Genomic DNA, 56518 nt, shown 5'->3' on the forward strand with positions numbered 1-56518 from the left:
CGGCCGGGGCGATCCGGAACGAGCGGTGCGCAGGCTGCTCAGGCGGCCTTGAGGGCGGCCCGGTCGCACTGCCGGCACCACGCGGCACCCTGCGCCGCGGCCAGCGACGCGAACCCGGCGAACAGGTGCAGCGCGTTGCTGCCGGGGTTGACGTTCAGGAAGTTGACGACCTCGTCGTCGTAGCGCGCGAGGCCCAGCCCGAACAGCACCAGGAACGCCACCGCGACCAGCAGGCCCGTCCCGCTCAGCGCCTTAAGCCGGGGGACGGCGAGGAGCAGCGCGGCACCGAAAACGAGGTGGATGACGTTCTGCAACGGGTTGACGCGCAGGCCGAGGATCCAGGTCTCGGATTCGCCGGCGAAGGAGGAGAAGCCGGTCACGAAGAAACCGGCCACGCCCCACAGCACGAGCAGCGCGCCGGTGCCGATCGCCAGCTTCTGGGGCCACCGCAACCGGTTCATGAGGTCAGTATCGCCAGAACCGGACATTCTCGCTCGCTCATTTCACTCTTCCGCCAACAGGTCGTGTCGCAGCTGCTCCAGTGACTTGGTGAGCAGCCGCGACACGTGCATCTGGGAGATGCCCACGCGGCGGGCGATCTCGGTCTGGGTGAGCCGGCCGAAGAACCGCAGGACCACGATGGTCCGTTCGCGCCGGGGAAGGCCCCGCAGCATCGGCTGCAGGGCCTCGTGGATCTCGACGCCTTCCAGCGCCGGGTCGTCGACGGTCGAGCCCTCCAGCGAGTCGAGCGGCGCGAACGCCACGTTCTTCTCGATCCGCAGGCCCTCGTAGACGTCGGTGAGCGACACCCCCAGGTGCCGGGCGATCTCGGAGGGAGTGGGAGATCGCCCGGTGCGGTGCGACAGTTCGGCGGTGGCTCCGTCGATCGAGTCGCACAGCTCTTTCAACCTGCGGGGGACCCGCACCGCCCAGCACTGGTCGCGGAAGTGGCGCCGCACCTCGCCGGTGATCGTGGGCACGGCGTAGGACAGGAAGTCCGTCTGCCGGCCCACGTCGAACCGGTCGATGGCGTTGATCAGGCCGACCGCCGCCACCTGCGCGAGGTCTTCGATGGGCTCGCCGCGTTCGCTGAAGCGGCGGGCGATGTGCCGGGCGAGGGGGAGGTACTCGCGCACGAGCCGGTCCCGCAGTGCGTAGTAGCACCGCGAGTCACGGGAGGTGCGGGCGAGTTCCTCGAACGCCGCGTGCTGGTCCGGCGTCAACGCGCACCGCGATCAGACCTGCGGCGGCGGCGTGACGTCGCCACGCCAGGCACCGGTCTCGGTACCGCGGTTCTCGATGAACTCCTTGAACCGCTTCAGGTCGCCCTCGATCCGGTGGCCGACCACGCCGAGCGCGGCTCCGGCCTTCTCGGTGAGGGTCTCGGGCTCGTACTCCATCTGGAGGTGCACCCGAGTCGTCTCGTTGTCGATGCGGTGGAACGTCACCACGCCGCCCTGCGGCGGGCCCTCGACCGACGTCCACGCGACGCGCTCGTCCGCGTGCTGTTCGGTGATCTCCGCGTCGAACTCGCGGACGATCCCGCCGATCTTCGTCGTCCAGTGGGTCCTGGTCGGCGTGACCTGGTCGATCTTCTCCACGCCGTCCATGAACGCCGGGAAGGACTCGAACTGGGTCCACTGGTTGTACGCCGTGCTCACTGGCACTAGGACGTCCACCGACTTCTCAATGGTGGTCACAAAACCTCCTCGATCGGTTGTCGTCATCAGGTGAGTACCCGTGTCACGCCGCGTTACACATCCGACACTTGTCTACAGTGGACGGTCACGCTGAGTGTTGGTCCAATCGCCATCTGCGCATCACGAATTCGCCCACAGTGGTCAAATCGCTATGTGATCCATGTAACAGGGACGGCATACTGCGCGGTATGTCAGGGGCCCTAGGAGGCGCTGGTGCTCGAGGCGAACAACCTTGAGGTTGTCTACGACGACGTGATGCTGGTGCTCCGGGGCGTGAGCCTCAAGGTGCCCCAGGGCAAGGTCGTGGCTCTGCTCGGAGCGAACGGAGCTGGGAAAACGACGTTGATGAGGGCCTTCAGCGGCCTGCTCGACGTGCACGACGGCAAGGTCACCAAGGGCTCGATCACGCTCGACGGTGAACCGATTCACCGCCTCCCACCGGCGAAGATCGCCGACCGAGGCATCAAACAGGCCCTGGAGGGCCGCAGAATCCTCGCCGAGCTGACCGTCGAGGAGAACCTCAAGGTCGGAGGTCACGCGAGACCCAAGCGGCTCAAGCAGAACCTGGACCGCTGCTACGAGCTCTTCCCGCGACTCCTCGAAAGACGAAGACAGAGCGCGGGCTACCTGTCCGGCGGCGAGCAGCAGATGCTCTCGATCGGCCGGGCGCTGATGTCGGAACCGTCCTACCTGCTGCTGGACGAACCCAGCCTCGGCCTCGCGCCGTTGCTGGTGCAGCAGATCCGCGACCTCGTCGTGAAGATCAACGAACAGGGCACCACCGTCCTGCTGGTGGAACAGAACGCCAGCATGGCGCTCTCCATCGCCGACCACGGCTACGTGCTGGAGACCGGCAAGGTCGTCATGGACAAGCCGGCGGACGCACTGCTCGCCGACGACGACATCCGCGAGTTCTACCTCGGCCTCGGCACCTCCTCGTTCCGTGCGGTCAAGCACTACAAGCGCAGGAAGAGGTGGTTGTCTTGAGCGTGCTGGAAGTGGACGGCGTCCGGCTCGCGTTCGACGGCGTCGTGGCCGTCGACGGGGTGTCGTTCAGCGTCGAGGAGGGCGAGCTCTTCGCCATCATCGGCCCGAACGGCGCCGGCAAGACGTCCATCTTCAACGTCCTGAGCGGCGTCTACCGGCCGCAGCAGGGCACCGTGCGGTTCCGCGACCACGACCTGGTCGGCATGCGGCCGCACCGCGTCGCCGCCGCGGGCATCGCCCGCACGTTCCAGAACATCGAGCTGTTCTCCCACCTCACCGTCGTCGACAACCTCATGCTCGGCCGCCACAACCACATGCGGTACGGCGCGCTGTCGGCGTTCTTCTGGCTCGGCAAGGCGCGCAACGAAGAACTGAAGAACCGGGCCGCGGTCGAGGAGGTCATCGACTTCCTGGAACTGGAGCAGTGGCGCCGGTTCCCGGTCGGCCTGCTGCCCTACGGCGTGCAGAAGCGCGTCGAACTGGGCAGGGCGCTCGCCATGGAACCGAAGCTCCTGCTGCTCGACGAGCCGGTCGCCGGCATGAACGTCGAGGAGACCGAGGACATGGCCCGCTTCATCCTCGACGTCCGCGAGGAGCTGAACATCCCGATGATCATGGTGGAGCACGACATGGGCCTCGTGATGGACCTGGCCGACCGGGTGATGGTCATGGACTTCGGCCGCCCGATCCGCACCGGCACGCCAGCGGAGGTGCAGCAGGATCCCGACGTCATCCGCGCCTACCTCGGCGAGCAGCACAAGAGCGTGACGCCATGACCACGACGGTCGTCACGCGCGTGAAGGACAGGGCGGAGCACACGCCGGACCAGATCGCCCTGCGCGCCAAGGACTTCGGCATCTGGCAGGAGGTCACCTGGTCCGGCTACTGGGCGAACGTCGAACTGGTCGGGCACGCGTTGCTCGCGCTGGGCCTGCAACCGGGTGAACGGGTCGCGATCCATTCCGAGAACCGGCGCGAATGGCTCTACGCCGACCTCGGCATCGTCGCGGCCCGCGGCATCACGGTCGGGCTCTACCCGACCAACCCCGCGTCCGAGGTCGCCTACCTCCTGTCCCACTCCGGCACGCGGATCCTCATCGCCGAGGACCAGGAACAGGTCGACAAGGCGTTGCTGGTGCTGGAGGACACCCCCGACCTGGAATGGATCGTCTACGTCGAGCCGCGCGGGATCAAAGGCCGTTACGACAACCCGAAACTGCTGGCCTGGGAGGACTTCCTGGCGCTGGGCGCACAGCACCGCGACTCGTTCTCCGGTGAGCTCGCGGAACGGATGGCCGCCACCGAGCCCGACGACGTCATGACGTTGATCTACACGTCCGGAACCACCGGACCGCCGAAAGGCGCGATGCTCACCGTCGCCAACGTCGAGTTCGCCGTCCACGTGCTGGTGGAGGGCGGCGGTTTCACCTCGCCACCGCCGTCCTCCGCCGATGTCACGCTGTCCTACCTGCCGTTGTGCCACGTCGCCGAACGGATCTTCACGACGTGGTTCAGCGCGGCCAGCGGTGTGCAGGTGCACTTCGCCGAGTCGATCGAGACGGTGCAGGCGAATCTCCGCGAGGTGCAGCCGACGATCCTGTTCGGCGTTCCACGCATCTGGGAGAAGGTGCTGGCGGGCGTCACGATCAGCGTCTCGTCCGCGTCCCGGCTCAAGCGCACGACGACCCGGTTCTGGCTCAAGCGCGCGGAGTCCATCGGCGAAACGCTGGTGCACAACGGTGGTAAGCACACGGGCAAGAGCCGGCTGGTCTACGCGCTGGGCTGGCTGTTCTGCTTCCGCGCCCTGAAGGCCAGGATCGGCATGCGGCACGTCCGGTACGCGGCCTCCGGGGCCGCGCCGATCGCACCGGACGTGCTGAAGTTCTTCATGGGCATCGGGGTGCCGATGCACGAGGTCTACGGCATGACCGAGAACACCGCCGTGGCAACGGGAAACCGGCCGGGACGCGTCAAGATCGGCACGGTCGGCGAGCCGCAGCCCGGCACCGAGCTCCGGATCGACGAGGAGACCGGCGAGATCCTCACCAGGCACGGCGGCACGTTCGCGGGCTACTGGCAGGACCCCGAGTCCACCGGACGGGTCCTGAACGACGGCTGGCTGCACACCGGCGACGTCGGCGAGTGGGTCGACGGCACGCACGTCAAGATCACCGACCGGATGAAGGACATCATCATCACCGCGGGCGGCAAGAACATCGCGCCGTCCGAGCTCGAGAACGCGCTGAAGACCTCCCCGTACGTCAAGGAGGCCGTGGTGATCGGCGACCAGCGGAAGTACCTGGTGGCGTTGATCGGCATCGAGTTCGAGACGGTCGGGCACTGGGCTCAGCAGCGCAGGATCACCTACACCACCTACCGGGACCTGTCGGAGAAACCCGAGGTCCTGGAACTGGTGCAGCAGATCGTGACCGAGGCGAACGAGAAGTTCGCGACGGTCGAGCAGATCAAGAAGTTCCGCATGTTCCCCAAGGAGCTCGACCACGAGGACGGCGAGCTGACCGCGACGCAGAAGGTCAAGAGATCCGCGCTGGGCAAGATGTTCGACGACCTCGTGGAGAGCATGTATGGATGAGTTTCTCCAGTCGCTGATCCGGGGTCTCGGCACCGGGTCGATCTATTCGCTGCTGGCGCTCGGCTTCGTGATCATCTACAAGTCGACGCAGGTGATCAGCTTCGCGCAGCCGGCGTTCATGCTGGCCGGTGCCGTGCTGGTCTCGTACCTCTCGCCCGCGGTGTCTTTCATCGGGGCGGTTCTCGTCGCCGCCGTGGTGATCGCGGTGCTGGCGCTGGGAGTCGAACGCACGGTGCTGCGGCCGATGGTCGGCAAACCGGTGTTCGTGGTCGCGATCATCACCATCGGCGTGGACGTCGTGGTGAGAGTCGTGACGAACGCGTTCATCGGCCTCGACGTCCGGCAGGTCGGTGACCCGTGGGGCCTGAACACGGTCAACTTCCTGGGTGCCGAGGTGCAGCAGCGGTATCTGGTGATGATCGCGACGACCGCGGTCGTGACGGTCGCGCTGTTCGCGTTCTTCCGCTACTCGCGGATCGGGCTCGCGATGCGGGCTGTCGCCTACGACCAGGAAGTGGCGCTGGCGCAGGGGATCTCGGTCGGGTCGGTGTTCGCGCTGTCGTGGGCGCTGGCGGGCGGGCTCGCCGCGCTGGCCGGCGTGTTCGTCGCGACGGGCGCGGGCGTCGACCAGCAGCTCTGGATCGTGGCGCTGAAGGCGTTGCCCGCGATCATCCTCGGCGGCCTGGAGTCGTTGGGCGGGGCGGTGGTCGGCGGGCTCGCGGTCGGTGTCGTCGAGTCGCTCTTCGGCACCTACCAGGGTGATTTCGCGCCGTGGCTCGGGGCGAACTTCGGGCTGGTCGCGCCGTACGCGTTGATGCTGCTCGTTTTGCTCGTCAGACCGTACGGACTGTTCGGCAAGAAGGAGGTGGAACGGCTGTGAAGGGACCCAGAACCATCAAGGGCAGGCCAGAGCTGTACACCTCATATCGGCAGGACATGGGTTTCCTGAACACGCGTCCGAAACGCGCGTGGACGGGCGGCCTTGTCGTGGTAGCACTGTTGCTGCCGTTCATGATCACCGACGACCTGTTGCAGCTGCTCGCCACCGGGTTCGTGGCGGCGATCGGCGCGATCGGGCTGAACATCGTCACGGGGTACGCGGGCCAGGTCTCGCTGGGCCACGCGTTCTTCCTCGCGATCGGTGCGTACACGGGCGCGGCCCTGAGCGGCTCCGAGACCGGGCGGGTGATCGGCTTCGGCATCACGTCGCTGCCGATCTGGCTGCTGGCCTCGGGACTGGTGGCCGCGCTCTTCGGCGTCCTGGTGGCGCCGGTGGCGGTGCGGTTGCGCGGTCTCTACCTCGCGATCGTGACGCTGGGACTGGTCTTCCTGGGAGAGCACGTGTTCCGGGAGTGGACGTCGCTGACCGGCGGCCCCGGAGTCGGTCGCCCCGCGGCCGTGCCGGAGCTCTTCGGCGTGCGGCTGGACCAAGACAACGGGATGTTCACGGCGGCACAGCAGCTGTACCTGCTGATGTTCGTGCTGCTGGTCATCTTCGGCGTGCTGGCGCGGAACCTGGTGCGCTCGCGGGTCGGGCGGGCGTTCGCGGCGGTGCGGGACCGGGACCTGGCCGCGTCGGTGATCGGCGTCGACCTGACGAGGTACAAGGTCCTGGCGTTCGCGGTGTCCTCGTTCTACGCGGGTGTCGCGGGCGCGTTGTTGTTCGTGGTGAACGGGTTCTTCGATCCGGGCTCGTTCAACCTGCTGTTGTCAGTGCAGTACATCGCGATGGTGCTCATCGGCGGCGCGGGCACCATCTCCGGAGCGATCATGGGCGCGCTCTTCATCACTCTGCTGCCACGCATCACCAGGGAACTGCCCACGGTGCTGCCGTTCATCAGTGGTGACGCGACCGGCGTGATCACGGTCTTCCAGTTGGAGGCCGTGCTCTACGGCGTGCTCATCATCGTGTTCCTCATCGTCGAGCCACGCGGGTTGTTCGGCATCTGGGTCCGCGTCCGCAACTACTGGCGCACCTGGCCGTTCTCGTACTGAGGAGAGAGAATCCCCATGTCTGGTAAGAGACTTGCGGTCATATTCGTCGGGGCGTTGCTCCTCGCCTCTTGTCGAGGGGGTGGTGATGCGGCACCTCAGGAGGGCGCGGGCGGGATCAAGGTCGACGCCGGCGTGACGAAGGAGGCCTGCCCCAACGCCGTCGACAAGGCCAAGGGCTGCATCTACCTCGGCACCATCTCGGACCTCACCGAGGGCCCGTTCAAGACCCTGGCCGTGCCGATCACGGACTCGCAGAAGGCGTTCTGGAAGCGCGTGAACGACAAGGGCGGCATCGGCGGCTACGAGATCGACGTCACCAAGTACGTCAAGGACAACAAGTACAACCCGCAGATCCACAACCAGGTCTACCAGGAGATCAAGAACAGCGTCCTGGCGCTGACCCAGACACTGGGCTCGCCCACGACCGTCGCGATCCTGCCGGACCTCGAGAAGACCCCCATGGTCTCGGTGCCGGTGTCGTGGACCTCGTTGTGGGGCCACGAGGAGGTCGTGCTGGAGTCCGGCGCGAACTACTGCGTCGAGTCGATGAACGCCGTCGACTACGCCACCGAGAAGATGGGCGTGAAGTCCGTCATGGCGGTGCACAACGCCGGTGACTACGGCGACGACGCGGCGGCCGGGACGAAGATCGCGGCCGAGAAGCGCGGACTGACGTTCGAGAACGTGACGACCACGGCCGGCCAGGACAACCAGGGCGGCGCGATCGACGCGGTGGTGTCGAAGAAGCCGGACCTGGTGATCCTGACGACCGGCCCGACCGACGCGGCCGTGATCATCGGACAGGCCGCGGCCCGTGGCTTCAAGGGCAAGTTCATCGGCACCTCGCCGACGTGGAATCCCGGTCTGCTCAAGTCGCCGGCCGCTCCCGCGATCAAGGCGCTGTACATGCAGTCGGCACCGTGGAAGGCGTGGAACACGGAGTCCGTGGGCCACACCGCGATGCGTGCCGCGCTGCCGGGCGTGACGCCGAACGACGGCTACACCGCCGGTTGGGTGTGGGCGTACCCGCTGAAGGCCGCGCTGGAAAAGGCTGCCTCCAACAAGGACCTGACGCGTGCCGGCGTGCTCGCCGCTGTGCGCCAGCTCACCTCTGTGGACTACGAGGGCATGCTTCCTTCGGGTGCAGGTAATTTCTCCGCTTCGCCCCAGGACGCACTGTTCCGTCAGTCGACCCTCTACAAGCCCGACGACGCCGCTCCGACCGGAGTGACGCTGGTAGAGGACTTCTTCACCGGTTCCACGGCAAAAGATTTCAAGTTCGAGAAGCCCTGCTACCAATGAACCGAACGGGTGACACCCGACGCTGAAAACGGACATCGCTGACTAGGCTCGCTGGTGAGCTTGTTGTGGGAGGTTGGTTAGCGGTGTTGTCGTGCGTCGAGGTTCGCCGATCCGCTGGTGGGCTCCGGTTATTCGTTCGTCCCCTGGCCGCGTCGCGTTGGAGCGCGCGGCTGGGGTACGAACGGGTGTCGGAGTTGCTGGCCGCGATTCGTCAGGCGGAGTCGTGCACCGTGCCGGACGTGGAACTGCGGTACGTGCCCGACCAGCGCACCGGTGAGGCGGTGCTGGCGTGCGAGACGGGGTCCGTGCTGCTGGACGCCGACGAAGTGTGCGCGTTGCACGACACGCTGCGCGCGCACATGCCGGACCGGATGAGGCCCCTGCCCGCCTAACCGAGTTTGCGCGCGAGCCACTCGGTGCGGGTTCGCCTGGCCGCGCTGGACAGCCGCGCGTCCGGGTAGAGCGCGTCGAAGCCGTGGAACCCGCCTGCCCAGGTGTGCAGTTCGGCGTCTCCGCCCGCCGCCCAGATGCGGGTGGCGTAGTCGACGTCCTCGTCCCGGAACACCTCCGCGGTGCCGGTGTCGACGTACGTGGACGGCAACCCGGACAGGTCGTCGGCCAAAGCCGGTGACACGTAACGGGGAACGTCCGCCAGATCACCGAGCACCGACCGCCAGCCGAACTCGTTCATCTCGCGCGTCCACACCCCGGGCTCGCCGGAGTACTGCCTGCTGGACGTGGTGTTGTTGCGGTGGTCGAGCATCGGGCAGATCAGCACCTGCGCCGCGATCTCCGGTCCGTCCAGGTCGCGGGCCATCAACGTGACTCCGGCGGCCAGACCGCCGCCGGCGCTGATGCCCGCCACGACGATCCTGTCGACGCCCAGCGACTCCGCGTTCTCGACCGTCCACACCAGACCTCGGTAGCAGTCCTCGACGAGCGTCGTGCCGGTCGCCTCCGGTGCGAGGCGGTGCTCCACGGTGACCACGACGACGCCGAGTTCTTCCAGCCACTCCAGGGGAATGTCGATCTGCGAGAACCGGTCGCCCATCACCATGCCACCGCCGTGGATCCAGTAGACGCACGGCACGGGCTCGGTGAGTCCCTTGGGGCGGAAAACGGTCAGCGTGATCTCGCCGAGCGTCACGTCGTGTCGTTCGGCGTCGGTCTTGAACGGCGGCGACGGCATCTGGCGGATCTGCTGGACCAGCTCGTGGGTGAGTTCGGTTCCCAGCGGCAGGTCGGCGAGGAGCGCGCGCAGTTCGGGGTCGAGGGCCGGGCGGGACATCAGAACGCCGCCTTGCCGCCGACGGGCAGCTCGTCGGAGTACGTGGACTCGCCCTGGAGCAGAGTCCCGAGCTTGGCGACCAGAGCCTGGGCCGCCTCGGTGGCGAAGAACGCGCTGTGCGCCTCGGCCGTCGTCCAGCCCTCGGTCACGTGGACGACGTCCGGGTTGCCGGTCGAGCGGCTGACCAGGAAGACCACGCAGTCGTCGTTGGTCAGCGAAGGCGCGTCGAGCAGGAACTCGATCACCTCGTCGCGCTTGCCGGGCTGGGCGGTCAGGGTGGCGTGGAAGCCGTGTTCGACGCTCATCTGTTCCTACCTTCTGTTCGTTGCGCTGTTCTGGCGATGGACTCATCAGATCAGCTTGAACAGGGGTGACAGGAGATCGATGCTGCCGGGCTCTTGCCCAATCCTGCCGATCTAGCTGATGGGCGCCGGTGAGCTGGCTTCCGGGACGAGGACCGCGGGCGTTCCGGTGCCGTCCGCCGGAACAGCCCAGACGTCGTTCAGGCCGTCGTCGCGCTGGATGCCGTACGCGACCGTCCGGTCGTCGACCCAGGCCGGTTGGTCGTCGACGCTGCGGGTCTCGGCGAGTTCGGTGATCCTGCGGGTCGCGAGGTCGAGCACGGACACGCGCCAGCCCTTCTGCGGGTCGCCGTCGACGGCCTTCTTGTAGGCGATGCGGGTGCCGTCCGGGGACAGCGAGGGGCACTCGACGTCGTCCGCGTCGGTCAGCGGGCGGACCTTGCGCGCCGCGAAGTCGCCTTCGAGCAGGTAGCGGTGGTCGCCGGTGGACATGGTGGCGTAGAAGCGGTTGTCGTCCGAGGTGAACGTGACGCCCCAGTAGTTCGTGTCGACCGGCCGCTGCGGCATGCCCTCGACGGTGAACTCCTCCAGGGACGTGACCAGCGCGCCGGTCTTCGTGTCGAGGATGCCCGTGCTGGTGGAGAACCCGTTGGCGGCGTAGGAATGCCCGTCGACGAACAGCGTCCACGCCACCATCCGGCCGCTGGCCGAGACGCGCGTGCGGTTCGGGAAACCGGTCAGCGGAACCGTTTTGAGTTCCTTGAGGTCGTTGTCGAGCACGGCGAGTTCGCTGGCCTTCAACGCTCCGGCCGGGCGCAGGCAGGAGATCGTGCCCGCGGCCGAGTACGCGCGGTCGCAGCGCTGCTCGGTGACCTCCCGTGAGCCTGCCGGATCCGTGCGGGACACCGTGGAGAGCTTGCCGTTGCTCAGCACCATCAACCGCGGCCCGGCACCGGTCGCAACGGACTGCGCGGCGCCGTCGGGGGTGGCACCGGACAGCGCGGTGTAGCCGACGGCGACACCGCCGAGCAGGACGGCGGCGGTCAGCGTGATCAGCAGGCGGTTGTTCATGTGCGGCGTCCCAGCAGTGCGGCGGTGGCGATCAGGGCGCAGAGGACCGCGACGGCGGCGATCCTGGTGGCGGCCTCGGGACTCCAGAACTGCCAGGCGAGGCCGAACAGCACGGACGAGCCGAGGTAGGCGAGCGCCTGTCCACTTTGGATCAGCGCGATGCCGGTGGTGCGCAGGCGTTCCGGCAGGACCGGGCCCGCGAGCGCCATCAGCACGCCGTCCGTGCAGGCGTAGAAGGTGCCGTACAGCAGCACGACCAGCACGAGCAGCGGCCAGCCGCCCAGAGGTCCGTGCAGCAGCAGGTAGACGACGGTCAACGAGCCGTAGCCGGCCAGCATGACCTTGAGCCTGCCGACGCGGTCGGCGAGCGCGCCCAGCGGTGCGGCGAGCAGCAGGTAGACCAGGCTCGTGCCGACGGCGAGCAGCGGGAACCAGCCGAACGCCAGCCCTTCGCGCTTCTGCAACAACAGGTACACGAACCCGTCGCCGATGGTGACCAGGCCGAGCAGCGACGCGGCCAGCACGATCTTCCGGACGGCCGGGTCCTTGAGCAGGGCGAGTTTGAGGGGTTCCTTGCGCTGCACGGGTTCCGGCCGGTCCCGCACGTAGAGCACGAGGACCAGCACGCCGAACGCGGCGATGCAGGAGCTCACCACGAACACCGCGTCGAACGACTGGGCGGAGGCCGCGAGCACGGCCATCGCGACCAGCGGCCCGGCGAAGGCGCCGATGCCGTCCATCGCCCGGTGCACGCCGAACGCCCGGCCGAGATCGCCGCTGGGAGTGGAGAGCGTGATCAACGCGTCGCGCGGGGCGGTCCGCAGGCCCTTGCCCGCGCGGTCGGCGGTGATCACGAACCCCAGCGCGGTCAGCGAGTTGCCGGCCGCCAGGAGTCCGAGCTTGGCCACGGCGGACAGCCCGTACCCGAAGCCCGCGACGGCCTTGCGCTTGTTCGTCCGGTCGGCGAGATAGCCGCCCGCGAGTCTGAGAAGCGTGGTGGCGCCGGTGTACACGCCGTCGATCAGCCCGTACGCGGCCGGACTGAGCTGGAGGCCGACGACCAGGTACAGCGGCAGGATCGCGGCCACCATCTCCGACGAGACGTCGGTGATCAGGCTGACCGTGCCGAGCGCGAAGACGTTGCCGCTCAGCCCTTTCCAGTTCGCTGACTTCGGTTTGTCGATCGTGGAAAGATACATCGCCGGCCTCCAGCGGTCCGTCAGTGACAGTTGGTCGTGCCGCTGTCGGTGTAGGTCTTGCCCGCCACGGGGACGAACTGCCAGTCGAAGCTGTCGCTGTGCAGCGTCAGCTTCAGCACGCCCTGGGTGCCGGTGTTGCGGGCCTCGCTGTTCGGCTGGATCGTGCCGAAGCCGTAGGCACCGGCGCCGCCCATGCCCGCGACGAACGACCGGATGCCCCGCGAGTTGTCCAGCGCGCCGCTGGGGTTCTGCGGGGCGAACCGCTCGTACTGGTGGTTGTGGCCGGTGACCACGACGTCCGCGTTGAAGTCGTACAGCGCCTGGAACAACGGCCTGGTGGCCGTCGAGGGCGCGTGGTTGGCACCGCTGGTGAACAGCGGGTGGTGCCAGTACGCCGCGGTGCACGGCTTCGTGCTCGCCGCCAGGTCCTGCCGCAGCCACTGCTCCTGCGCGCTGCCCGCAGACATGCTGACGTTGGAGTTCAGCGACACGACGTGCCAGTTGCCGATGTCGTAGGAGTAGTAACCCCGGTTCGACGGCCCGGCCAGCGCGCCGAAGTAGTTGTAGTAACCGGTGGCGCCACTGGTGTTGTAGTCGTGGTTGCCGGGCGAAGGCTTGGTGCGCGCCTTGTGCCGGCCCCACGTGGGCTCGTAGTAGTTGGCGAACTCCGAGGCGGTGCCGTTGGTGTAGACGTTGTCGCCCGTGGTCCAGACCGTGCCCTGGATGTTGTCCAGCAGCGCGGCCGTGGCGGTGTCACCGGAACCGGAGTCGGCGATGTCGCCCGCGCCGACCCAGACCGGGTCGCCGGGAGGCGGCGTCGTGCCGTCGGTGACGACGAGCTGCGGGGCGGTCGACCCGCTCTCGCGCGAGTCGTAGTCGGCGCCGTCCGTGCTGCTGGACGTGATGCCGATGCTGTACGTGCCGTTGCCGGTGACGTAGCTGCTGACGTCGACCTCGTACCAGGCGTTGCGCACGACCGAGCCGAGGGAACCGAGCGTGGCGCCGTCGATCGCGGGCTGGTTGGCCCAGGTGACGGCGGTCTCGGTCCAGCTGACGGTCGACATCGCCCGGAACGTGCCGCCGTTCGGGCTTTCCGCGCCCGAGACGTCGTCGGTGTGGATGCGCAGCTTGGCGTTGCTGACGCCGCCGGTGATCCCGGAGACCGTGAACTTGAGGAACGTCCGCTTGACCGGCGAGTTGTCGATGCCGAGCTGGCCGGACGTGCCGTAGTTCGTGCCGGTCGACCCGTTGTCGACGTAGGTGTCGGCGGTGGGGGTGAACGTGGTCGTGGCAGCGTGAGCTGCGGTGGAGGCGGTGAGTGTGGCCGCCGTGACGATGACGGTGGAGAGCACGGCTAGGGGAGCCCTGCGACGTGACATGCCTGTCCTTGTGGTGGTGGGCGGACATGGGCCGTCGCGAAGGGTAGGGCTCAAATGAGCCGCACGCGGTGATCGTTTGGCGGCCACTTGGTGAACTGCCGGAAAATCCCCCTCAGGGGTGGCTGTCGTGCGGAGGTATTTCCGCCGCGGGGAAACGCTCAGTACAGGTATGGGAGTCGAGGTCCACGACCCTCGCTGGCTCACCGCCGTGCCGGGAGCCGAGCTCGTGGTCGCGTTGGACGAGGTGGGAGAGCACGCCGCCGACGGGCACCGGGTGACGGTGTTGATCGATCTGGTGCCCGACAACGTGTTCATGTTGCGTGGCCTGGCCGCCGAAGCCGTGGGGGAGGGCGCACGCAAGGTGCGCGTGCGGCCGTACGGCGTTGATCGGGTCGACCTCGTCTACGCGGCCGTGGAGCTGAACCGGGTCGCCGAGGACGACGCCGTCGAGGTCCAGTTCGACGTCACGTCCGCCGCGCTGCTGAGAGCGGACCCCGCGGCGTTCGTGCGGGTCGATCCGCTCGTGGTCACGGCCGACGGGACGGTCGTGCCGATCTGCGCGGGCCTGGAGCGGTACGCGCTCGGGTCGCTGGGGTCGCTCGACGACCTGGTGGCCGCGTGGGATCCCGAACCGGTCCGCGACCTGTGCCGGGTGGCGCTGACCCGTGCGCTGGCCGACACCGGGCCGCTCGTGTCCTGGTACGAGCACCTCACCCGGACAGCAGACGGGATGCGGGCCGGGTGTTGATCACGCTGTCGGGGTCGACACCGCACTCCTCCGCCCGCGCGCAGCCGTAGTTCAGCCAGTCCAGCTGGCCGGGCGCGTGCGCGTCGCTGTCGATGGAGAACGTGCACCCGGCGTCGACCGCCAGGCTGAGGAGCCTGCGCGGGGGATCGAGCCGTTCCGGCCGTGCGTTGATCTCGACCGCGGTGCCGTGCTCGGCGCAGGCCTCGAAGACCTTCTCCGCGTCGAACTGGGACTCCGGGCGGCCCTTGCCGACGACCAGCCGGCCCGTGCAGTGGCCGAGGATGTCGACGTGCGGGTTCTTGACCGCGTTGACCATCCTGCGGGTCATCTCGGCGCGGGGCATCTTCAGTTTCGAGTGGACGCTCGCGACCACGACGTCGAGCCGTGCCAGCAGGTCCTCGTCCTGGTCGAGCGAGCCGTCGTCGAGGATGTCGACCTCGATGCCGGTGAGGATCACGAACGGCGCCAGGTCGGCGTTCAGCTCGGCGACGACGTCGAGCTGCTTCTCGAGCCGTTCCCTGCTCAGTCCATTCGCGACGGTCAGCCGCGGCGAGTGGTCCGTCAGGACCATGAACTCGTGGCCGAGATCGCGCGCGGCCTCCGCCATGTCCCTGATCGGGCTGCCGCCGTCGGACCAGTCGGAGTGGACGTGGCAGTCGCCCCTCAGCTTCGCCCGCAACTCCTCGCCGCCGGTGATGTCGACGTGCCGCAGCTTCGCCAGGTAGGCCGGCTCGCGGTTCGCCAGCGCGTCCGCGACGACACCGGCCGTCGACTTGCCGACGCCCTTGAGATCGGTGAGCGTGCCGAGCTTCGCCCGTTTCTCGACGTCGGCGGGGTCCAGCTCGGCGAGGACGGCGGCGGCGTTGCGGAACGCCTGGACGCGGTAGGTCGGCTCGCCGGCTCGTTCCAGGTGGAAGGCCACCTGCTTCAACGCCTTGACCGGATCCATACCTCTTCCTACCCCATCCGGAACCGTTGCGCGGTTTTTGTTGTTGGAGACCGGCAGATCAACCATGATGTCCGCCATGTCCCCACGTCCGGCCGGTGCGCCACCGGCGACCGGAGCCGGTTCACGGCGAAAGCGGAGCAAGGGCGACCTGACCTCGCAGGCCATTCTCGACACCGCGGAGCACCTGCTGCAGACGCGGTCGCTCGACGACATCGCCGTGGACGAACTGACCTCCGGCGCGGGAATCTCCCGTTCCACCTTCTACTTCCACTACGAGTCGCGCGAGGCCGTGCTGTACGCGCTGTCGGAACGGGTCGCGGAAGGCCTCTACGACTCGGCGGCGCTGTGGCTACGGCGCGGCAGCGAACCGCCGGAGGACTCGATCCGGCGCGCGATCGCGGGCACCGTCGCGTTGTGGCGGGCGCACGGCCCGGTGCTGCGCGCGGCGGTGCGGGCGCGGGACACGAGCGAGCTGGTGCGCGGGTTCTGGTCCGGGGTGGCGCGGCGGTTCGTGGACTCGACGGCGCAGCAGATCGAGATCGAGCGGGAGGCCGGCATCGCGGTGCCGGGACCGCCGACCGCGCGTGCCCTCGCCACCGTGCTGGTCACGATGAACGAGTCCATGTGTTACAGCCTCTCGCTCTCGCGGAGGTCGGCGGCGCGCGACCGCGAGGTGGTCGAGACGCTGACCGCGGTGTGGCTGCGTTCGGTGTACGGGGTTTCGCAGTAGATAAGCCGCGGTCGTTGTTTCTCGACACCGTGTCGAATAATTTCGCGGCCATGGAACTCGTGCCCCTGGGCGTCATGACCGCGCAGCTGCGAAAGCCTTTGAGGCTCCCGAAAACGCCTGTCGGTGACCGTTTCATCTACGAGGTCGAGTCGGGAACGTTCGCCGGCGACCGGCTGTCGGGCGTCCTGCACGGGTCGTCGAGCGCCGACTGGCTGACCATCGGCCCGGACGGCACCGCGACCCTCGACGTGCGCTCCGTGCTGCGCACCCACGACGACGCGCTCGTGTATTTGCACTACTCAGGGCGGGTTGACGTCTCGAATGGCTTCGGTGCGCCGCTGTACGCGGCCCCGTTGTTCGAGACCGGCGACGACCGCTACCGCTGGTTGAACCGCGTGCAGGCCGTCGCGAAGGGCGCTCTGGACGGTCTCGTGCTGACCTACGAGGTGTGCGAGGTGCGGTGAATTTCACCCGACCTTCGGGGGTGTCGATCGAGTCGGCGACTGCGGAAGCGTTCTGTCGCTGGCCGACGATCGTGAGGGGTACGCGGTGAGGAAGCGTTGGGGTGCGGCGGCTTTGGTCGCTCCGCTGTTCATGTCACTGGTGGGAACGGCTCAGGCGGCGCCGGGTCCGTTGGACGAGTACTACAGCCAGACGATCGCCTGGGCCGAGTGCCCTGCTGGGTGGGTCACGCCCTCGACGGGGGTCGAGTGCGCCACCGCCGTCGTGCCGATGGACTACAAGAACCCGGGCAACGGCAACCTGGAAATCGCCATCTCGCGCAAGAAGGCCACCGATCCCGCGCGCCGCAGAGGCGTGCTGATGACGAACCCCGGCGGCCCCGGTGGTTCGGGTCTCGGTGCCGTGCACTGGTTCAACGCGCAAACCGACGTGCTGAAGATCTACGACGTCATCGGCATGGACCCGCGCGGTGTCGGCCGGTCGACGCAGATCCGCTGCATCTCGACGCCGTCCGACGACGAGTTCCCGTCGCGCCCAACGGATGCGCAGCTCGCGAACTGGTCGGACTACGCCCGTGCCGTCGAGGAGAACTGCCAGCGCGGCGGCGGTGAGATGCGCCGGTTCATCTCGACCATGAACACCGCCCGCGACATGGACGTCATCCGCGGAGCCATGGGGGAGAAGAAGATCTCCTACGTCGGCTACTCCTACGGCACGCAGCTCGGCGCCGTCTACGGCTCGATGTTCCCGAAGTTCCTCGACCGCAGCGTGCTCGACTCCGCGCTGGACCCGCTGAAGACGTGGCACGAGCAGGACGTCGACGTGGTGGACGCGATCACCGACAACCTTCGCAAGTGGACGGAGTGGACCGCCGCCCGCAACGGCACCTACGGCCTCGGCACCACGCCCGCCGCGGTGCGCGCGGAGCTCGACAAGATCGCGGAGAAGCTGAAGACGGCCCCGTACGGCGGCTACTCCGATGTGACCTCCTTCGACTACGCCGTCGGCTCCACCCGCTACCGCCGTTCCTGGGCCGCGTTCTCCCGCCACATCGCCTCGATCAAGGCGGGCGTGGCCGACCCGGCGGAGGCCTCCGCGATCGTCGCGGCGCTGAAGAAGGGCGACATCGAACCGACCTCGGCAGGCACCTTCCAGGCCGTGGTGTGCGAGTGGGACTGGTTCTCCGACGTCAACACCTACTACAACGACATGAAGCGCTGGCGCGACACCAACCCGTACGGCGGCACCGTCGACTACATGGCGCCGACCAACTGCACGTTCCGCGCCTTCCAACGCCCGGAGAAGATCCCGGCCATCACCCGCAAGTACCCGGCGGGCCTCGTGGTCAACTCGGACGGCGACACCCAGACCCCGCTGGCCAACGGCCGCGTCATGGCGGAGCACCTCAGCCAGCCGCTGATCAGCGTCTCCAACGACGGCCAGCACGGCCACTACGCGTTGCGTCGCAACACCTGCGTCGACACGCTGGTCAACAAGTACCTGGTGTCCGGCATCCTGCCGGCCTCACGGGTGACGTGCGCCGGCACGGACATCGCGGAGACCGTGCCTCCGGGCGCGGCGGCGTCGCTGGGCGCGCAGTCGGCCCGTCCGCTGAGCGACATCCTGGGCGAGATCGCGGCGGAGACCAAGCCCTTCTGACCGGGCCGTTCTGACGCCTGAACGATCTTGTCAGACCTGCTGAGTACGTTATGACGCAGGGGTTCCCAGCTCGGGGGGACCCCTGCGTCAGCGTTGCTGCATCGCGTCCAGCACGCGGGCGAGCTCCAGCCGCGACGAGACGTGCAGCTTCGCGTAGATCCGCGACAGGTACACCTCGATCGTGCGCGGGCTGTAGTGCAGCGCCGCCGCGATGTCCCGGTTGCGCATGCCCTGCTGCACCAGCCGGGCCACGTTCTCCTCGGCCTCGGTGAGCAGTCCCGGCGCCTTCGACCGCGCGCGAGGCACCTTGGCGCCGAGCGCCCGCAACCGGGTGCCCGCCTGCCGCCGCAACCCGTGCGCGCCCAGTCGCTGGAACGCCGTGTAGGCCTCGACCAGCACCGGCACCTCGTCGTCGGAGACCTCGCCCAACGCGAGCTGCGCGCGTGCCTTCTCGAACTCCAGCCCGCCCAAAGAAGCCTCGGACACCGCCTCCCGCAACGATTCCGCGTCCCGGCGGACGACCCCGGTGACACGGCGCAGCGTGGTGCGCGACCACGGCGACACCCGCGTGGCGGACACGTCGGACAGCCGGGCGAGCGCCTTCTCCGCCGCCTCCGGGTGCCCGCGTTCCAGGTCGAGCTCGATCATCCGCGCCACCAGCACGCACGAGTAGGCGGCCTCCAGACCGGAGCCGACGTTGTCGTCCAGCAACGCGTACGCCTCGTCGGCCTCGCCCCGCGCGACCAGGTACTCGGCCAGCGACACCGCGTGCAGGCGCGAGATGTTCACCGACTGCGGCGCGGGCAACGAGGCCAGCCGCGCGGCGACGTCGAGCTCGCCGCGCCACGTGCGGATGGACAGTTCGATTGCCTGCAGCACACCGAGTGCCTGGTCGGCCTGCGCGGCCTCGACGTCGGGCAGCCAGCGGCCGATGCCGTCGAGGGCCGCGTCCCAGCGGCCGCCGAGCCAGTCCAGCGCCACCCGCGAGGCGGCCCGTTCGGCGCGGAAGCCGTGCGAGCCGACCTGGTCGAGGAGGTCCTCCGCCCGGCGGACGCGCCAGGACGCGTCGTGCACCAGACCGGCCAGCGCGGTGATCGAGGCGCAGACGGACAGCGCCTGCAGTTCGAGCATCGGCTGCCCGTCGCTGTACGCCAGCGCGCGGTTCGCGTACTCGACGGTGCGATCGTGCTGGAACAACAGGGACGTGAGCATCGCGAGGTGCTCGAAGACGATCACGCCCTCGGCCGGGGAGCTGATCGGCAACGCCTCGACGCGGGCCACTTCGGAGACGGCGTCGTCGTGGCGGTTGTTGTAGACGAGGAGCACGGCGCGTTGGGCTTCCAGCGACGCCGGCGCGTCACCGCGCGCGACCTCGACGTCTGCCAGTGCCATGGCTTCGGCCGTGCGACCGACTGAGAAGAGCGACGAGATCACGGCCGTGGCGACGCGCGTGCGTTCGGAGCCTGGTTGGAGGGACTCCAAGGCAGAGAGCCCGGGGTCGATCGCCAGAGCCGGGCGGGAGGCGCGCGCCAGGACACGGCATTGCAGCGCCAGCAGCTCGGCACGTTCGGGAGCGTTGCGCGGCAACAACTGAAGAGCCTTGAAGCACAACGCGGCAGCGGTTTCGGGCGCGGACGCACGGGCGTGAGCCGCAGCCTCGGCGAGCACTCGCACGGCCACCCGGTCGCCGGGAGCGGCGGACTCGGCGAGGTGCCAGGCGAGTTGGAGGAGGTCCACGGGCAGGCCCTGCGCGCGGTCGTCCAGCAGCCGCGCCGAGATCAGCGAGTGCAGGTGACGGCGCTGCGCGGGGCCGACCTCGTGGTAGAGCGCCTCCCCGACGAGGGCGTGCGAGAAGCGGTAGCCGTTGTCGTCGTGCACCACGATGTGCACGCGCAGCAACTCGTCGAACGCCGCGACGACCGTCTCCTCCGGGAGCGACGCCACGCGTGCCAGCAACGAGATCTGGTCGAGCCGCACGCGCCGGAACACCGACACCGCCCGTGCGACGAGCCGCGTGTCGTTCTCCAGCGGCGCGACACGACGCAGCAACGCCTCACGCCGAGTCAGCCGGATCGCGTCCGGCGACACCGCGAGCCGGGCCCGGTTGCCGTCCACCGTCAGCAGGTCGAGCTCCCGCAACGAACGCGCGATCTCCGTGACGAAGAACGGATTGCCGTCGGAGCGTTGCTGGACCTCGCGGGCGAGACCCTCGTCCACGGAGGTCTGCAGGACGGCCTCGACGATGCGCGCGACGTCCGCGCCCGACAGCGGCGCCAGGTCGAGGCGCACGACCTCGGCATACGGCTCGACGCGGTCCAGCAGCACCGCGTCGGCGGACCGGCTCGCGGTGACCAGCACGAGCGGCGCGGAGGACAGCCGCCGCAGCACCAGCGTCAGCAGGGCGAGGGAGTCGTCGTCGACGTGGTCGAGGTCGTCGATCAGCAACGCCGCCGGACGCGTCGCGGTGAGCTCGGTGAGCAGCCGCACCACCCGGTCGCACGCGCGCCCGAACCACGCCCCGGAGTCCTCGGTGCCCGAGATCTCCAACGCCGCCAGGGCGTCCGCGCGGATCCGGTCCGGCGGCAACGACCGGATCAACGCCGCCACCGCGCCGTACGGGATGCGCTTGCCCAGCACGTCCGACGCCGACGACAGCACCCCGCACTGCTGTTCCCGCAACCGCCGCGCGATCTCCGCGAGCAACGACGTCTTGCCGATCCCCGGCTCACCGCTGACCTGGACCACGACGAGCCCGGTCGCGGGCGCCTGGCCGACGCGGTCGAGCACGGCGCGCAGTTCCGGTTCGCGGCCCACGAGCGGCGTGGCGCGCGGTGGAGTGTCGGCGATGACGGCCTCCCGGACTTCGGCTGCTCCGGAGTCTTCCACGCCGCGTTCCGCGCCGGATCAGTCACTCCACGTGCGCGCCACCAGGCTGAACGCGTTAGCCGATGAGGGTTCCCTACTGACCCGTGGTTCCGCCGGATGATGCCCTTGAGGCCACCGCCGCCCGCCTAGGAGGGTCAATGTCGATCCAGGGAACCTGCGCCCCGCAGTTCGCAGAGGTGCGCACCGAGTTCGAACGCAACTTCGCCGAGCGCGGCGAGGTCGGGGCCTCCGTGCACGTGACGCTCGACGGCGAGCCCGTCGTGGACCTCTGGGGCGGTGTCGCCGATCCCGCCGCCGGCCGCCTCTGGTCCGAGGAGACCATCGTTCACGTGTGGTCGTGCACCAAGGCCGCAACGTCGCTGTGCGCGCACATCCTGGCCTCGCGCGGTGAGCTGGACCTGAACGCACCGGTCGTGAAGTACTGGCCGGAGTACGGCGCGAACGGCAAGGACGCGACGCTCGTCCGGCACGTGTTGTCGCACCAGGCAGGCCTGCCCGCCGTCACCACACCGCTGCCCGCCGGCGCCTTCTACGACTGGGACCTGATCACCTCGACGCTCGCCGCGCAGCGGCCGTTGTGGGAACCGGGTACGCGGCACGGCTACCACGGACTGACGTTCGGCTTCCTCGTCGGCGAGATCGTCCGCCGCGTCACGGGCCTGTCGCTCGGCCGGTTCTTCGAGAAGGAGGTCTCGGGCCCGCTCGGCCTCGACTTCTGGATGGGCCTGCCGGAGGACCTCGAACCGCACGTCGCCCCCACCATCCCGGTCGACCCCACCCAGCCGGGGATCCTGCTGCCGTCGCTGTTCGTCACCGCGATCACCCAGCCCGAGTCGGTGCCGGGCCTGATGCTGCTCAACAGCGGCGGCTACATGGCCCCCGGCGAGTCCGACTCCCGCCAGGCCCACACCGCCGAGATGGGCGCGATCGGCGGCATCTCGAACGCCCGCGGCCTGGCGGGCATGTACCGGCCGCTCGCTCTGCGAGGCGCCTACAACGGCGTGCGCCTGGTCGAGGAGTACCAGCTCCCGCAGATGTCGAACGTGGCCGTCGCCGGACTGGACGAGGTCGTCCTGGTGCCGTCGCGGTTCGCGCTCGGGTTCCAGAAGGCCACCGACAACACCCACCTGCGGCCGAACGACCGCGAGGGCCTGCTGATCTCCGAGGAAGCCTTCGGGCACAACGGGATGGGCGGCTCGCTCGGGTTCGCCGACCCGGGAGCGCGGCTCTCGTTCGGCTACGCGATGAACCGGCAGGGCCCGGGCCTGGGCGTGAACGAGCGCGGTCAGTCCCTCGTGGACGCCGTCTACCGCGCGCTCGGGTACCGGCGGACCGGCGGCGGCACCTGGTTCCGCTAACCCGGCGGCACGACGCGGCCGAGCCGTTTGCGCACGCCGTCCTGCTGGTAGCGCGCAACGGTGTCGGCCAGCTGCTCGCAGGCACGTTCGATGGACCTGCGGGCCTCGTTGCGCTCGCTGGTGATGGCGCTCAGGATCAGCCCGGTCAGCGCCACCGACCCGTTGAACGCCTGCAGCACGATCATCGTGGTCAGCAGCCCGGCGGTGGAGAACTGCCCGGAGGCCGCGGACATCACCGCGGCCACCGAGATGATCGCGGCGCACGGTGCGGCGATCGCGTGCTGGAACCGCAGCGCCGCCCAGATCAGCATCGGGAACACCAGGAACAGCAGACGCAGCTCGGACGTCGTCACGTAGGCCGCGAGGACCGCCGTGACGACGAGCAGCGCCCCGGCCTCCGCGAGCCGGCGGCGGGAGACGGTCCCGCGGCCGGGCAGGGTGATCAGCAACGGCGTGAAGATCAGCACGCCCATGGCGTCGCCGGTCCACCACACCGCCAGCACGGCGGGCACCTCGCTCCACGGGACCACGCCGTCGATCTTCAACGCCGCCGCGCCGACCAGCGCGCTGACGAGCATCGCCCCGAGCGCGCCCGCGAACACCAGCAGCATCGCGTCCTTCAGGCGGCTCAGCGCCGGCCGGAACCCGAACCGCGTCAGCAGGTACCAGGCCGTCAGCGGTGCGAGGGTGTTGCCCACGGTGATCATCGCGATCGCGAGCGGGCCCGCGCCGAGTGCGAGGTTGGCGGACAGCGCGCCGAGCGCGATGCCGGGCCAGACCTTGCGACCGGTCATCAGCAACGCGGCCACGGAGATGCCGGTCGGCAGCCACAACGGGGTGACCTGCCCCTTGACCAGCGCCAGGACCAGGCCCACCTTCGCCGTCGCGTAGTAAGCGACCGCCACCAGAGCGATCGTGACCGCGGTGCGGAGAGTGGCGTTCACCGCCACATGCTGCACCGGCGCACACCCGATCGCCAGACCTCGCGGCAGGGCGTACCCACCTGGACCCACGGCCGGATTCTTAGCTGTTGTGGAAGCCGCACTACAGCCCGTCACCACGACGTCGTGAGATGGAGGGCATGCGCACAGCCGAGGCGGCCGACGAGGTCCGCGTGGAGGACGGCGGACGTCGCGTGGTGGTCGTCGCCGGCCGCCTGCGCCTGCCGGTCTCCGCGGGCGTCACCGACGCGCAGGCACTGACGCTGGCCAGAGCGGGCACGACGGCGTGGCACCTCCTCCGCACGTGCGCGCACCTCAGGCCGGACGAGTCGATCGTGGTGCACGACGCCGCGAGCGAGATCGGCGCGATCGCGGTGCAACTCGCCCGCAGTTTCGCGGCCGGCCGGGTCATCGCGACGGAGACGAGCCAGGCCCGCCGGCGCAGGGCCGTGAAGCTCGGCGCCGACATCGCGGTCGACTCCGGTCGAGACGGTCTGGCACAGCGCGTGATCGGGGCGAACGAGGGCAAACAGGTCGACGTCGTGCTCGATCCCGGTGGCGCCCTGGAGGCCTCACTGGACGCGCTGGCGCCGTTCGGCAGGATCGTCTGCTATGGCGCTGACCAGGACGAATCCATCAAACTGACGGGGCTGCTCGGCGGCTCGCGCGCGGTCATCGGGTTCCGATTCGAGCACACCCTCGACCGGCCGGACATGATCGCGAGGGCTGTCAGTGAGCTGTTCGGGTTGACCTCGGCTGGGCGATTGCGTCCGATGGCAGACAGCTAGTACTCGTTGGTAACAAGCCGCTTAAGGGGACCCATGAGGACCGTGTTCACGACCTGCCCGCTCTGCGAAGCGACGTGCGGGCTGGAGCTGACGGTCGAGGGAGACCGCATCACGAAGGTCCGCGGCGACCGCGAGGACGAGTTCAGCCGGGGTTTCCTCTGCCCCAAGGGAGCCTCACTCGGCACGCTCGACGCCGACCCCGACCGGCTCGCCACCCCGCTGATCAAGCGCGACGGCGAGTTCCAGGAAGCGACCTGGGAGGAGGCTTTCGCGTACGTCGACGAGCGCCTGAAGGACTTCCCCGACCGCAACTCGGTCGCCATGTACCTCGGCAACCCGGTCGTCCACTCGCTCGCCGGCGGCCTCTACGCCGGACCGCTGCGCAAGGCCCTGGGCAGCCGCAACGTCTTCACCGCCAGCACCGTCGACCAGATGCCCAAGCATGTCCAGTGCGGCCACATGTTCGGCAGCATCTTCTCGATCCCGGTGCCCGACATCGACCGCACCGACTTCATGCTGGTGCTGGGCGCGGACCCGTTCTCGTCCAACGGCAGCCTGTGGACGGTCCCCGACGTGCCGGGCAGGTTCAAGGACCTGCAGAAACGCGGCGGCGCCTTCGTCGTCGTCGACCCGCGCCGCAGCCGCACCGCCCAGGCCGCCGACCAGCACGTCGTCATCCGGCCGGGCACCGACGTGTTCCTGCTGCTGGCGTTGATCCACGAGCTGTTCGCGCAGGACCTGGTCGATCTCAAGGACCTCGCCGGGCACGTCACCGACCACACGGCGATCCGCGCGCACGTCGAGGCGTTCAGCCCGGACGTCGTCGCCGAACGCACCGGCATCGACGCCGGCACGATCCGTGCGCTCGCACGGCAGTTGGCTGAGGCGGAACGCGCCGCGGTCTACGGCCGGATCGGCACGACGACCGTCGAGTTCGGCACGGTCGCGTCCTGGGCGGTCGACACGCTCAACGTGCTCACCGGCAACCTCGACCGGCCCGGTGGCGTGATGTGGCCGCTGCCCGCGCACAGCAGGCGCGGAACGGGCACCGGCAAGGGGTTCGGCATCGGCCGCTGGCACAGCCGGGTCAAGGGACATCCCGAGGTGATGGGGGAGTACCCGGCCGTCACGATGGTCGACGAGATCGAGACGCCCGGCGAGGGCCAGGTGCGGGCGCTGTTCACGATCGGCGGCAACCCCGCGCTGTCGCTGCCGAACTCGGCCCGCGTGAACGACGCGCTGTCCTCGTTGGACTTCATGGTCAGCGTCGACCCGTACCTCAACGAGACGACGAGGCACGCGGACGTCATCCTGCCGACGCCACCGCCGTCCCGCCGCGACCACTACGACATCGCGTTCCTCAACAACTCGGTGCGCAACGTCGCGAAGTACTCGCGCGCCGCGATCCCGCTGGAGGAGGGCAGGGTCGACGAGACGGACATCTTCTTCCGGCTCGCCACGATCCTGGGCGGACTCGGCCCGGCGGCGGCTCTCGACGCCATCGCCGCGTTCCAGCTGGCCGACCTCAGGAAGAAGTCCGGTGTGGACTTCGAACCCGAGGGCGAGACGCGCGAGGAACGCCTGCTGGACCTCAAACTCCGCACCGGCGCATATGGAGTGTCGCTCCAGCAGTTGCTCGACCACCCGCACGGCATCGACCTCGGCCCGCTCACCTCGCGCCTGCCGGAGATCCTGCGCACGCCGTCCGGCAAGGTCGAACTGACCCCGCAGCCGATCCTGGACGACCTGCCGCGCGTCCGGGACGCCCTGAGTGCCCGCGAGACCGACCTGGTGCTCGTCGGCCGCAGGCACCTGCGCACCAACAACTCCTGGATGCACAACGTGCCCGCGCTGGTGAAGGGCAAGTCGTTGTGCACGCTGCTGGTCAACCCCGGCGACGCCACCCGCATCGGCCTGACCGACGGAGCGACCGCCCAGGTGACCTCGCGCGTCGGCAAGATCGAGGTGCTGGTCGAGGTCACCGCCGACATCGCGCCCGGCGTCGTCTCGATGCCGCACGGCTGGGGCCACGACCAGCCCGGCACGCGGCTGACCGTCGCCCGTGAGCACGCCGGCGTGAACGTCAACCTCCTCACCGACGACCTCCGCATCGACCCGCTCTCGGGCACCGCCGTGCTGAACGGCACCCGCGTGCAGGTCGTGCCCGCCTGAAGCCACTCAAGAGCGTCTAGGAGCCGCCATGACCGCAGGTGTCACCATCCCGAACGCGGTGCAGACCATCCGCCGGATAGCCGACCTGCCGTTCCTCGCGGAGCAGGCGTACGGCGACGCGGTGGCGTGGCGGTTCAAGCAGGACGGACAGTGGCGCGAGCAGACCTACGCCGAGATCTCGGAACTGGTGCTGGACCTCGCGTCCGGGTTCGTCCACGCCGGACTGAAGGCGGGCGACCGGGTCTGCGTGCTCGCGAACACGCGTCCTGAGTGGACGGCGGTCGAACTGGCCGTGCTCGCGGCGGGCGGCATCATCGTGCCGATCTACCCGTCGAGCACGGCCGAGGAGATCGCCTGGGTGGTCGGCGACTCCGGCGCGGCGATCGTGGTGGCCGAGAACGAGGAGCAGTGCGTCAAGGTCGAGGTCGTCAGCCCCGAGCTGCCCGAACTGCGCTCGGTGTTCTCGATCGACCCCGCCGGCGACCGGCCGAGGATCGCCGAGCTGCAGGACACCGGCCGCACCTCGCCGCTGGCCGACGTGCTGGACGTCCGCCGCGCCGCGATCAGGCCGGAGGACCCGAGCCTGATCATCTACACCTCGGGCACCACCGGCCCGCCCAAGGGCTGCATTCTCACCAATGCGAACTGGGTCGCACTTTGCCGCGTCGCGGAAGAGGCCCGGATCGACGCGATGACCGGCACCGTTTACCTGTTCCTGCCGCTCGCGCACGTCTTCGCGCAGATCATCATGTTCGGAACGATGTACCGGGGCGGCGCACTGGCCTACTTCGGTGGCGACATGAAGGCGATCGTGCCGGAGCTGTCCGAGGTCCGGCCGACGTTCCTGCCGTCGGTCCCGCGCATTTTCGAAAAGATCTACACGTTCGTCACGTCTAACGTGCCCGCGGAGCAGCTCGCGCAGGCCGTGACGCTCGGTCTGGAAGTGCGGCGCCGGCGTTCGGCAGGCGAATCCGTGCCGCCGGAAATGGCGGCGGCGTTCGAACAGGTCGACGCGCTGTTCGCGAACGTGCGCGCGGCGTTCGGTGGCCGGCTCGTGCAGGCGTTGTCCGGCGCCGCGCCCATCTCCCGTGAGGTGCTGCAGTTCTTCCACGCGGCCGGCGTGCCGGTGCTGGAGGGCTACGGCATGACCGAGTCCACGGCGGTCGGCACCATCAACACGCTCGGCCGCTTCAAGCTCGGCTCGGTCGGCGCGTCCGGCGTGGCGGGCCTGGAGATGACCGTGGGGGAGGACGGCGAGCTGCTGATGCGCGGCCCGCACGTCTTCGCGGGCTACTGGCGCAACGACGAGGCCACCGCCGAGACGCTGCGGGACGGCTGGCTGCACACCGGTGACCTGGGCGAGATCGACGCCGACGGCTTCGTGACCATCACCGGGCGCAAGAAGGACATCATCATCACCGCGGGCGGCAAGAACATCGCGCCGGCGAACGTGGAGAACGTGCTGCGCCAGTCCCGCTGGATCTCGCACGCGGTGCTGTTCGGCGACCGCAAGCCGTACTGCGTGGCCCTGATCACACTGGACGCGGACGAGATCGTGCCGTGGGCGACGGCGCGTGGATTGCCGTCCGACGTCGAATCATTGGTGGGTCACCCGGACGTGCGAACGCTCGTGCAGGAAGTTGTCGACGAAGCGAACTCGCACTTCGCCAGTGTTTCCCAGGTGAAGAAGTTCGTGCTGCTCACCAGGGACCTGTCCCAGGAGGAAGGGGAGCTCACGCCAACGTTGAAGGTCAAACGCAACGTTGTACATCGCCTTCACTCTGGGTTGTACGAAGGGCTCTACGAGTAACCCGTACGTACGAGAAATCCAAAAACAGGTACATCCACCCTGGCGGAATTCTTCCGCTCAGGGCAGAGTGGGACACCAAGCGGCGCTAGGCCCCCTCCCCCCTCGGGCCCAGCCGCTTCGCGGCCCCGGCTCAAGGCGTACTCCCCCCAGACGCCCAGCCGGGGCCGCCTTGCATTTCCGGTGCCGTGGCCCGAATCGGGCCACGGCACTTCTCACTTCCGGGGAGGAGTCGTCGTTCCCCGAACGATCAACTGGGTCTCGGCCACGATCTGCGGCACCTCGGTGTTGTCCGAGTCCAGCCAGTCGAGCAACAGGTTCACGGCGGTGCGGCCGGCCTGCGCCACCGGCATTGCCACCGTTGTCAGCGCGGGCGAGCACAGCGCTGCGTACGTGAGATCGTCGAACCCGGTCACCGACACGTCACCGGGCACCGAGATGCCGCGATCCCGCAGCCGTGCCAGCACGCCCAGCGCCATGATGTCGTTGTAGGCCACGATCGCCGTCGTGTCGGCCGCCACGGCCAGATCGGCCGCCTGCAGGCCGCCCTCGTAGCGCGGCGCGAACGGCCCGAGGTCGACCAGGTCCACCTTGTGCTGGGCGACCGCCTTCATCAGCCCGCGGCGACGCTCCTGGTTGGACCACGAGGTGCGAGGCCCGTTGAGGTAAGCGATCCGGTGGTGTCCCAATGCGACGAGGTGGTCGATGATGGCGTGCATCCCGCCCGCCGAGTCCATCAACGCGGCGGGCACGCCGGGCAGGCGCCGGTTCAGCAGCACCAGCGACGTCGCCCCGGCCACCTCGTAGACCTGCGAGTCCTCCAGACCTGGCGCACACAGCACGACGCCGTCGACCTGCTTCGCCATCGCGTGCACGAGCTTCGCCTCGGCGACCGGGTCCTCGTCGCTGTCCGCCACGAACACCGCGTAGTCCGCCTGCATCGCCCGCGCCTGCACGGCCTTGAGCACGCCCGTGAAGAACGGGTTGTCGAGGTCGGGCACGACGATGCCGATGTTGCCCGTCTTGCCCGTGATGAGCCCGCGGGCCGCCCGGTTGGGCTGGTAGCCGAGCTCGGTCGCGGCAGCCAGCACGCGTGATCTGGTCTCCGGGCGCACGAGCTCAGGAGACGTCAGCGCACGCGAAACGGTGGCTACCGATACGTGCGCCCTGCGAGCCACGTCGCGGATGGTGACTGCCACTGATACCTCACCCTCAACAGCCGGTTGAAACAATCATGACGGGTGACGTGTTAAGCGGGGTCTTTGAGTCGGGTCACGAGCTGGGTCGGGTTCACAAACCTAAGCGCGATCACCAGCAGGACCAACATCGACCCCGTGTAGATCACCGCCATCGAGTCGACCATCTGCTGTGGCCGGATGCCCGCCGACGACATGGCCTCGTACAGCGACACCACCAGCGTCTGGCTGGCCGGACCCGCCGTGAGGAACGTCAGCTCGAACATGCCCACCGTCCTCACCAGCACCAGGATCGACGCCGCGAGGACACCCGGCACGAGCAACGGCGCCAGCACGCGGGTGAAGATCGCGAACGTCGAGGCGCCGCACATCCGCGCCGCCGACTCGATCTTCGTGTCGATCTGCTCGATGAACGGCGTCATCGTCAGCACGACGAACGGCACGGCCGGCACGAGGTTCGCCGCGATCACCCCGGCCATGCTGCCCGCCAGGTGGAACTTGTACAGCACCGTCGCGAGCGGGATGCCGTACGTCATCGGCGGCATCAGGATCGGCAGCAGGAACAGCACGTTGAGCAGCTTCTTGCCGGGGAAGTCACGTCGTGCCAGCGCGTAGGCCGTGGGAACTCCGATGAGGACGGAGATCGCGACGACCGACAGCGCGACCTGGAACGTCACCACCAGCACGTCCAGCAGCCGGTAGTCGCGCCACGCCTCGCCGTACCACTTGCCGGTGTACCCGTCGGGCAGCCAGGAACCGAACCACGTCTCGGCGAACGAGTTCGTGACGACCGCGCCGACGATGCCGGCGAGGTTGAGCATGAAGAACGCCAGAGCGCCCCACGTCAGCCATACAACCGGGCGAGCGGTGAGCCTCATCCCTTGCCTCCCGTCGCGCCGCGGTACAGGGTCGTGCGCCAGATCAGCACCAGGCCGATCACGATCAGCATCACCAGCGCCATCAGCATCGCGATCGCCGATCCCAGCGCGAAGTCGTTGTCCCGCAACGCCGTCTCGTACGCGGCGATCGACATCACGTGCGTTTCGCCGACCGGGTCGCCGACCATGACCGCACTGGGGAACACGCTGAAGGCCAGCACGAAGCTCAGGCAGAACGTGACGGCGAGTCCCGGTGCCAGCAGCGGCATGGTGATCGTCCGGAACCGCTGCCGGCGTGAGGCGCCCAGCGTCGCCGCGGCCTGTTCCAGCGTCGGGTCGATGCCGGAGAGGTACGACAGCGTCAGCAGGAACGCGAACGGGAACCCGGTGATGACCAGGCTGAACAGCACGCCCCAGTAGTTGTGGGTGAGCTTCGCCGGTTCGTCCGCTCCCAGTGCCAGCCAGACGCGGTTGAACCACCCCGCCGGTCCGAAGAACGCGAGCAGCCCCTCCGCCGTCAGCACGGTGCCGAGGGTGATCGGGACGACCAGGATCGTCGTGAGCGCCCGCTTCCCCCGGAACCGGCCGCGCATCCGGAACGCGATCGGGATGGCCGCCAGCACGTTGAACAACGCCGCGGGCAGCCCGAGCCGCAGCGTGATCCAGACGGTCTCCGCCAGGTAGGGGTCGGAGAAGAAGGTGATGTAGTTCCGGAACGGGCTGCCGCCGCCCTTGGGCTGGAACGACAGCTGCAACCCGTACAGGAACGGGTAGACGAACAGCAGCACCACGAAGACCGCGCCCGGCACCAGCAGCCACAGCACGCGGTCGACGCCCTTCTCGGCGAGCCGGTGCTTGAGCGAGGCCCGCTCGAGTGTCGCCGTCACGAGAACACCAGCACGCGCTCGACCGGCACCGTCAGCATGATCGTGTCACCGGGCGCCAGCCGCGAGTTCGTGCGGACGTGCAACGGCGAACCGTCGCGCAGCCGAGCCTCCACCGCCTGCTCGCGCCCGTGGTACTCGACGATCTCGACCACCGCTTCGAGCGTGTTGTCCCCGGACTCCCCGACGGTGAAGTCCTCCGGCCGCACCGCCGCCACGGCCTCAGGTCCCAGCTCCTCCCGTTTGACGCCGACGAGCTTCACCCCGTCTCCGGTGTGGACGGTCGTGCGCTCGCCGTCCTGGGAGGCGACCGTCACCGGGATCATGTTGCGGTAGCCCATGAACCCGGCCACGTACCGGTTCACCGGATGCGCGTAGACCTCCTCCGGTGAACCGACCTGCTGCACCTCGCCGAGCCGCAGCACCACGAGCCGGTCGGCCAGTGCCAGCGCCTCCTCCTGGTCGTGCGTGACGTAGACGGTGGTGAGTCCGAGCGACTGGTGCAGCCGCCGGATCTCCGTGCGCATCTCCAGCCGCAGCGCCGCGTCCAGATTGGACAGCGGTTCGTCCATCAGCACCAGCGGTGGTTCGAGCACGATCGCGCGGGCGATCGCCACCCGTTGCTGCTGGCCGCCGCTGAGCTGAGCCGGGAACTTGTGCTGGTGCTCCTCCAACTGGACGAGGCGCACCGCCTCGTCCACGCGCCGGTTCAGCTCGGCCTTCGGCGTCCTGCGCATGGACAGCCCGAACGCGATGTTGCGCCGCACCGACATGTGCGGGAACAGCGCGTAGTTCTGGAACACCATGCCGAACCCGCGCTTCTCCGGCGGCAGGTCGTCGATCCGCTTGCCGTCCAGCGTGATTCGCCCGCCGGTGAGCGGCAGCAGGCCCGCGAGGCAGTTCAGCGCCGTCGACTTCCCGCACCCGGACGGGCCGAGCAGGGCGACGAACTCGCCGCCCTTGATCGTGAGATCCATGCCCTGCAGGGCGACGGTGTCACCGAAGGCCCGCCGCACGTGGTCGAGGTGCAGCTCCGCGAACCTCACTTCTTGCCGATCTCTCGGTCCCACCGCTGGAACGCCTTCACCTGCGCGGTGGCCGGCAGCGACTGCTCCTTCGGGTTCTCCTCGATCAGCCGGTCGTACTCGGCGCGGCCGAACTTGGCGATGGCCTCCTGCGACTCCTTAGGCGCCATGTCCAGCGTGACGCCCTTGACCGCGGGCCCGGGGTAGAAGTAGCCCTTGTCGTAGGCCTTGGCCTGCTGCTGCGGCTCCAGCATGAACTTGATCAGCGCGAGGTTCGCCGACAGCACGTCCGCGGAGACGCCCTTGGGGATCACGGCGTAGTGCGCGTCGGTGACCCAGTGGAAGCCCTTGAAGGTCGCGATCTTCATGCCCTCCGGCACCGAGCCGAGCACGCGCGGGTTGATGTCCCAGCCGGTGGTCGAGGCGACCATCCACGACGTGCCGTTCGCGAGGTTCTTCATGACGTCGGTCGTACCGCCGGGGTAGTTGTCGACGTACTGGCCGAGCTCCTTCAGGTACGCCCAGGTCTTGTCCCAGCCGTTCTCCGGGTCCTTGGGATCCTTGTCCCCCAGCAGGTACGGCAGTCCCATGAGGAACGTCCTGCCGGGACCGGAGTTCGCCGGCCGCGCGTACTGGAACTTGCCGGGGTGCGCCTTCGCCCACTCCAGCAGTTCGGCGGGAGACGAAGGGGGAGCGGGCACCTTCGCCGGGTCGTACTCGAGCAGCGGGCCCGCCGGGTAGTAGGTGATCGCGACGCCCTGGTTCTGCGCGAGCTTCTGCATCTCGTTGGCGGCGGGAAGGTACACGTCCTCGAGCTTCGGGAGCCTCGCCGAATATTCGGGGAGCACGGTGTGGACGAGTTTCTGCTCGATGACGCTCGCCAGGCCGTCGGTTCCGGTGAGCACCAGGTGGGTCTGCGAGGTGCCCGAGTTCTGCTCGGCCTTGAGCTTGCCCGGCATGTCCGGTGCCGTCGCCTTGGTGGCGTTCACCTTCGACACGTAATCGGGGTGCGCCTTCACGAAATCGTCGATCATGCCCTGCGTGAGCTGCAGGTTGCCGGCCACGTCGAGCACGTTCAGCTCGACCGGCTTCGACGGCTTGTCGGGGACGGACGAGGGCGTGTCCTGTGCTTGTGGGACCTCCGGCGCACCACACGCCGTGACGAGTAAGAGGGCGGGGATGACGAGCCGCAACTTCATTGTCCAGCGCATCTCATGGCTCCCTAACTGACTCTGGACCTGGCGCGCGAAAACGTTTACGGTTTTTCTGTAACACTCGTACACCCGCCGCCGGGTCGAACGCAATGCCGCCGCCGCACCACCTGTTCCCAACGAAAGCAGGAGGCACCTGTGGCACCCCGTTCACGGCGGTTGCCGGCGAGAACCGGCATCCTGGCCACCGCGCTCGCAGTGGCGGTGAGCTCGCTCGTCTCCGCCGCGCCCCCAGCCGCCGCCGCGGATGTCCTGCTGTCCCAAGGAAAACCGGCGACCGAGTCGGCGTCCGGCGGCGCGAACTACGCACCTCGCAACGCCGTCGACGGCGACTCGGCGACGCGCTGGGCCAGCAAGTCGAACACCGATCCGGCCTGGATCCGCGTCGACCTCGGCACGTCCGCGACCATCAGCCGCGTCCGGCTGCAGTGGGACCTCTCGTGCGCCAAGGCGTACCGCGTCGAGACCTCGGACAACGACTCCACGTGGACGTCGATCCACACGACCGCCGACGGCAAGGGCGGCGTCGAGGACCTGACGGTCACCGGCCGCGGCCGCTACGTCCGCGTGTACGGCACCACGCGTTGCCGCACCGGAACGTCGTACGGCTACTCCTTGCAGGAGTTCCAGGTCTTCGGCAACACGGGCCCGGTCGACGGTGAACCGCCGTCCGCGCCCGCGAACCTCGTCGCGTCGGACGTCAAGCCGGACTCGGCGAAGCTGACGTGGGAGCCGTCGACGGACAACGTCGCGGTGACGTCGTACGAGATCTACAACCTGGGCCAGTTCGTGAAGTCCGTGCCCGGCACGTCCACCACGATGACCGACCTGAAGCCGAACACCACGTACGGCTTCTACGTCAACGCGAAGGACGCCGCCGGCAACATCTCGCAGGCCTCCAACACGGCGGAGTTCAAGACCCCGCCCGCGCAGGAGGATCCGATCCCGCCGACCGCGCCGAAGAACCTGCGTTCCCCGGCGCAGACCGCGAACTCGGTGTCGCTGGCGTGGGACGCGTCGACCGACAACATCGGCGTGACGCGCTACGAGGTCTACAGCGCCGGCGCGAAGGTCGGTGACTCGACCTCGACGTCGGCCACGATCGGCGGCCTCAAGGCGAACACCGACTACAGGTTCACGGTCAAGGCCTTCGACGCGGTCGGCAACGCCTCACCCGCGTCGAACGAACTGACCGCTCGCACCAAGTCCGGCGGCGACCAGGTCGGCGCCGTCACGCAGATCGCGACCGACAACGACGTGCCGTGGGGCCTCGCGTTCCTGCCCAACGGCGACGGCGTCTACTCGCGCCGCGACGCGCAGGACATCGTGCGCATCACGCCTTCCGGTACCAAGACGACCCTGGGCAAGGTCCCCGGCGTCTCCGGCACCAACGGCGAAGGCGGCCTGCTCGGCATCGAACTGTCACCGACGTTCGTCGCGGACGGCCTGATCTACGTCTACCACACGGCTTCCGGCGACAACCGGATCGTGCGCGCCAAGATCGAGGGCAACACCCTGACGGGCTGGACGACGTTGCTGACCGGCATCCCGCGCAACAAGTTCCACAACGGCGGCCGGCTGCGCTTCGGCGCCGACGGCAAGCTCTACGCGGGCACCGGTGACGGCCAGAACGGCGCGAACGCCCAGAACAAGCAGAACCTGGGCGGCAAGGTCCTGCGCCTGAACCCGGACGGCTCCGCGCCGTCCGACAACCCGTTCTTCAGCGAGGGCGGCAACGCCCGCTACGTCTGGACCTACGGCCACCGCAACGTCCAGGGCCTCGCCACGGACTCGCAGGGCCGCATGTGGCAGGCGGAACTCGGCAACTCGAACATGGACGAGGTCAACCTGCTGCAGAAGGGCGGCAACTACGGCTGGCCGTCCTGCGAGGGCACCTCCGGCTCGTGCGGCGGTTACGTGGCACCGAAGAAGACCTTCTCGGTCGGGTCCGCGTCCCCGTCCGGTCTCGCGATCGTGAACGACGTGCTGTTCCTCGCGGCGCTGCGTGGCGAACGCCTGTACCGCATGCAGATCAGCGGCTCGTCGGTCGGCACGACGACGTCGCACTTCCAGGGCACCTATGGCCGGCTCCGCACCCCGGAGCCCGCGCCGGACGGGTCGCTGTGGGTCACGACGTCCAACGGGGACAAGGACTCCACGGCGGGCAACAGCTCCACCAAGTTGCTGAAGGTGGCGCTGAACTAGCGACGCAGACCGTCGAGCAGCACCCCGACCATCTTGCGCCGGTCGTAGCGCGGGTCATCGTCCCGCCCGATGCAGAGGTTTCCGATGCCTCGCATCAGCTCGACCGGCGCGAGGTCGTCGCGGATCTCGCCGCGCTTCATCGCCGCGTCGAGCAGCGAGCCGCAGATCGGGCCGAGCCGGTCCAGGAAGTACTCGTGCAACGACTGGAACCCGCTGGTGTCCGACTGCATCGCGCCGGCGAGCCCGTGCTTGGTCACCAGGAAGTCCACGAACAGGTCGACCCACGCCCGCAGGGCCGCGAACGGTGAGTCCGAAGTGGACAGCAGGACCGGACCGGCCTCCGCGCACGCCTCGACCTGGTGCCGGTAGACGGCCACGACGAGGTCCGCGCGGGTGGGGAAGTGGCGGTAGATCGTGCCCATGCCGACGCCGGCCTCGGCCGCGATCTCACGGATCGGCGCGTCGACGCCGGACCTGACGAACACCTCGGCCGCGGCCGCGAGCAGGGTCTGCTCGTTGCGCACGGCGTCGGCTCGCTTGCGTGGTGGCACGCGCGCTCCCTTCGCGGACGGTTGACAAAGCGGAACAGTGCTCCGTATCGTTCCGGAACGTCGCTCCGCTTTAGTGGACTGTACTCGAAGGGAACCTGATGACCGTCTTCACGGTGAGTCCTGTCGTGCTCGAGATTCCCGGCAGGCCCGTTGACCTGCAGGTGAAGGTCTCCGCGCCCACCGAGGGCGTCGGCCTGCCGATCCTGCTGCTCTCGCACGGGCAGGGCTACTCGAACCACCTGTCCTCGTTGAACGGCTACGCGCCGCTCGCGAACCACTGGGCCGAGCAGGGCTTCGTCGTCCTGCAGCCGACCCACCTGAGCTCTCGAAGCTTGAACCTGCCCGCCACCACGCCCGGTGCGCCGATGTTCTGGCGGGAACGCGCCGAGGACATGTCGCACCTCATCGACCGGCTCGACGAGATCGAGAAGGCCGTGCCGCAGCTGCAGAACCGCTGGGACCGCACCAGGATCGCCGTCGTCGGCCACTCGATGGGTGGTCACACCGCGAGCCTGTTGCTGGGCATGAAGACCGAGGGCGTGAGCCTGAAGGACGACCGGATCAGGGCGGGCGTGCTGCTCGGCTCGACCGGCCGGGGTGACGCGGTCACCGACGTGGTGAAGGAGAACTACTCCTTCATGCAGGCCACGGACTTCAGCGAGATGACCTCGCCCGCGCTCGTGGTCGCCGGTGACGCGGACGCCTCCGAGCACCTCACCACCATGGGGCCTGCCTGGCACGCCGACCCCTACCACCTCTCGCCCGGCCCGAAGGACCTGCTCACGCTGTTCGGCGCGGAGCACGGGTTCGGCGGCGTCTCCGGGTACGACGTCGCCGAGACCACGGACGAGAGCCCAGAACGGGTCGCGGCCGTGCAGCAGCTCACCACGGCCTACCTGCGCGGTCAGCTGCTCGGCACGACCGACTGGCAGGACGTGGTCACCGAACAGGGCCGCGTCGAGTCCAAGAGCTAGTGGGCGTTGGGCTCCGGGTTCGTCCCTGCCCGTGACAGGAACTCGAAGTCGCAGCCCTCGTTGGCCTGCGTGATGTGCTCGTAGTACAAAGCGCCGTACCCGCGTTCGAACTTCGGCGGCGGCGGTGTCCACGCGTCCCGGCGACGCGCCATCTCCTCGTCGGAGATCTCCACGCGCAGCACCCGCGCCTCGACGTCCAGCGTCACGAGGTCGCCGTCCCGCACCAGCGCCAGCGGCCCACCGATGTGCGCCTCCGGGGCCACGTGCAGAACGCATGCGCCATAAGAAGTTCCGCTCATCCGCGCGTCCGACACGCGCACCATGTCCCGGACACCCTCGCGCAGCAGCTTGTCCGGGATGGGCAGCATCCCGTATTCCGGCATGCCGGGCCCGCCCTTGGGGCCCCCACCGGCCAGCACGATCACCGAATCCTTCGTGACCGCCAGCGAAGCGTCATTGATCCGTGCCTGTAGATCCTTGTAGCCGTGGAAGACCACGGCGGGTCCGGTGTGCCGCCACAACGCGGGATCAGCCGCCACGTACTTGATCACCGCGCCGTCAGGAGCCAGATTGCCCCGCAGCACAGCCAGTCCACCCTCAGCCGAGATCGGGTCGTCCGAAGACCGGATCACCGACGAGTCGTACACCTCGGCGCCCTCGAGGTCCTCGCCGAACGTCCGCCCGGTGACGGTGATCCGCTTGAGGTGCAACGACTCCCGCAACCGCGACAGCAGCCCGCGCAGCCCGCCCGCGTAGTAGAAGTCCTCCATCAGGTGCTCGCCGGCGGGCTGCACCGAGGCCAGCACCGGCACCTCTCGCGACAACCGGTCGAAGTCGTCCAGCGACAACGAGATCCGCGACCGCCCGGCCATCGCGATCAGGTGGATGTACGAGTTCGTGGACCCGCCCAGCGCCAGCACGGTCCGAATCGCGTCCTCGTAGGCCTCCGCCGACACCACGTCGTCGATCGTCAGCCCCTCGCGCACCATGTCCACCACGCGCATGCCCGACGCGGCCGCCATCCGGTGGTGCGCCGAGTCGACGGCCGGAATCGACGACGCACCGGGCAAGGTCAGCCCCAACGCCTCCGCGGCGGCCGTCATGGTCGAGGCCGTGCCCATCGTCATGCACGTGCCGGGGGAGCGGGCCAGCCCGGACTGGATCTCGGCCCAGTCCGACGACGAGATCGTGCCCGCCCGCTTCTCGTCCCAGAACCGCCACATGTCCGTGCCGGACGCGAGCTTCTGGCCCCGCCAGTTCCCGCGCAGCATCGGCCCGGCCGGCACGAAAACTGTGGGCAGCCCGGCGGAAGCCGCCCCCATCAGCAACGCGGGCGTCGTCTTGTCGCAGCCGCCCATCAGCACGCAGCCGTCGACGGGGTAGGAGCGGAGGATCTCCTCGGTCTCCATCGACAGCATGTTCCGGTACATCATCGGAGTCGGCTTCTGGTACGTCTCCGACAACGTGGAAACCGGGAACTCCAACGGATAGCCGCCCGCCTCCCACACTCCGCGCTCGACCTGCTGGGCCCGTTCGCGCAGATGCATGTGGCACGGGTTGATGCCGCTCCACGTGTTCAGGATCGCGATGACCGGCTTCCCGAGGTGCTCGGACGGATTCATGCCGAGCTGCCGCATGCGGGCGTTGTGCGAGAACGCCCGCAGCCCCTCACCCTCGAACCACTCCGCACTCCGAAGCTTCTTCTGGGCGAACGTCACAGCAGACTCCACGAGTTGAGCAGCACACCCACGGCAGAACGATCAGCCTCACTCAAAACGCTGGCAGGCGGACGCACGTCCCGACGGCACAAACCGAGCTGCGCCAACGCTTCCTTCACCACGGACACGTTGTTCGCCGACTCGGAGGCGGCCCGCAGTTCCTCGAACTTCCGGATGAACTCCCAGAACTCCATCGCCGCGCCGAACTCACCGGCCTGCAGGCAGCGGAACATCTGCACCGACAACTGCGGCGCGACGTTCGCCAGTCCCGACGTGAACCCGGAGGCACCGACCGCGAAGTAGCCCGGCGCCGACAGCTCGGCCAGCCCCGCGACCCACGTCAGCCGCTCCAGCCCGGCGTCCCGCGCGACCGACGCGAACCGCACCGGGTCCGGCACCGCGTACTTCACGCCGACGACGTTCGGGCACGCGTCCGCCAGCGCGGCGATCTGCGCACCGCCGATCCGCGGGTTCCGCACGTAGAGGATCACGCTCAGCTCGGGCACCGCCGAGGCGATCTCCCGGTGGTAGTCGACCCATCCGTCCAACGAGACGTACGGGTGCACCGGCTGGTGGATCATGATCCCCCGCGCGCCGGCCCGATCCGCGAACCGGGCGGCGGTGACCGCGGACGTCAGGTCGTGCCCGACCCCGGCGACGATCGCGGCCCGGTCCCCGACCGCGTCCACGGTGATCCGCAGCGCGCGCTCCGTCTCGTCGGAGGACAACGTGTAGAACTCGCTCGTGTTGCCGTTCGGCGTCACGACCGAGACGCCGCCCTCGACCATCCGGTCCACGATCGCGGCGTAGTTCTTCTCGTCGATCGCCCCGTCCGCGTCGAACGGGGTCACGGTGATCGCCACGACGGACGCCAGCTGGTCGGACAGGTCATCGAACGACATCGGGAAGCTCCTCGACTACTCGGTCGGCGAAGGTCTGGATGTGGCGGCGGAGCAGGTCGGCCGCGGCGTCGCCGAACCCCTCCTCCGCGGCGACGAGGATCGCCCGGTGCTCGGCGTCCTCGGCGTCCCAGGTCGGGCTGATGCCCCAGCCCGCGACGGTGATCAACGCGGCCTGGTCGCGCAGCCCGTCGAGGATCTCGACCATCAACGGGTTGCCGCACCCCGCGTAGAGCGCGCGGTGGAAGCGGCGGTTCGCCAGACTGCGTCGTGCCAGGTCAGAGGTGTCGTCCAACGCCGACCGGGCCTCGGTGAAGTCGGCCCCCGCCAGGACGGAACGGCGCAGCGCCTCGGGCTCCAGCAGCATCCGCACGTCGTAGACGGAGGACGCCATCTCGGCGTCGACCGTGCGGACCGTGGCCCCCTTGTACGGGCTCATCACGACGAGCCCCGACCCGGCGAGCGTCTTGAGCGCCTCACGTACGGGCGTCTTCGAGACGTTGAGCGTCGCGGCGAGATCGGTTTCGACGAGCGCCTGCCCGGGCTTCAGCTTTCCATAAAGAATCGCTTCTTTGATCGATTCCAGAACGAAGTCCGTCCGGGACGCCGGAAGTGCTCCAGCCCGGTCATACATCATATATGAGAGCCTAGGAGCTGCTGGAGGCCCAGGTCAACCGTCTTGTGTGGGCTGCGCAACGTCCTTGTATCTGGGTTGAACCAACTTCCTCTTCGGCTCGTTTTGAAGGTGTTGGTCACCGCTGCACGCGGGACTGGAGAAGGAGAAATTTGAGTGCATCGTTCCGCGTAACCGTGTCCATTGCCGCGTCCGCCAGCGCATGGCACCGAACGTCCTGGGCACCAACGAGTTGAACGAGAACGACATGCTGATGGAAGAACTGCCACCGGAGGCCATGCTTGACGGACCTCCACCGAACGCGGACCACCTGCTTCAGCGCACGCTGGGCACGGTCCGCGATGAGAGACATAGGGCCGTGCGTCGCCGTGGGCGCATCACGGCCCTGTCATCGACCCTCGTGGTCGCCGGAGTGCTCGCTGGGGGCGTCTGGATGGGCCAGGGCTCGGGGGTGGGTGGCACCGCCGACGCGCTCTTGCAGGGGACCTCGTCGACGGGCGCGCACATGGCCGTGCAGGTCACCGACACCGAGGGTGGCCTGAAGCTGGTCGCGACGGTCGACGGGATGCAGGACGGGGAAGCCTGCTGGCTGGTCGTGCACACGAAGGACGGACGAACCTTCACCGCCGGCTCGTGGAGGGCGCACGACGGTGAGGTGACCTTGGCCGGGTCCGCGATGGTGCGGGCAGGGGACGTGGCCGGGGTCAGCGTGGTGAACCACGACCGCCTGCCGCTGGTGACCGCCCAGTAGGAACAGGCGCGGTAGCAGGACGCGGAGCAGGACTCAGGTCGCGAAGACCTGCGAGTCGTCGGCGAACGCCTTCACCTCGATGGCGTTCCCCGACGGGTCGCGGAAGAACATGGTCCACTGCTCGCCGGGCAGTCCGGCGAACCGGCGGTAGGGCGCGATCGCGAACTCCGTGCCCGCCGCCTGCAGCTTGTCCGCGAGCAGCAGGAACGCCTCGACGCCGAGCAGCACCCCGAAGTGCGGCACGGGCACGTCGTGGCCGTCGACCGCGTTGTGCGCCGCCACGGGTCTGGGGTCCTTGACCAGGTGCGTCACGAACTGATGGCCGAAGAGGTTCCAGTCGATCCAGCTGTCGCTCGACCGGCCTTCCGGGCAGCCCAGCACACCTCCGTAGAACGCGCGGGCCTGCCCCAGGTCGGTGACGGGCACCGCGAGGTGGAAACGAGGGATGGTCTGGGTCACGTGATGACTTCCTTCCACACTCGACCCAGGAATTTGACCCTCCTGTTTCCGCGATGTCAACATTCGGACATGCCCCTCCCCGCTGTACGGCCGGTCCTGCGCAAAGGTGTCGCGGGGGAGGCCGCGGACCGGATCAGAGACGCGATCCTGAGCGGCGAACTGGCCGCCGGCAGCGCGCTCAAGGAGGTCGAGCTCGCGAGCCAGCTCGGCGTCAGCCGCGGTTCGGTGCGAGAGGGCCTTGTACTGCTGGAAGGCGAGGGTCTCGTCGTCTCCGAGTGGCACCGCGGCACGTGGGTGCGTCCGCTGGACCCGGAGGACGTCGAGGAGCTCTACACGCTGCGGACGGCGCTGGACGTCCTCGCGATGCGGACGGCGGCGGTCAAGGCCCGGAATTTCGACGCTCTGGACGCGGTTGTCGGGGCAATGGAACTGGCCAGGACCGACGCCGAACGGGTCGCGCTCGACATCGAGTTCCACGACGCCGTGTACGCCGCGACGGGCCATCGGCGGCTGACGGAGGCGTGGCAGGCGATCCGCAGCCAGGTCCACCTGTTCCTGCTCGCACGGATCGTCGGCGACCCCTCCTACCAGGGCAACGTCGTGCCGGAGCACGCCGGTCTGATCGCGGTTCTGCGCTCCGGTGACGCCGCCAAGGCAGCGCACGCGGCAGAGGAACACCTGCGCGGTTCGTACGCGAAACTCGTGGAGCAGCGGTGACCGGTCCAATTGAGACAGACCACTTTGGTTTGCCCGAACGGGTTGGCAGGCTGTGATTGTGGCCCGGAACAAACCGGCGACCTTCGCGGTCGCGGTGGTCGCGGTCCTCGTCGTCGCGGGCTCCGCGGTCCTGCTCAACGGCACGTCCAACGGCGCGCCGTCGTCTGACCAGTACGTCAGCGAGCTCGACCAGGTGCTCACCGAACCGAAGACGCCGAACGTCGTCATCCGGTGCGGTGCGAACGAGGAACGTCACCTCAACGCGGACAACCCCGTTGTCTCGCCAGGCATCCCGTTCGGCGCGCACCACACGCACGAGTACGTCGGCAACAGATCGGCCGACGCCAAGTCGACCGACGACTCTCTCGCGGCCGCGTCCACGACGTGCGAGAAGGACGACCTCTCGACCTACTACTGGCCCGTGCTGCGCCTGACCGACGGCACCGGCCACGACGCGCACGCGGACGGCGGCGGCCTGCACGGCAACACCGGTGAGGTGCTCAGGCCGAAGAGCGTGGAGATCCGGTACGACGGCAGCCCGGTGAGCCCAGTGCTACCGATGCCGCGGTTCCTGCGCCTGATCACCGGCGATCCGTCGGCGTTCACCAACGACTACGGCCCGAACACGCGAGCCCGGTGGGGTTGTTCGGACCAGCCGGGCCGCTACACGACGAAATACCCGTTGTGCGGCAACGCGACCACGTTGCGGAACTATGATTTCGGCAGCTGCTGGGACGGCAACAACACCGACAGCGCCTCACACCGCACCCACGTGGTGTTCCCGCTGGCCGGCGGGATGTGCCCGGCCAAGACGTTCCCCATCCCGCGGCTGCACGTCACCGTGGGCTACGACGTCCCGCCAGGTCATCCGTTCGCGATCGACAGCTTCAAGGAGGAGTTGCGCGACCCGGCGACCGACCACGGGATGTACATCAACGTCATGCCGGACGCGCAGATGGCGGAGCTGGTCGGGACGCTCAACCGGTCCCGCTAACATCCGGCATTCCATTTTTTAGTTGAAACCCGTTGAACCGAAGCTCTCTGTCGCTCGTGTGTCGGCTGAGGTCTTGAACAGGACGCCCGCAAGAGGTGTTCGCGGGCGGGGAGGAGTGGGTGGATGGCGGCTTTGTTCTCCCGCAAACGGGAGACCGCGGCCGACGAGGCACTGATCCGATCGCTCTACGAGGAGCACGGTCGGGCGCTGCTGGCGTACGCGACGCGGTTGACCGGCGATCGGGCGGCTGCCGAGGACGTGGTCCAGGAGACCCTGGTCCGAGCGTGGCGCCATCCCGACGCCCTCGTGAACGGCAAGGGATCGGTGCGCGGCTGGTTGCTGACGGTGGCGCGCAACATCGTCACCGACAGGGTGCGTGCGAAGGCGGCACGCCCTCAGGAGGTGGCGGAGTCCCCGACGACGCCACCGATCGAACGCGACCACGCTGACCAGGTCGTCGACTCGGTGGTGGTGCTCGAAGCGCTCGACAGGCTGTCCTCCGACCACCGCGACGTGCTGATGGAGATCTACTTCCGCGGCCGGAGCGTGACGGAGGCGGCGGAAGCGCTCGGGGTGCCACCGGGAACGGTGAAATCAAGATCGTATTACGCGTTGCGAGCCTTGAGGGAGACCTTCGGAGGTCAGAAGGTCGCACTGAAGGGGGTGGCCGGATGACCACGCAGCACGACCCGCAACTGCTCGGTGCTTACGTTCTTGGAGCACTGGACGAGCAGGAGGTGCGTGAGATGGACGAGCACCTGGCGTCCTGCCCTGAATGCGCGCGTGAACTCGGAGAGCTCCGCGACATGGAGGCCTTCCTCGGCGAGGTGCCGCCGGAGGCCATGCTGGACGGGCCGCCCGAGGGCGGCGATCTGTTGTTGCAGCGCACCCTGCGCCAGGTGCGTTCGGAACGAGGTGGCGTCGCACGGCGTCGTCAGTTCACGCTTGGTGCCGCGGCGGCCGTCGTGGCCGCGCTGGTGCTGGGCGCCGGAGTCTTCGTCGGTAAGGCCACTTCACCCGAAGTGAATCAGGCCCTTCCCACACCGACGGTGGCACCGGACCCGGCGGGCACCAAGCTCGCCACGTTCACGGACCCGGTGACGAAGGCGTCGATGACGGTGAAGGTCGTCCCCGCCGCCGGATGGGTTCGCACGAACATGGCGATCAACGGCATTCCCGAGGGCGAGAAGTGCCGGATCTTCGTGGTTTCGAAGGACGGCAGCCGCCAGGAGGCTGGTTCCTGGGTGGTGTCCAAGAAGGGCGCCGCCGAGGGCACGAACCTGGACGGTTCCGCGTTGGTCGACCCCAAGGACGTGCAGTCCGTGGTGGTCGAGAACTTCGCGGGCAAGAAGTTCGTCGAGGTGCCGGTTCAGGCGTGACCGAGGGGACGAGGGGCCGCTTCCGCAGTGCGGGGGCGGCCCCTTTTCTCACGGCTTGAGCACGACTTTTCCCGCCGTGGCACGGGATTCCAGCGCTTCGTGCGCCGTCGGGGCGTCCTTGAGCGCGAACGGCGGGTTGATCGCGGGCACGAACCGGCCGCTCGCCAGCCCCGCCAGCGACTCCTCCTCCAGCACCCGCAGGCCGCGCCGCATCAGGCCGGGCCCGAGCGCGACGGTCGCGGTGAGGCTGTTCGGGAACAACGCCTCCGTGCTGATCGGGGTCATGGCGCCGGACGCCCAGCCGTAGATGACGTGCCGCCCGCTCACGCCGAGCGTCTTCAACGCCAGCGCGCCCGCCTCGCCGCCGACGCCGTCCAGCACGACGGTCATGTCCTTGAGTCCGTCCGCCCAGCCGGGTTGGGTGTAGTCGATGGCGGCGTCCGCGCCGTTGTCCATGACGAGGTCGAGCTTCTCGGTGCTCGCGAGGCCGATGACCTGCGCGCCGACGTTGCGCGCCTCCTGCACGAACAACGCGCCCATGCCGCCCGCCGCCGACGTCACGAGCACGACGTCGTCCTTCGTGAGCTTCGCCGAGTCGAGCACCGCAACCACCGTGCGGCCCGTGCCGATCATGGCGACCGCCGCCTCGAACGACACGTCGTCGGGCAGCGCGTGCAGGGCGCTCACGCCGGCGACCGCGAGTTCGGCGTAGCCGCCGTTCGCCTGGCCGAGGTGTGCGACGACCCGGCGGCCGAGCCAGTCGCTCGAGACGTCGTCGCCGAGGGCCGTGACGACGCCCGCGACCTCACGTCCCGGCGTCATCGGGAAGGCGACGGGCCCGAAGCCGCCCTTGCGGATCGTGGTGTCGACGAGGTGGACGCCGGCAGCGGCCACGGTGACGCGGACCTGGCCCGCGGCGGGCTCCGGGTCGGGAACCTCCTCGAACCTGAGGTTCTCCGCCGGGCCGAACTCGTACTGCCGAATCGCGAACATGCCCGTGACGCTACGAACTCCACTTAACTGGAGGTCAACAGCAGCCGGCGGCGACGGCTGGTAACACCTTCGGGTGTTGATCTCCGGCGGGCGACCGGAAGCGCGGAATGATCATGGTCGTGACGCTGGGACCGGAGTCGGTGACGTGGCGGCTCGGCTGGTACACCCGGTTCGAGCTGGTGGTGCTGGGCCGTGCCGTGCTGATGCAGGTCGCGCACCCGGTGATCGCGGCCGCGGTGCGCGACGGCTACCGCGCCGACCCGTTCGCACGGCTGACCAGGACCATCACCTCGTCCCAGCTGCGGTTGTTCGGCGGTGAACTGGCTGCGCAGGAAGCGGAACGGCTGGTGCGGTCGCACGCGTTGATTCCCGGCGCGGACGAGGAGTTGTTCCGCTGGGTGCACGCGACCAGCTTCGACTCGCTGCTCACGGCGTACCGGTTGCTGCGGCCCAGGATGCCCGCGATCCACGAGGAGCGGCTGTACCGGGAGTGGCGGGAGACCGGGGAGACGCTCGGCATCAGGACGATGCCGGGCGATCTCACCGCGTTGCGCGCCTACCTCGACGACGTGGTCGCCACGCAGCTGGCGTGCACCGACGGGGTGCAGAGCCTGCTGGAGGCCTTCGAACTGCGGTCGGGCAAGGCGCCAGGAACCGAGCATCTGCCGAGCGCACTCTGGCCGTTGGTGCGGCCGGTCGCGGCGCGGGTGCTGCCGGACTTCGCGGTCGGCACGCTGCCGGAGGCGTTGCGGGACAGACTCGGTCTGGAGTGGACGGACCGGGACGAACGCAGGCTGCGCCGGTGGATCCGGATGATCCGGCTCGTGTCCGCGTTCGTCCCGGCCAGCCTGCTGCACTACCCGATGCCGTACCAGGCGATGCTCAGTGCGCGATCATCACGTGCTTGACGCGCGTGTAGTCCTCCAGGCCGTGCATCGACAGGTCCTTGCCGTAGCCCGAGGCGCCGAAACCGCCGTGCGGCATCTCGGACGCGACGAGGCCGTGCGTGTTGACCCAGACGATGCCGAAGTCGAGCCGGGACGTCAGTGACGCCACCCGGCCGGTGTCGCGGGTCCAGATCGAGGACGCGAGCCCTTGCGGAACCCCGTTGGCCAAGGAGACCGCCTCGTCGTCGTCCGCGAACGACTGCACGGTGATCAGCGGGGCGAACGCCTCTTCCTGGACGAGTTCGTCGTCCTGCGCGAGGCCCGAGACCACGGTGGGTTCCAGGAAGAACCCGGCCGATCCGTGCCGCTTGCCTCCACAGTGGACGGTGGCGGTGGAGCGGGACAGCAGGCCGAGCACGCGGTCCAGCTGGGCGTGGCTGTTCAACGGCCCGAAGTCGGTGCCGGGAACCTGGCTCGACGCCGCCTTCACCAGTGCCGCGACGAACTCGTCGTGCACGGCCGAGTGCACCAGCACGCGTGACGCGGCCGTGCAGTCCTGGCCCGCGTTGTAGAACGCGGCGCCGACGATGCCCTCCGCGGCGGCGGCCACGTCCACGTCGTCGAACACCAGGACCGGCGCGTTGCCACCGAGTTCGAGGTGCGTGCGCTTCACCGTCGCGGCGGCGCTGCGGGCCACCTCGACGCCGGCGCGGGTGGAACCGGTCAGCGACACCATGGCGGGCACGGGGTGTTCGACCAGCAACCGGCCGGTGTCGCGGTCGCCCAGCACGACGTTGAACACGCCGGCCGGCAGCACTTCCGAGGCCAGCGACGCGAGCAACACGGTGGACGAAGGCGTGGTGTCGGCGGGCTTGAGCACCACCGTGTTGCCCGCGGCCAGTGCCGGCGCGATCTTCCAGACGGCCATCATCAGCGGGTAGTTCCACGGCGTGATCTGCGCGATCACCCCGACCGCCTCACGCCGCTGGTACGAGGTGTGGCCGGGGATGTACTCGCCCGCGGCGGCGGTGCCCAGCGCACGGGCGGCACCGGCGAAGAACCGGATCTGGTCCGCGCACTGCGGGATCTCCTCGTCCAGCAGCACCGAGCGGACCTTGCCGGTCTCCCGGACCTCGGCGTCGGCGATCGCCGAGGCGTTGGCCTCGAGGAGGTCGGCGAGCTTGAGGAGAGCGTGCTGACGTTCGCCGGGCGTGGTGCGCGACCACGAGGGGAAGGCGTCGGCGGCGGCCTGGACGGCGGCGTCGACCTCGGCGCCACGCGACACGACCGCGCGGCCGAACTCCTCGCCGGTCGCCGGATCGATGAGCGGTGAGGTGCCGGCAGCGGAGACTGAGGTGCCGTTGACGAAGTTCGCGACGATCACAGGTGCTCCAGATGCGTGGGGGCGAACATGCGCAACACCGCGGGAAGCACGACCACGTGCGGGCCGTCCCCGGCGAACGCCTTGGCGAGATCCTCGCGCAGCGACTCGGGCGTGCTGCGGGTGGCGGGCACCCCGAACGCCTCGGCGAGCGCGACGAAGTCCGGGCGGCTCAGCTCGGTGGCGGTGGCCTGCCCGAACGCGTCGGTCATGTACTCGCGCAGGATTCCGTAGCCGCCGTCGTCGACGATCAGCCACACGACCCGCGACCCGTGCTGCGCGGCCGTGGCGAGCTCGGAGATCCCGTACATCGCGCCGCCGTCACCGGACACCGCGAGCACCGGCCCGTCGACCGCCGCCGCCACTCCGAGAGCGGCGGGGAAGCCGTAGCCGAGCCCGCCGGCGCCCTGGGCGGAGAACTGCGCGCCACCACGCGGATCCCAGGCCGACCAGGCCCAGTACGCGAGGATCGTCATGTCCCAGCAGGTCGGCGTGCCGTCCGGAACCGCGGCCCGCAGTGCCGCGAGAACCTGCCACTCCAGGTCGAGCTCCTGCCCCGCGAATCGTTCCCGCACACTCGCGAGCAGCGCCATCACCCGTCCCTCCGCGACGTCGTCGGCAGCGCGGGCCGTGACGCCGGAAGTCAAGGCGCGCAAGGCGTGGCGGGCGTCGGCGTGGATGCCGAGCGCGGGGTAGTTCGACTCCAGCTTGCCGAGGTCGGCCTCGATCTGGATCACCGTGCCGCGCGGCGCGAACGTCCGGTAGTTGCTGGACAGCTCACCCAGCCCCGAGCCCACGACGAGCAGCACGTCCGCGTCGGCGAGGAACTCGGTGGTGTGCCAGTCCTCCAGCCACGACCGCGCGGAAAGCGGGTGCTCCCAGGGGAAGTTGCCCTTGCCGCCGAACGTCGTCACGACCGGCACGCGCAGCTTCTCCGCCAGCTCCAGCAACTCGTCGCGCGCGTGCAGAGCGCCACCGCCGGCCAGGATCACCGGCCGGGCAGCGCCGTCCAGCAACCGCACGGCCTCCTCGACCAGCTCCGCGCGTGGATGCAGCTCGCGCGGCGACCAGGACACCGACGTCACCGGCGGCACGGAAGCGGGCCCGAGCAGCACGTCCTGCGGGATCTCCACCCACACCGGCCCGAACGGCGCGGTCAGCGCGATCTCCCACGCCTCGGCCAGCGCCGACGGGATCTGCGAGGCGTGCCGGACGACGCGGGCGTGCTTGACCACGTCCCGGAACGACGCCAACTGGTCGGTCAGCTCGTGCAGGTACCCGCCGCGCACACCACCGAGGCCGGAGGAGGGGATCTGCGACGAGATGCCCAGCACCGGGGCCGAGCCCGCGGCCGACTCCTGAAGCCCGGCAAGGGTTTGCAGCGCGCCGGGCCCGGTCGACACCAGCAGCGGCGTCACCGAGCCGGTGATCCGCGCGTGCCCGTCGGCGGCGAAGGCGGCGTTGACCTCGGTCCGCGAACCGACGTACCGCAGCTCCGATCGCCGCAGCGCGTCGAAGAGTCCCAAAGCGTGCTGCCCCGGGATGCCGAACACGGTGTGCGCGCCGAGCGCCTCCAGGGTCTCGACGACGACATCGCCACCGTTGCGGGTCACACGCCCTCCTTCAGTGCCAGCAGGCTCACCAGGTCGTAGGCCACGTGCGAGGCTGCCACAGAAGTGATGTCCGCGTGGTCGTAGGCAGGCGCCACTTCGACCACGTCCGCGCCCACAAGATTCAGTCCCCGCAGCCCTCGCACGATCTCCAGCAGTTCGCGCGAGGTCATCCCGCCGGCCTCGGGCGTCCCGGTGCCGGGAGCGTGCGCCGGATCCAGCACGTCGATGTCGATCGACACGTACAACGGGCGCGAGCCGATCCGCTGCCGCAACGCGTCCACGGTCTCGTCCACGCCCCGCCGCATCACGTCCGACGACGTCACGATGCCGAACCCGAGCCGCCGGTCGTCCTCCAGGTCCTTCTTGCCGTACAACGGTCCTCGCGTGCCGACGTGCGAGATCGCCTCGGTGTCGAGGATGCCGTCCTCGACCGCGCGCCGGAACGGCGTCCCGTGCGTGTACGGCTCACCGAAGTAGGTGTCCCACGTGTCGAGGTGCGCGTCGAAGTGCAGCAACGCCACCGGCCCGTGGATCCGCGACACGGCCCGCAGCAACGGAAGCGCGATCGTGTGGTCACCGCCGATGGTCACCAACTTCGTGCCCTCGGCCTGCAACTCGGTGGCGGCGCCCTCGATCGTCTCGATGGCCTCGCCGATGTGGAACGGGTTGACCGCGATGTCCCCGCCGTCCACGACCTGCACGCGTTCGAACGGCGACACGTCCAGACCGGGGTTGTACGGCCGCAACAGCCGGGACGCCTCCCGCACGGCCGTGGGCGCGAACCGCGCGCCCGGCCGGTACGAGACGCCGGTGTCGAACGGGACTCCCACCACCGCGACGTCCGCGTGCGCCACCTGGTCGAGGCGCGGCAGCCGGGCGAAGGTCGCCGGGCCCGCGTAGCGCGGGACCTTCGAGGAGTCGACGGGGCCGATCATGCGTTCACCAGTTCCTCTTCGGTTGCGTCACCGGCCACCCGGCGGTCCCAGTTCGCGAGCACCTCGGGCGAGGTGGCCGGGGTGGCCAGGCTGACCACGACGTACGTCACGAACGACGCGCCGAGGCTGTAGTAGATGGCTTCGTTGGCGTAGACGTCCACGAACACCATGAACCCGATCGCCGTCAGCGCCCCGACCGCCATCGACACCATCGCGCCGAGCCGGGTGCCGCGCTTCCACACCAGACCGCCGATGATCGCGACCAGCAGCCCGCCGACGAGGATGTTGTAGGCGACCGTCAACGCGGCCACGACGTCGTTCAACGCCACCGCGATGCCGATCGCGACGACACCGATCACGAGCGTGAACATGCGGTTGTTGTGGACGTCCGAATCGGTCTTCCGGCGCCAGATGTCGTTGGAAGCCACGGTGGCGCAGGCGATGAGGGCACCGGACGAGGTGGACATCATCGCGGCCAGCGCGGCGGCGAGCACGAGCCCGCGCACCCCGGTCGGCAGCAGGTTCTCCACGATCGTCGCGAACGCCTCGTCCTTGTTGGCGATGTTCGGGTAGAGCGCCTTGCCGGCGAGACCGATCAACGCGCCCGCGACCGCGTAGACGAGGCAGTAGAGGCCTGAGGTGATGCCACCCCAGGTCGCGACCTTCGGCGACTTCGCGGTGAACACGCGCTGCCAGATGTCCTGCCCGATCAGCAGGCCGAACACGTAGATCAGCAGGTAGGTGACGATCGTGCTGACGCCGATGTTGCCGACCTCGAACATCGCCGGGTCGTTCAGCCGCGCCTGGATGCCGTCGAACCCGCCCGCGGTGGCGAGGCTGATCGGCAGCAGCAGGAACAGGATGCCGACCGTCTTCACGACGAACTGCACGATGTCGGTCAGCGTGATCGACCACATGCCGCCGAGAACGCTGTACAGCACCACGATGCCGCCACCGATGATCACGCCGACGGACTTGGGCAGTCCGAAGAGGACGTTGAAGATGGTGGAGTAGGCGATCGTCGACGTGACGGTCAGCATCAGCGTGTAGGCCGCCATCACCAGACCGGAGATCAGGCTGGAGTTGCCGCCGTACCGGAGATCGAGCATCTGCGACACGGTGTAGACCTTCAGCCTGACGATCCGGCGCGCGAAGAGTGCGCTCAGCAGCAGGATGCCGAGGCCGATGGCGAACACCATCCAGGCGCCGGAGACGCCGAACTTGTAGCCGAGCCCGACACCGCCGATGGTCGACGCGCCGCCGAGCACGACGGCCGACATGGTGCCGGAGTACATCGTGAAGCCGAGCCTGCGTCCGGCGACCAGGTACTCGCTCTTGCTGGTGGCACGGCGCATGCCCCACCAGCCCATGCCGATCATGCCGAGCACGTAGGCGGCGATCACCGCGTAGTCGAGAGCCACTGTCGGACCTCCTTGGGTTGCAGGTCACAGTAGGAACGCGCACTGGCGCTGGTAAGTGGTCGTTGTGCACAATCGGCGGACCATGGTTGTGCAAACCGTCCCACTGAAGGATCTCGTCGCGCGAGTCGATCTCGGGCTGACCGTCCTGTGTGGAGCCGACGCGCTGGACCGGCCGATCCGCTGGGCGCACGTGTCCGAACTCGAGGACCCGACGCCCTACCTGGTCGGCGAGGAGCTGCTGCTCACGGCCGGCGTGCGGTTCCCGTCCGACGTGCCCGCGTACGTCGCCGGGCTCCTGTCCCAGGGCGTCTCGGCGATCGGGTTCGGCGTCGAGCCGGAGTTCCCTACGGTGCCGTCGTCGCTGGTGGAAGCCTGTGCGGCACAGGGGATGCCGCTGCTGGAGGTGCCGCCGTCGACACCGTTCCTGGCGGTCTCGCAGGCACTCGGCGCGTTGCTCGCGGAGATCGCCGTGCGGGAACAGCGGATGCTCGCGGACAGCCAGCGCGCCCTGACCCGTGCCGCGACCCGCGTCCGTCCGGTCGAGTCGGTGCTGACCACGCTGGCCGTGGTGCTGCACTGCCGGGCCGATCTCGTGGATCCCGCGTCCGCGCCGCAGGACGTCGCCTCGCTCGCCGTGCGGGTCGCGTCGGGCCGGGGACCCCGTTCGGCCTCGACCCAGGTGGGTGAAGACCACGTCACGCTCGATCCCGTCGAGTCCGCCGTGCTCGTGGTGCGCCGATCGGCCCCGCTCTCGCCCGCCGAACGGGCCGTCGTCGCGGTCGCGCTGGCGTTGCTCGGGCTGCTGCGCCGCGACCTGGAGAGCGAACGCGGCCAGATCGCGCGGCTCGCCGCCTCCGCGTTGCTGCGGCCGGAGGTGTCCGGTGTGGAGAAGGTGCTCGGACCCGGCCCCCACCGGGTGGTGGCGGGGGAGTCGAAGGCGGACTACGACGTGCTGGCGCAGCGGTACGGGCCGCTGGTGTCCAAGGAGGGCGGCGGGTTCCTGGCGCTGGTGCCCGCCGGCTTCGAGGCGTCCGGGCCGGTCGGGGTGTCGTCCCCGGTGGACGGGTCCGGAATCGACGCCGCGGCGGCCGAGGCCTCGTCGTTGCTGGCGCGCGCCAAAGCCACCGGCGAGCCCGCTTTCCCGGCGTCCGACCTGTCCTCTCTGGTGGACCCGGTGGCGGCGCGGGAGTACGCCCGCCGCGAGCTCGCGGGACTGCTCGGCCGTCCAGAACTGATCGACACGCTGAGGGTCTGGCTCGGCCAGCACGGCAGCTGGGACCGCGCCGCGGGAGTGCTCGGCGTGCACCGCAACAGCGTTCGGCACCGAATCTCACACGTCGAACGGCTGCTCGGTCGTGATCTTGGAACGGCTGACGCGCGGGCTTCGCTGTGGCTCGCCCTGACGTGGCTCGATTAATTGCTTTGCGGTGGGTGCGCGTTCTCGGTCATCATTGTTCCATGATCCGAGCAGATGAATGGGCCGGAGCGCCCTCCAAGCTGTGACCTGCTAGTTCACTTTCTTCTAATTCTGCGAGCATTTTTGTGTCAATGCTCGTTCCTGGCGTGTTCGTCTAGTGGTCAGGACGTCGGATTCTCAATCCGGAAACACGGGTTCGATCCCCGTACGCGCTACGTGGCCCGGTCTCAGTGGGGTGGACCGGGCCCTCCCGCAGAGGTGTCCATGTCAGACGGACCCAAAGAATCTTCGAAAACTTCGCCCGAATGGTCTAGGCGCCAGTTACGCTCTGCGAATGGCTGCGGTCCCCGCCTTCGCACGCTACGAGGTCGACGTACGTCGGCCGAACGCCGCACGGATCCATGACTTCTATCTCGGTGGCGCGCACAACTACGCCGCCGACCGTGCGTTCGCCAAACAGGCAGTCCGGATCGACCCGGAGTTGCCGCTCGTGACCCGAGCGCAGCGGTCGTTCCTGCGCCATGCCGTCCGCCACTGCTGGGCGGCGGGCGTGCGCCAGTTCCTCGACCTCGGCTCGGGCATACCGACGTGCGGTGCCACGCACCAGACGCTGCCCGACGCGCGTGTCGTCTACGTGGACTCCGATCCGGTCACGGTCGCGTTCTCACGTGGACTGTTGCGCGGCGACCCGCGGGCGTGCGCCGTGGAAGCGGACCTGCGCCGTCCCGATCAGGTGCTCCGGCATCCGGGCGTGCTGTCCCATCTCGACCTGCGTGAGCCGTACGCGGTGCTGATGGTCGACGTCCTGCGGTACGTCGACGACGTCACCGGCCCCGGCCGCGTCGTGCGCCGCTATCGGCACGCGCTCCCGGCCGGCGGGTTCCTCGTCGTCTCGCATCCGACGCCGGTCGAGCAGCTCATGGAAGGGCTGTCGATCGAGGCGCCTGCCGTGGTGCCCGGCGCGTACGCGGGGATCGGCCGCAAGGGCCACCACTGACGCCCGGCGTTTGGTCTCTGTGAAGGCGGGGTAGTCCGCCGGTCGACAAGACACGGAGCCTGGAGGGCGACATGACCCACCGCATCAAGGTCGCCGGTCTGCAGCCGGTGCAGCTGCTGGCCGGACTGGCCGGCATCGCGTTCATCGTGTTCGGCATCGTGGGCTTCACCCGTACCGGGGTCGGCGACTGGGCCGCCAGCTCGTTCGTGCTCGGGTTCTCGGTGAACCCGTTGCACAACACGGTGTTCGTGGCCGTCGGTGTACTGGGCCTGCTGATGGCTCTCGGTTCGGGCCTCTCGCGGCTCTACGGCTGGCTGCTGTTCGCCGGCTTCGCCGCGCTCTTCGTGTGGGACCTGATGATCACCGGGATCCTCGCCCAGAACCCGGCCGAGCAGTACGGCAACCCGTTGGCGGTCAACGCGAACGACAACTGGCTGCACCTCGGCCTCGCCGTGTTCGGCCTGCTGCTCGCGGTGATGCCCGCGCGCCGCAAGCTGGTCGAGGACGAGGAGCCGATCGTGCCCGAGCCGCGCTCGGAGGCGTTCCACGACGAACGGGACGACTCGCCGCGCATCGAGCAGACGGACCCGCACGTGAGCACCGGACCGACCGCACCGATCACCGAGCCGCTCCCGACCGGCTCGGCCCGCAGGGAACCGATCACCCAGGAGCAGGCGGTGGTCGACCCCAAGACCGAGCGGGTGAGCAAGGACAAGATCAAGCACTGATTCCCGTCCAGCACTGAAACCCGGACGAACCCCCTGTCCGGCACAGACGCGTCGTGCGAGCCCACATACGGCTCACACGGCGCGTCTGTTTCGATGTCGCGATGCCTTCCGAGTTGCTGACCGACGAAGTGCTGATCACGTGGGGGACCGCGCTGGCCGCGTTCCTGGCCGTCGCCGTGCACGGGCTCTGGCGGCTGACCCGCAACGTCATCACCATCGCGCACGAGGGCGGGCACGCGTTGCTCGCGGTGCTGACCGGGCGGCGGCTGAGCGGGATCAAGCTGCACTCCGACACGTCCGGGCTCACCGTGTCGCGCGGGAAGCCCCGCGGGCTGGGGATGGTCCTGACGGCTCTCGCCGGGTACGTGGCGCCGTCGTTGCTCGGCTTCGGCGCGGCCGTGCTGATCACCAACGAGCAGATCCAGCTGATGCTGTGGATCAGCATCGGGTTCCTGGCCGCCATGCTGATCATGATCCGCAACGTGTTCGGCGTGCTGTCGATCATCGTCACCGGCGGGGTGTTCTTCTTCGTGTCCTTCTACGCCTCGGCCGAGGTGCGGGACGCGGCCGCGTACGTGTTCGCCTGGTTCCTGTTGCTGGGCGGGGTTCGGCCGGTGTGGGAGCTGCAGGTCAAGCGGTGGCGGCGGCAGGCCCCCCGCTCGGACGCCGACCAGCTGGCCTGGCTGACCGGGGTGCCCGCGCTGGGATGGGTGACGGTGTTCGGGGTGGTCAGCGCGGCCGCCCTCGTGGGTGGCGGGGCGTTGTTGCTCGGGCGGTGGTGACGCGGCCTTCGGCGGGCGCTGTCACAACTGGTTTGGCGCGGGTGAAATACTTGTGCGAACAAGCCGGTGGTGGAGAGGTGGGCTCAGTGCTGCGTGGGGATGTCGGGCTCGAACTGGGCCAGCGGGTCGCGCGGGCGTTGCGCGCCGCCCTGGACGTGGACATCACCGCGGAGGAAGCGCTGATCCGACCGTCCAACCGGGACGGTGCCGACTACCAGTGCAACGTCGCGATGAGCCTGGCCAAGAAGATCGGCAAGAACCCGCGCGAGGTCGCCGCGCTGATCGTCGAGCACCTGGACGCGCAGGACGCGATCGAGACGCCGGAGATCGCCGGGCCCGGTTTCATCAACCTGAAGCTGCGGCGGGAGTGGCTCGAGGCCCAGGCCGCGAACCTGGTGGCCGACGAGCGGCTCGGCGTGCCGAAGACCGACGAGCCCCGGCGGATCGCCATCGACTACAGCAGTCCCAACGTGGCCAAGGAGATGCACGTCGGGCACCTGCGGTCGACGATCATCGGGGACGCGTTCTGCCGGCTGCTGACGTTCGCCGGGCACGAGGTCATCCCGCACAACC

55 protein-coding genes and 1 tRNA gene (2 of these 56 only partly in view) are annotated in these 56518 nt (G+C 68.9%); 30 read left to right on the forward strand and 26 right to left on the reverse strand.

The annotated features are described in order from the left end of the window. Positions 1-52: the end of a DNA topoisomerase IB gene (locus tag ACH413_RS25365; protein WP_360032348.1), read on the forward strand. It extends 860 nt beyond the left edge of the window; 52 of the gene's 912 nt are visible here — the last part of the coding sequence; its start codon lies off the left edge, out of view; its stop codon occupies positions 50-52. Here ACH413_RS25365 and ACH413_RS25370 read toward each other — a convergent pair. The 3 genes from ACH413_RS25370 to ACH413_RS25380 are packed head-to-tail and all read right to left on the reverse strand — an operon-like array spanning position 39 to position 1700. Beyond that, entirely contained in the window at positions 39-461 is a 423-nt protein-coding gene (locus ACH413_RS25370; protein ID WP_360032345.1) for a DUF4383 domain-containing protein, read from the reverse strand. The two genes, ACH413_RS25365 and ACH413_RS25370, sit on opposite strands and share 14 nt — an antisense overlap. Before the next feature lie 42 nt (positions 462-503). Beyond that, positions 504-1223 (reverse strand): SigB/SigF/SigG family RNA polymerase sigma factor, encoded by a 720-nt coding sequence (locus ACH413_RS25375; protein ID WP_093604823.1) that lies wholly within the window; start codon positions 1221-1223, stop codon positions 504-506. Between the two features lie 12 nt (positions 1224-1235). Next, positions 1236-1700, reverse strand: a complete 465-nt coding sequence (locus ACH413_RS25380) for an SRPBCC family protein (protein WP_360032342.1) — start codon at positions 1698-1700, stop codon at positions 1236-1238. A 210-nt stretch (positions 1701-1910) separates the two neighbouring features. Here ACH413_RS25380 and ACH413_RS25385 point away from each other — a divergent pair, with 210 nt between their 5' ends. From ACH413_RS25385 to ACH413_RS25415, 7 genes are all read left to right on the forward strand, one after another. Beyond that, positions 1911-2687 carry an ABC transporter ATP-binding protein gene (locus tag ACH413_RS25385; RefSeq protein WP_396425301.1) on the forward strand — a complete coding sequence of 259 codons (777 nt, stop codon included), beginning with the start codon at positions 1911-1913 and terminating at the stop codon, positions 2685-2687. Positions 2688-2689: 2 nt separating this feature from the next. After that, on the forward strand, positions 2690-3463 hold the full coding sequence (locus ACH413_RS25390; RefSeq protein ID WP_360032531.1) for an ABC transporter ATP-binding protein: 774 nt from the start codon (positions 2690-2692) through the stop codon (positions 3461-3463). After that, positions 3460-5280 carry a long-chain fatty acid--CoA ligase gene (locus ACH413_RS25395; RefSeq protein ID WP_360032336.1) on the forward strand — a complete coding sequence of 607 codons (1821 nt, stop codon included), beginning with the start codon at positions 3460-3462 and terminating at the stop codon, positions 5278-5280. The genes ACH413_RS25390 and ACH413_RS25395 overlap by 4 nt, the downstream gene beginning before the upstream one ends. After that, positions 5273-6160 (forward strand): branched-chain amino acid ABC transporter permease, encoded by an 888-nt coding sequence (locus tag ACH413_RS25400; protein ID WP_360032333.1) that lies wholly within the window; start codon positions 5273-5275, stop codon positions 6158-6160. The genes ACH413_RS25395 and ACH413_RS25400 overlap by 8 nt, the downstream gene beginning before the upstream one ends. Further along, positions 6157-7275, forward strand: a complete 1119-nt coding sequence (locus ACH413_RS25405; protein WP_360032331.1) for a branched-chain amino acid ABC transporter permease — start codon at positions 6157-6159, stop codon at positions 7273-7275. The genes ACH413_RS25400 and ACH413_RS25405 overlap by 4 nt, the downstream gene beginning before the upstream one ends. 132 nt (positions 7276-7407) lie before the next feature. Then, a complete protein-coding gene (locus ACH413_RS25410; protein ID WP_360032329.1) occupies positions 7408-8577 on the forward strand; it encodes an ABC transporter substrate-binding protein in 1170 nt (389 codons plus the stop codon). Positions 8578-8762: 185 nt separating this feature from the next. Then, positions 8763-8969, forward strand: coding sequence for a hypothetical protein (locus ACH413_RS25415; RefSeq protein ID WP_360032326.1), 207 nt, complete (start codon positions 8763-8765; stop codon positions 8967-8969). Here the strand turns inward: ACH413_RS25415 and ACH413_RS25420 are convergent. From ACH413_RS25420 to ACH413_RS25440, 5 genes are all read right to left on the reverse strand, one after another. Continuing rightward, on the reverse strand, positions 8966-9865 hold the full coding sequence (locus ACH413_RS25420; RefSeq protein WP_360032323.1) for an alpha/beta hydrolase: 900 nt from the start codon (positions 9863-9865) through the stop codon (positions 8966-8968). The genes ACH413_RS25415 and ACH413_RS25420 overlap by 4 nt on opposite strands. After that, on the reverse strand, positions 9865-10170 hold the full coding sequence (locus ACH413_RS25425) for an antibiotic biosynthesis monooxygenase (protein ID WP_360032320.1): 306 nt from the start codon (positions 10168-10170) through the stop codon (positions 9865-9867). The genes ACH413_RS25420 and ACH413_RS25425 overlap by 1 nt, the downstream gene beginning before the upstream one ends. Before the next feature lie 111 nt (positions 10171-10281). Further along, a complete protein-coding gene (locus ACH413_RS25430; RefSeq protein WP_360032317.1) occupies positions 10282-11238 on the reverse strand; it encodes a hypothetical protein in 957 nt (318 codons plus the stop codon). Then, positions 11235-12437, reverse strand: a complete 1203-nt coding sequence (locus tag ACH413_RS25435) for an MFS transporter (RefSeq protein ID WP_360032314.1) — start codon at positions 12435-12437, stop codon at positions 11235-11237. Before ACH413_RS25435 ends, ACH413_RS25430 begins: the two co-directional genes overlap by 4 nt. Positions 12438-12457: 20 nt before the next feature. After that, complete coding sequence (locus ACH413_RS25440; protein WP_360032311.1) at positions 12458-13816, reverse strand: DNRLRE domain-containing protein; 1359 nt, start codon at positions 13814-13816, stop codon at positions 12458-12460. A gap of 169 nt (positions 13817-13985) precedes the next feature. On the opposite strand from ACH413_RS25440, the gene ACH413_RS25445 reads away from it, so the two are divergent. Next, positions 13986-14564, forward strand: a complete 579-nt coding sequence (locus tag ACH413_RS25445) for a hypothetical protein (RefSeq protein WP_360032308.1) — start codon at positions 13986-13988, stop codon at positions 14562-14564. Here ACH413_RS25445 and ACH413_RS25450 read toward each other — a convergent pair. After that, positions 14527-15513: a PHP domain-containing protein gene (locus ACH413_RS25450; protein ID WP_360032305.1), complete on the reverse strand. Its 987-nt coding sequence runs from the start codon at positions 15511-15513 to the stop codon at positions 14527-14529. The two genes, ACH413_RS25445 and ACH413_RS25450, sit on opposite strands and share 38 nt — an antisense overlap. Positions 15514-15589: 76 nt before the next feature. Here ACH413_RS25450 and ACH413_RS25455 point away from each other — a divergent pair, with 76 nt between their 5' ends. The 3 genes from ACH413_RS25455 (at position 15590) to ACH413_RS25465 (ending at position 18364) form a co-directional block, all read left to right on the forward strand. Continuing rightward, a complete protein-coding gene (locus ACH413_RS25455) occupies positions 15590-16243 on the forward strand; it encodes a TetR/AcrR family transcriptional regulator (protein WP_360032302.1) in 654 nt (217 codons plus the stop codon). Between the two features lie 50 nt (positions 16244-16293). Next, complete coding sequence (locus ACH413_RS25460) at positions 16294-16707, forward strand: DUF3237 domain-containing protein (RefSeq protein WP_360032299.1); 414 nt, start codon at positions 16294-16296, stop codon at positions 16705-16707. 85 nt (positions 16708-16792) lie between these two features. Continuing rightward, the gene (locus tag ACH413_RS25465) at positions 16793-18364 is read left to right on the forward strand and encodes an alpha/beta fold hydrolase (protein WP_360032296.1); all 1572 of its coding nucleotides are present in this window, start codon (positions 16793-16795) and stop codon (positions 18362-18364) included. An 87-nt stretch (positions 18365-18451) separates the two neighbouring features. Here ACH413_RS25465 and ACH413_RS25470 read toward each other — a convergent pair whose 3' ends face one another. Next, positions 18452-21250, reverse strand: a complete 2799-nt coding sequence (locus tag ACH413_RS25470) for an AAA family ATPase (protein WP_360032293.1) — start codon at positions 21248-21250, stop codon at positions 18452-18454. A gap of 137 nt (positions 21251-21387) precedes the next feature. Here ACH413_RS25470 and ACH413_RS25475 point away from each other — a divergent pair, with 137 nt between their 5' ends. Then, positions 21388-22608 (forward strand): serine hydrolase domain-containing protein, encoded by a 1221-nt coding sequence (locus ACH413_RS25475; RefSeq protein ID WP_360032290.1) that lies wholly within the window; start codon positions 21388-21390, stop codon positions 22606-22608. Here the strand turns inward: ACH413_RS25475 and ACH413_RS25480 are convergent. Next, complete coding sequence (locus ACH413_RS25480; RefSeq protein ID WP_360032287.1) at positions 22605-23552, reverse strand: MASE1 domain-containing protein; 948 nt, start codon at positions 23550-23552, stop codon at positions 22605-22607. The two genes, ACH413_RS25475 and ACH413_RS25480, sit on opposite strands and share 4 nt — an antisense overlap. Positions 23553-23689: 137 nt before the next feature. Here ACH413_RS25480 and ACH413_RS25485 point away from each other — a divergent pair, with 137 nt between their 5' ends. From ACH413_RS25485 to ACH413_RS25495, 3 genes are read left to right on the forward strand one after another with little or no spacing between them, the layout of a single operon-like run. Then, positions 23690-24337 (forward strand): zinc-binding alcohol dehydrogenase family protein, encoded by a 648-nt coding sequence (locus ACH413_RS25485; RefSeq protein WP_360032284.1) that lies wholly within the window; start codon positions 23690-23692, stop codon positions 24335-24337. 33 nt (positions 24338-24370) lie between these two features. After that, positions 24371-26509, forward strand: coding sequence for a molybdopterin oxidoreductase family protein (locus tag ACH413_RS25490; protein WP_360032281.1), 2139 nt, complete (start codon positions 24371-24373; stop codon positions 26507-26509). 28 nt (positions 26510-26537) lie between these two features. Beyond that, on the forward strand, positions 26538-28319 hold the full coding sequence (locus ACH413_RS25495) for an AMP-dependent synthetase/ligase (protein WP_360032278.1): 1782 nt from the start codon (positions 26538-26540) through the stop codon (positions 28317-28319). A gap of 212 nt (positions 28320-28531) precedes the next feature. Here ACH413_RS25495 and ACH413_RS25500 read toward each other — a convergent pair whose 3' ends face one another. From ACH413_RS25500 to ACH413_RS25520, 5 genes are read right to left on the reverse strand one after another with little or no spacing between them, the layout of a single operon-like run. Then, a complete protein-coding gene (locus tag ACH413_RS25500; protein ID WP_093604781.1) occupies positions 28532-29515 on the reverse strand; it encodes a LacI family DNA-binding transcriptional regulator in 984 nt (327 codons plus the stop codon). Between the two features lie 50 nt (positions 29516-29565). Continuing rightward, complete coding sequence (locus ACH413_RS25505; protein ID WP_360032275.1) at positions 29566-30390, reverse strand: ABC transporter permease; 825 nt, start codon at positions 30388-30390, stop codon at positions 29566-29568. Further along, entirely contained in the window at positions 30387-31277 is an 891-nt protein-coding gene (locus ACH413_RS25510) for a sugar ABC transporter permease (RefSeq protein WP_360032272.1), read from the reverse strand. Before ACH413_RS25510 ends, ACH413_RS25505 begins: the two co-directional genes overlap by 4 nt. Continuing rightward, on the reverse strand, positions 31274-32320 hold the full coding sequence (locus tag ACH413_RS25515) for an ABC transporter ATP-binding protein (protein WP_360032269.1): 1047 nt from the start codon (positions 32318-32320) through the stop codon (positions 31274-31276). Before ACH413_RS25515 ends, ACH413_RS25510 begins: the two co-directional genes overlap by 4 nt. Continuing rightward, positions 32317-33510 carry an extracellular solute-binding protein gene (locus ACH413_RS25520; protein ID WP_360032266.1) on the reverse strand — a complete coding sequence of 398 codons (1194 nt, stop codon included), beginning with the start codon at positions 33508-33510 and terminating at the stop codon, positions 32317-32319. Before ACH413_RS25520 ends, ACH413_RS25515 begins: the two co-directional genes overlap by 4 nt. A gap of 138 nt (positions 33511-33648) precedes the next feature. Between ACH413_RS25520 and ACH413_RS25525 the strand changes: the two genes are divergently transcribed. After that, a complete protein-coding gene (locus tag ACH413_RS25525) occupies positions 33649-35715 on the forward strand; it encodes a PQQ-dependent sugar dehydrogenase (RefSeq protein ID WP_360032263.1) in 2067 nt (688 codons plus the stop codon). Here ACH413_RS25525 and ACH413_RS25530 read toward each other — a convergent pair. Then, positions 35712-36266: a TetR/AcrR family transcriptional regulator gene (locus tag ACH413_RS25530; RefSeq protein ID WP_360032260.1), complete on the reverse strand. Its 555-nt coding sequence runs from the start codon at positions 36264-36266 to the stop codon at positions 35712-35714. The genes ACH413_RS25525 and ACH413_RS25530 overlap by 4 nt on opposite strands. Positions 36267-36364: 98 nt before the next feature. Between ACH413_RS25530 and ACH413_RS25535 the strand changes: the two genes are divergently transcribed. Continuing rightward, positions 36365-37240: an alpha/beta fold hydrolase gene (locus tag ACH413_RS25535; protein WP_360032257.1), complete on the forward strand. Its 876-nt coding sequence runs from the start codon at positions 36365-36367 to the stop codon at positions 37238-37240. Here ACH413_RS25535 and araD read toward each other — a convergent pair. Genes araD through ACH413_RS25550 form a run of 3 tightly spaced genes read right to left on the reverse strand, consistent with a single transcriptional unit; the run spans position 37237 to position 40494 of the window. After that, entirely contained in the window at positions 37237-38958 is a 1722-nt protein-coding gene (gene araD / locus ACH413_RS25540) for an L-arabinonate dehydratase (protein ID WP_360032254.1), read from the reverse strand. The two genes, ACH413_RS25535 and araD, sit on opposite strands and share 4 nt — an antisense overlap. Continuing rightward, the gene (locus ACH413_RS25545) at positions 38955-39860 is read right to left on the reverse strand and encodes a dihydrodipicolinate synthase family protein (RefSeq protein WP_360032251.1); all 906 of its coding nucleotides are present in this window, start codon (positions 39858-39860) and stop codon (positions 38955-38957) included. The genes araD and ACH413_RS25545 overlap by 4 nt, the downstream gene beginning before the upstream one ends. After that, on the reverse strand, positions 39847-40494 hold the full coding sequence (locus ACH413_RS25550) for a GntR family transcriptional regulator (protein ID WP_360032248.1): 648 nt from the start codon (positions 40492-40494) through the stop codon (positions 39847-39849). The genes ACH413_RS25545 and ACH413_RS25550 overlap by 14 nt, the downstream gene beginning before the upstream one ends. A 199-nt stretch (positions 40495-40693) precedes the next feature. On the opposite strand from ACH413_RS25550, the gene ACH413_RS25555 reads away from it, so the two are divergent. Further along, positions 40694-41242: a hypothetical protein gene (locus ACH413_RS25555; RefSeq protein WP_360032245.1), complete on the forward strand. Its 549-nt coding sequence runs from the start codon at positions 40694-40696 to the stop codon at positions 41240-41242. 33 nt (positions 41243-41275) lie between these two features. Here ACH413_RS25555 and ACH413_RS25560 read toward each other — a convergent pair whose 3' ends face one another. Beyond that, positions 41276-41701 (reverse strand): VOC family protein, encoded by a 426-nt coding sequence (locus ACH413_RS25560; protein WP_360032242.1) that lies wholly within the window; start codon positions 41699-41701, stop codon positions 41276-41278. Between the two features lie 69 nt (positions 41702-41770). On the opposite strand from ACH413_RS25560, the gene ACH413_RS25565 reads away from it, so the two are divergent. From ACH413_RS25565 to ACH413_RS25580, 4 genes are all read left to right on the forward strand, one after another. Beyond that, positions 41771-42418: a GntR family transcriptional regulator gene (locus ACH413_RS25565; protein ID WP_360032239.1), complete on the forward strand. Its 648-nt coding sequence runs from the start codon at positions 41771-41773 to the stop codon at positions 42416-42418. A 58-nt stretch (positions 42419-42476) separates the two neighbouring features. After that, positions 42477-43412 carry a DUF1996 domain-containing protein gene (locus ACH413_RS25570; RefSeq protein ID WP_360032236.1) on the forward strand — a complete coding sequence of 312 codons (936 nt, stop codon included), beginning with the start codon at positions 42477-42479 and terminating at the stop codon, positions 43410-43412. Between the two features lie 123 nt (positions 43413-43535). Beyond that, positions 43536-44087 carry a sigma-70 family RNA polymerase sigma factor gene (locus ACH413_RS25575; RefSeq protein WP_325516962.1) on the forward strand — a complete coding sequence of 184 codons (552 nt, stop codon included), beginning with the start codon at positions 43536-43538 and terminating at the stop codon, positions 44085-44087. Further along, positions 44084-44791, forward strand: coding sequence for a zf-HC2 domain-containing protein (locus tag ACH413_RS25580; RefSeq protein ID WP_360032233.1), 708 nt, complete (start codon positions 44084-44086; stop codon positions 44789-44791). Before ACH413_RS25575 ends, ACH413_RS25580 begins: the two co-directional genes overlap by 4 nt. 48 nt (positions 44792-44839) lie before the next feature. On the opposite strand, the gene ACH413_RS25585 is transcribed toward ACH413_RS25580, so the two are convergent. After that, entirely contained in the window at positions 44840-45784 is a 945-nt protein-coding gene (locus tag ACH413_RS25585; protein ID WP_360032231.1) for a zinc-binding dehydrogenase, read from the reverse strand. 107 nt (positions 45785-45891) lie between these two features. Here ACH413_RS25585 and ACH413_RS25590 point away from each other — a divergent pair, with 107 nt between their 5' ends. After that, positions 45892-46692, forward strand: a complete 801-nt coding sequence (locus ACH413_RS25590) for an oxygenase MpaB family protein (RefSeq protein ID WP_360032228.1) — start codon at positions 45892-45894, stop codon at positions 46690-46692. Here ACH413_RS25590 and ACH413_RS25595 read toward each other — a convergent pair. Genes ACH413_RS25595 through ACH413_RS25610 form a run of 4 tightly spaced genes read right to left on the reverse strand, consistent with a single transcriptional unit; the run spans position 46667 to position 52021 of the window. Continuing rightward, a complete protein-coding gene (locus ACH413_RS25595) occupies positions 46667-48055 on the reverse strand; it encodes an aminobutyraldehyde dehydrogenase (protein ID WP_360032225.1) in 1389 nt (462 codons plus the stop codon). The two genes, ACH413_RS25590 and ACH413_RS25595, sit on opposite strands and share 26 nt — an antisense overlap. After that, entirely contained in the window at positions 48052-49665 is a 1614-nt protein-coding gene (locus tag ACH413_RS25600; protein WP_360032223.1) for a thiamine pyrophosphate-binding protein, read from the reverse strand. The genes ACH413_RS25595 and ACH413_RS25600 overlap by 4 nt, the downstream gene beginning before the upstream one ends. Continuing rightward, complete coding sequence (gene speB, locus ACH413_RS25605) at positions 49662-50600, reverse strand: agmatinase (protein WP_360032220.1); 939 nt, start codon at positions 50598-50600, stop codon at positions 49662-49664. Before speB ends, ACH413_RS25600 begins: the two co-directional genes overlap by 4 nt. After that, positions 50597-52021 (reverse strand): sodium:solute symporter, encoded by a 1425-nt coding sequence (locus ACH413_RS25610; RefSeq protein WP_360032217.1) that lies wholly within the window; start codon positions 52019-52021, stop codon positions 50597-50599. The genes speB and ACH413_RS25610 overlap by 4 nt, the downstream gene beginning before the upstream one ends. Before the next feature lie 88 nt (positions 52022-52109). Between ACH413_RS25610 and ACH413_RS25615 the strand changes: the two genes are divergently transcribed. From ACH413_RS25615 to argS, 6 genes are all read left to right on the forward strand, one after another. Then, positions 52110-53438 (forward strand): PucR family transcriptional regulator, encoded by a 1329-nt coding sequence (locus ACH413_RS25615; RefSeq protein ID WP_360032214.1) that lies wholly within the window; start codon positions 52110-52112, stop codon positions 53436-53438. Positions 53439-53581: 143 nt separating this feature from the next. Beyond that, positions 53582-53653: transfer RNA gene (locus ACH413_RS25620), tRNA-Glu, on the forward strand. Positions 53654-53772: 119 nt separating this feature from the next. Then, on the forward strand, positions 53773-54435 hold the full coding sequence (locus ACH413_RS25625; RefSeq protein ID WP_360032211.1) for an SAM-dependent methyltransferase: 663 nt from the start codon (positions 53773-53775) through the stop codon (positions 54433-54435). 71 nt (positions 54436-54506) lie between these two features. Next, complete coding sequence (locus tag ACH413_RS25630; RefSeq protein WP_360032208.1) at positions 54507-55163, forward strand: DUF4383 domain-containing protein; 657 nt, start codon at positions 54507-54509, stop codon at positions 55161-55163. A 101-nt stretch (positions 55164-55264) separates the two neighbouring features. Further along, positions 55265-55945 (forward strand): M50 family metallopeptidase, encoded by a 681-nt coding sequence (locus tag ACH413_RS25635; RefSeq protein ID WP_360032205.1) that lies wholly within the window; start codon positions 55265-55267, stop codon positions 55943-55945. 86 nt (positions 55946-56031) lie between these two features. Next, positions 56032-56518, forward strand: partial view of an arginine--tRNA ligase gene (gene argS / locus ACH413_RS25640; protein ID WP_360032202.1) — the beginning only. 1247 nt of this gene lie beyond the right edge of the window; 487 of the gene's 1734 nt are visible here — the first part of the coding sequence; the start codon lies at positions 56032-56034; its stop codon lies off the right edge, out of view.

Source organism: Lentzea sp. NPDC020367, assembly GCF_044387305.1.
In the GTDB taxonomy this organism is placed as follows: domain Bacteria; phylum Actinomycetota; class Actinomycetes; order Mycobacteriales; family Pseudonocardiaceae; genus Lentzea.

Bases quoted from the DNA above. Each gene is read 5' to 3' on its own strand.
- ACH413_RS25555 (WP_360032245.1), top strand. From the start codon at position 40,694: ATGGCACCGAACGTCCTGGGCACCAACGAGTTGAACGAGAACGACATG.
- ACH413_RS25635 (WP_360032205.1), top strand. From the start codon at position 55,265: ATGCCTTCCGAGTTGCTGACCGACGAAGTGCTGATCACGTGGGGGACC.
- ACH413_RS25580 (WP_360032233.1), top strand. From the start codon at position 44,084: ATGACCACGCAGCACGACCCGCAACTGCTCGGTGCTTACGTTCTTGGA.
- ACH413_RS25430 (WP_360032317.1), bottom strand. From the start codon at position 11,238: ATGAACAACCGCCTGCTGATCACGCTGACCGCCGCCGTCCTGCTCGGC.
- speB (WP_360032220.1), bottom strand. From the start codon at position 50,600: ATGATCGGCCCCGTCGACTCCTCGAAGGTCCCGCGCTACGCGGGCCCG.
- ACH413_RS25485 (WP_360032284.1), top strand. From the start codon at position 23,690: ATGCGCACAGCCGAGGCGGCCGACGAGGTCCGCGTGGAGGACGGCGGA.
- ACH413_RS25520 (WP_360032266.1), bottom strand. From the start codon at position 33,510: ATGCGCTGGACAATGAAGTTGCGGCTCGTCATCCCCGCCCTCTTACTC.
- ACH413_RS25590 (WP_360032228.1), top strand. From the start codon at position 45,892: ATGATCATGGTCGTGACGCTGGGACCGGAGTCGGTGACGTGGCGGCTC.
- ACH413_RS25455 (WP_360032302.1), top strand. From the start codon at position 15,590: ATGTCCCCACGTCCGGCCGGTGCGCCACCGGCGACCGGAGCCGGTTCA.
- ACH413_RS25490 (WP_360032281.1), top strand. From the start codon at position 24,371: ATGAGGACCGTGTTCACGACCTGCCCGCTCTGCGAAGCGACGTGCGGG.
- ACH413_RS25630 (WP_360032208.1), top strand. From the start codon at position 54,507: ATGACCCACCGCATCAAGGTCGCCGGTCTGCAGCCGGTGCAGCTGCTG.
- ACH413_RS25495 (WP_360032278.1), top strand. From the start codon at position 26,538: ATGACCGCAGGTGTCACCATCCCGAACGCGGTGCAGACCATCCGCCGG.
- ACH413_RS25435 (WP_360032314.1), bottom strand. From the start codon at position 12,437: ATGTATCTTTCCACGATCGACAAACCGAAGTCAGCGAACTGGAAAGGG.
- ACH413_RS25420 (WP_360032323.1), bottom strand. From the start codon at position 9,865: ATGTCCCGCCCGGCCCTCGACCCCGAACTGCGCGCGCTCCTCGCCGAC.
- ACH413_RS25585 (WP_360032231.1), bottom strand. From the start codon at position 45,784: ATGTTCGCGATTCGGCAGTACGAGTTCGGCCCGGCGGAGAACCTCAGG.
- ACH413_RS25460 (WP_360032299.1), top strand. From the start codon at position 16,294: ATGGAACTCGTGCCCCTGGGCGTCATGACCGCGCAGCTGCGAAAGCCT.
- ACH413_RS25475 (WP_360032290.1), top strand. From the start codon at position 21,388: ATGTCGATCCAGGGAACCTGCGCCCCGCAGTTCGCAGAGGTGCGCACC.
- ACH413_RS25625 (WP_360032211.1), top strand. From the start codon at position 53,773: ATGGCTGCGGTCCCCGCCTTCGCACGCTACGAGGTCGACGTACGTCGG.
- ACH413_RS25565 (WP_360032239.1), top strand. From the start codon at position 41,771: ATGCCCCTCCCCGCTGTACGGCCGGTCCTGCGCAAAGGTGTCGCGGGG.
- ACH413_RS25545 (WP_360032251.1), bottom strand. From the start codon at position 39,860: ATGTCGTTCGATGACCTGTCCGACCAGCTGGCGTCCGTCGTGGCGATC.
- ACH413_RS25425 (WP_360032320.1), bottom strand. From the start codon at position 10,170: ATGAGCGTCGAACACGGCTTCCACGCCACCCTGACCGCCCAGCCCGGC.
- ACH413_RS25575 (WP_325516962.1), top strand. From the start codon at position 43,536: ATGGCGGCTTTGTTCTCCCGCAAACGGGAGACCGCGGCCGACGAGGCA.
- ACH413_RS25550 (WP_360032248.1), bottom strand. From the start codon at position 40,494: ATGATGTATGACCGGGCTGGAGCACTTCCGGCGTCCCGGACGGACTTC.
- ACH413_RS25395 (WP_360032336.1), top strand. From the start codon at position 3,460: ATGACCACGACGGTCGTCACGCGCGTGAAGGACAGGGCGGAGCACACG.
- ACH413_RS25535 (WP_360032257.1), top strand. From the start codon at position 36,365: ATGACCGTCTTCACGGTGAGTCCTGTCGTGCTCGAGATTCCCGGCAGG.
- ACH413_RS25400 (WP_360032333.1), top strand. From the start codon at position 5,273: ATGGATGAGTTTCTCCAGTCGCTGATCCGGGGTCTCGGCACCGGGTCG.
- ACH413_RS25370 (WP_360032345.1), bottom strand. From the start codon at position 461: ATGAACCGGTTGCGGTGGCCCCAGAAGCTGGCGATCGGCACCGGCGCG.
- ACH413_RS25505 (WP_360032275.1), bottom strand. From the start codon at position 30,390: ATGAGGCTCACCGCTCGCCCGGTTGTATGGCTGACGTGGGGCGCTCTG.
- ACH413_RS25440 (WP_360032311.1), bottom strand. From the start codon at position 13,816: ATGTCACGTCGCAGGGCTCCCCTAGCCGTGCTCTCCACCGTCATCGTC.
- ACH413_RS25445 (WP_360032308.1), top strand. From the start codon at position 13,986: ATGGGAGTCGAGGTCCACGACCCTCGCTGGCTCACCGCCGTGCCGGGA.
- ACH413_RS25450 (WP_360032305.1), bottom strand. From the start codon at position 15,513: ATGGATCCGGTCAAGGCGTTGAAGCAGGTGGCCTTCCACCTGGAACGA.